This window comes from Pseudomonas sp. LB3P14 (assembly GCF_054898045.1).
The window spans coordinates 429,826-487,496 of sequence record NZ_CM142714.1 but is presented as its reverse complement, the minus strand read 5'-3'; the positions used below and the strand labels follow the sequence as shown (position 1 = coordinate 487,496).

Annotated in this window: 48 protein-coding genes and 2 pseudogenes (2 of these 50 only partly in view); 21 read left to right on the top strand and 29 right to left on the bottom strand. The window is 56.5% G+C overall.

The window, feature by feature from the left end; translation table 11 throughout:
• Positions 1 to 831, top strand: partial view of a LysR substrate-binding domain-containing protein gene (locus tag ACYZT5_RS02320; protein WP_462049610.1) — the 3' portion only. It extends 72 nt beyond the left edge of the window; 831 of the gene's 903 nt are visible here — the last part of the coding sequence; the start codon falls outside the window, past its left edge; it ends in the stop codon at positions 829 to 831.
• Between the two features lie 17 nt (positions 832 to 848).
• Here the strand turns inward: ACYZT5_RS02320 and ACYZT5_RS02315 are convergent, their stop codons facing one another.
• On the bottom strand, positions 849 to 1,070 hold the full coding sequence (locus tag ACYZT5_RS02315) for a hypothetical protein (RefSeq protein ID WP_462049609.1): 222 nt from the start codon (positions 1,068 to 1,070) through the stop codon (positions 849 to 851).
• A 220-nt stretch (positions 1,071 to 1,290) separates the two neighbouring features.
• Between ACYZT5_RS02315 and ACYZT5_RS02310 the strand changes: the two genes are divergently transcribed.
• The 5 genes from ACYZT5_RS02310 to ACYZT5_RS02290 all read left to right on the top strand — a co-directional run bounded on the left by ACYZT5_RS02310 (position 1,291) and on the right by ACYZT5_RS02290 (position 6,179).
• Positions 1,291 to 2,061 (top strand): alpha/beta hydrolase, encoded by a 771-nt coding sequence (locus tag ACYZT5_RS02310; protein WP_462049608.1) that lies wholly within the window; start codon positions 1,291 to 1,293, stop codon positions 2,059 to 2,061.
• Between the two features lie 129 nt (positions 2,062 to 2,190).
• Positions 2,191 to 2,448, top strand: a complete 258-nt coding sequence (locus tag ACYZT5_RS02305) for a DUF2790 domain-containing protein (RefSeq protein ID WP_462049607.1) — start codon at positions 2,191 to 2,193, stop codon at positions 2,446 to 2,448.
• 131 nt (positions 2,449 to 2,579) lie between these two features.
• A complete protein-coding gene (locus tag ACYZT5_RS02300; protein ID WP_462049606.1) occupies positions 2,580 to 3,251 on the top strand; it encodes a heavy metal response regulator transcription factor in 672 nt (223 codons plus the stop codon).
• On the top strand, positions 3,248 to 4,654 hold the full coding sequence (locus ACYZT5_RS02295; protein WP_462049605.1) for a heavy metal sensor histidine kinase: 1,407 nt from the start codon (positions 3,248 to 3,250) through the stop codon (positions 4,652 to 4,654). The genes ACYZT5_RS02300 and ACYZT5_RS02295 overlap by 4 nt, the downstream gene beginning before the upstream one ends.
• 340 nt (positions 4,655 to 4,994) lie before the next feature.
• Positions 4,995 to 6,179, top strand: a complete 1,185-nt coding sequence (locus ACYZT5_RS02290; RefSeq protein ID WP_462049604.1) for an acetyl-CoA C-acyltransferase family protein — start codon at positions 4,995 to 4,997, stop codon at positions 6,177 to 6,179.
• A gap of 125 nt (positions 6,180 to 6,304) precedes the next feature.
• Here ACYZT5_RS02290 and ACYZT5_RS02285 read toward each other — a convergent pair.
• Positions 6,305 to 6,421: pseudogene (locus tag ACYZT5_RS02285) on the bottom strand (DUF6124 family protein); the annotation flags it as partial.
• 353 nt (positions 6,422 to 6,774) lie between these two features.
• On the opposite strand from ACYZT5_RS02285, the gene ACYZT5_RS02280 reads away from it, so the two are divergent.
• Positions 6,775 to 8,199, top strand: coding sequence for an undecaprenyl-phosphate glucose phosphotransferase (locus ACYZT5_RS02280; RefSeq protein ID WP_462049603.1), 1,425 nt, complete (start codon positions 6,775 to 6,777; stop codon positions 8,197 to 8,199).
• A 58-nt stretch (positions 8,200 to 8,257) separates the two neighbouring features.
• Here the strand turns inward: ACYZT5_RS02280 and ACYZT5_RS02275 are convergent, their stop codons facing one another.
• The 13 genes from ACYZT5_RS02275 to ACYZT5_RS02215 all read right to left on the bottom strand — a co-directional run bounded on the left by ACYZT5_RS02275 (position 8,258) and on the right by ACYZT5_RS02215 (position 21,438).
• Positions 8,258 to 9,379 (bottom strand): glycosyltransferase 61 family protein, encoded by a 1,122-nt coding sequence (locus ACYZT5_RS02275; protein WP_462049602.1) that lies wholly within the window; start codon positions 9,377 to 9,379, stop codon positions 8,258 to 8,260.
• 85 nt (positions 9,380 to 9,464) lie between these two features.
• Positions 9,465 to 10,607, bottom strand: a complete 1,143-nt coding sequence (locus ACYZT5_RS02270) for a hypothetical protein (RefSeq protein WP_462049601.1) — start codon at positions 10,605 to 10,607, stop codon at positions 9,465 to 9,467.
• A gap of 264 nt (positions 10,608 to 10,871) precedes the next feature.
• Complete coding sequence (locus ACYZT5_RS02265; protein ID WP_462049600.1) at positions 10,872 to 11,606, bottom strand: WecB/TagA/CpsF family glycosyltransferase; 735 nt, start codon at positions 11,604 to 11,606, stop codon at positions 10,872 to 10,874.
• Positions 11,606 to 12,793, bottom strand: a complete 1,188-nt coding sequence (locus ACYZT5_RS02260; protein ID WP_462049599.1) for a glycosyltransferase family 2 protein — start codon at positions 12,791 to 12,793, stop codon at positions 11,606 to 11,608. Before ACYZT5_RS02260 ends, ACYZT5_RS02265 begins: the two co-directional genes overlap by 1 nt.
• Positions 12,790 to 13,992, bottom strand: coding sequence for a glycosyltransferase (locus ACYZT5_RS02255; RefSeq protein ID WP_462049598.1), 1,203 nt, complete (start codon positions 13,990 to 13,992; stop codon positions 12,790 to 12,792). Before ACYZT5_RS02255 ends, ACYZT5_RS02260 begins: the two co-directional genes overlap by 4 nt.
• A 75-nt stretch (positions 13,993 to 14,067) precedes the next feature.
• Positions 14,068 to 15,003: a DUF535 family protein gene (locus tag ACYZT5_RS02250; RefSeq protein WP_462049597.1), complete on the bottom strand. Its 936-nt coding sequence runs from the start codon at positions 15,001 to 15,003 to the stop codon at positions 14,068 to 14,070.
• Positions 15,004 to 15,010: 7 nt separating this feature from the next.
• On the bottom strand, positions 15,011 to 15,988 hold the full coding sequence (locus ACYZT5_RS02245) for a glycosyltransferase family 2 protein (RefSeq protein ID WP_462049596.1): 978 nt from the start codon (positions 15,986 to 15,988) through the stop codon (positions 15,011 to 15,013).
• Between the two features lie 43 nt (positions 15,989 to 16,031).
• Positions 16,032 to 16,556 carry a serine O-acetyltransferase gene (locus ACYZT5_RS02240; protein ID WP_462049595.1) on the bottom strand — a complete coding sequence of 175 codons (525 nt, stop codon included), beginning with the start codon at positions 16,554 to 16,556 and terminating at the stop codon, positions 16,032 to 16,034.
• Positions 16,557 to 16,564: 8 nt separating this feature from the next.
• Positions 16,565 to 17,521, bottom strand: a complete 957-nt coding sequence (locus ACYZT5_RS02235; protein WP_462049594.1) for a glycosyltransferase family 2 protein — start codon at positions 17,519 to 17,521, stop codon at positions 16,565 to 16,567.
• Positions 17,514 to 18,131 (bottom strand): acyltransferase, encoded by a 618-nt coding sequence (locus tag ACYZT5_RS02230; protein ID WP_462049593.1) that lies wholly within the window; start codon positions 18,129 to 18,131, stop codon positions 17,514 to 17,516. The genes ACYZT5_RS02235 and ACYZT5_RS02230 overlap by 8 nt, the downstream gene beginning before the upstream one ends.
• Positions 18,132 to 18,263: 132 nt before the next feature.
• Positions 18,264 to 19,733 carry an FAD-dependent oxidoreductase gene (locus ACYZT5_RS02225; RefSeq protein WP_462049592.1) on the bottom strand — a complete coding sequence of 490 codons (1,470 nt, stop codon included), beginning with the start codon at positions 19,731 to 19,733 and terminating at the stop codon, positions 18,264 to 18,266.
• Positions 19,730 to 19,924, bottom strand: a complete 195-nt coding sequence (locus ACYZT5_RS02220) for a hypothetical protein (protein ID WP_462049591.1) — start codon at positions 19,922 to 19,924, stop codon at positions 19,730 to 19,732. The genes ACYZT5_RS02225 and ACYZT5_RS02220 overlap by 4 nt, the downstream gene beginning before the upstream one ends.
• 137 nt (positions 19,925 to 20,061) lie before the next feature.
• Positions 20,062 to 21,438, bottom strand: coding sequence for an oligosaccharide flippase family protein (locus ACYZT5_RS02215; protein WP_462049590.1), 1,377 nt, complete (start codon positions 21,436 to 21,438; stop codon positions 20,062 to 20,064).
• Between the two features lie 91 nt (positions 21,439 to 21,529).
• Between ACYZT5_RS02215 and ACYZT5_RS02210 the strand changes: the two genes are divergently transcribed.
• Both ACYZT5_RS02210 and ACYZT5_RS02205 read left to right on the top strand, forming a co-directional pair.
• The gene (locus ACYZT5_RS02210) at positions 21,530 to 23,053 is read left to right on the top strand and encodes an O-antigen ligase family protein (protein WP_462049589.1); all 1,524 of its coding nucleotides are present in this window, start codon (positions 21,530 to 21,532) and stop codon (positions 23,051 to 23,053) included.
• 5 nt (positions 23,054 to 23,058) lie between these two features.
• Entirely contained in the window at positions 23,059 to 25,680 is a 2,622-nt protein-coding gene (locus tag ACYZT5_RS02205; protein ID WP_462049588.1) for a glycosyl hydrolase family 5, read from the top strand.
• Positions 25,681 to 25,744: 64 nt separating this feature from the next.
• Here ACYZT5_RS02205 and ACYZT5_RS02200 read toward each other — a convergent pair whose 3' ends face one another.
• On the bottom strand, positions 25,745 to 27,391 hold the full coding sequence (locus ACYZT5_RS02200) for a phosphoethanolamine transferase (protein WP_462049587.1): 1,647 nt from the start codon (positions 27,389 to 27,391) through the stop codon (positions 25,745 to 25,747).
• Positions 27,392 to 27,635: 244 nt separating this feature from the next.
• Here ACYZT5_RS02200 and galE point away from each other — a divergent pair, with 244 nt between their 5' ends.
• Positions 27,636 to 28,613, top strand: a complete 978-nt coding sequence (gene galE, locus ACYZT5_RS02195) for a UDP-glucose 4-epimerase GalE (RefSeq protein ID WP_462049586.1) — start codon at positions 27,636 to 27,638, stop codon at positions 28,611 to 28,613.
• Positions 28,614 to 28,657: 44 nt separating this feature from the next.
• Here galE and ACYZT5_RS02190 read toward each other — a convergent pair whose 3' ends face one another.
• The 5 genes from ACYZT5_RS02190 to ACYZT5_RS02170 all read right to left on the bottom strand — a co-directional run bounded on the left by ACYZT5_RS02190 (position 28,658) and on the right by ACYZT5_RS02170 (position 33,699).
• Positions 28,658 to 29,389 (bottom strand): CpsD/CapB family tyrosine-protein kinase, encoded by a 732-nt coding sequence (locus tag ACYZT5_RS02190; protein WP_462052170.1) that lies wholly within the window; start codon positions 29,387 to 29,389, stop codon positions 28,658 to 28,660.
• A gap of 68 nt (positions 29,390 to 29,457) precedes the next feature.
• Positions 29,458 to 31,020 (bottom strand): GumC family protein, encoded by a 1,563-nt coding sequence (locus ACYZT5_RS02185; RefSeq protein WP_462049585.1) that lies wholly within the window; start codon positions 31,018 to 31,020, stop codon positions 29,458 to 29,460.
• Between the two features lie 20 nt (positions 31,021 to 31,040).
• Positions 31,041 to 32,096, bottom strand: coding sequence for a hypothetical protein (locus ACYZT5_RS02180; protein WP_462049584.1), 1,056 nt, complete (start codon positions 32,094 to 32,096; stop codon positions 31,041 to 31,043).
• An 86-nt stretch (positions 32,097 to 32,182) separates the two neighbouring features.
• Positions 32,183 to 32,740, bottom strand: a complete 558-nt coding sequence (locus ACYZT5_RS02175) for a polysaccharide biosynthesis/export family protein (RefSeq protein WP_462049583.1) — start codon at positions 32,738 to 32,740, stop codon at positions 32,183 to 32,185.
• Positions 32,741 to 33,201: 461 nt separating this feature from the next.
• Positions 33,202 to 33,699, bottom strand: a complete 498-nt coding sequence (locus ACYZT5_RS02170; RefSeq protein ID WP_462049582.1) for a hypothetical protein — start codon at positions 33,697 to 33,699, stop codon at positions 33,202 to 33,204.
• Positions 33,700 to 33,978: 279 nt separating this feature from the next.
• On the opposite strand from ACYZT5_RS02170, the pseudogene ACYZT5_RS02165 reads away from it, so the two are divergent.
• Positions 33,979 to 34,198, top strand: a pseudogene (locus tag ACYZT5_RS02165) (cytochrome C); the annotation flags it as partial.
• A 3-nt stretch (positions 34,199 to 34,201) separates the two neighbouring features.
• On the opposite strand, the gene ACYZT5_RS02160 reads toward ACYZT5_RS02165, so the two are convergent.
• Entirely contained in the window at positions 34,202 to 34,855 is a 654-nt protein-coding gene (locus tag ACYZT5_RS02160; RefSeq protein WP_462049581.1) for a peroxiredoxin, read from the bottom strand.
• A 436-nt stretch (positions 34,856 to 35,291) separates the two neighbouring features.
• Here ACYZT5_RS02160 and ACYZT5_RS02155 point away from each other — a divergent pair, with 436 nt between their 5' ends.
• Complete coding sequence (locus tag ACYZT5_RS02155) at positions 35,292 to 36,008, top strand: glycosyltransferase family 25 protein (protein WP_462049580.1); 717 nt, start codon at positions 35,292 to 35,294, stop codon at positions 36,006 to 36,008.
• 340 nt (positions 36,009 to 36,348) lie between these two features.
• Here ACYZT5_RS02155 and ACYZT5_RS02150 read toward each other — a convergent pair whose 3' ends face one another.
• Positions 36,349 to 36,678, bottom strand: coding sequence for a hypothetical protein (locus tag ACYZT5_RS02150; RefSeq protein ID WP_462049579.1), 330 nt, complete (start codon positions 36,676 to 36,678; stop codon positions 36,349 to 36,351).
• 184 nt (positions 36,679 to 36,862) lie between these two features.
• Here ACYZT5_RS02150 and potE point away from each other — a divergent pair, with 184 nt between their 5' ends.
• Both potE and ACYZT5_RS02140 read left to right on the top strand, forming a co-directional pair.
• The gene (gene potE, locus ACYZT5_RS02145) at positions 36,863 to 38,272 is read left to right on the top strand and encodes a putrescine-ornithine antiporter (RefSeq protein ID WP_462049578.1); all 1,410 of its coding nucleotides are present in this window, start codon (positions 36,863 to 36,865) and stop codon (positions 38,270 to 38,272) included.
• The gene (locus tag ACYZT5_RS02140; RefSeq protein WP_462049577.1) at positions 38,269 to 40,554 is read left to right on the top strand and encodes an Orn/Lys/Arg family decarboxylase; all 2,286 of its coding nucleotides are present in this window, start codon (positions 38,269 to 38,271) and stop codon (positions 40,552 to 40,554) included. Before potE ends, ACYZT5_RS02140 begins: the two co-directional genes overlap by 4 nt.
• A 91-nt stretch (positions 40,555 to 40,645) precedes the next feature.
• Here the strand turns inward: ACYZT5_RS02140 and betA are convergent, their stop codons facing one another.
• The 4 genes from betA to speB all read right to left on the bottom strand — a co-directional run bounded on the left by betA (position 40,646) and on the right by speB (position 46,555).
• Positions 40,646 to 42,334, bottom strand: a complete 1,689-nt coding sequence (betA, locus tag ACYZT5_RS02135; protein WP_462049576.1) for a choline dehydrogenase — start codon at positions 42,332 to 42,334, stop codon at positions 40,646 to 40,648.
• 2 nt (positions 42,335 to 42,336) lie between these two features.
• Complete coding sequence (locus ACYZT5_RS02130) at positions 42,337 to 43,905, bottom strand: purine-cytosine permease family protein (RefSeq protein WP_462049575.1); 1,569 nt, start codon at positions 43,903 to 43,905, stop codon at positions 42,337 to 42,339.
• A 109-nt stretch (positions 43,906 to 44,014) separates the two neighbouring features.
• Positions 44,015 to 45,523, bottom strand: a complete 1,509-nt coding sequence (locus ACYZT5_RS02125; RefSeq protein WP_462049574.1) for an aldehyde dehydrogenase family protein — start codon at positions 45,521 to 45,523, stop codon at positions 44,015 to 44,017.
• A 27-nt stretch (positions 45,524 to 45,550) separates the two neighbouring features.
• Positions 45,551 to 46,555 (bottom strand): agmatinase, encoded by a 1,005-nt coding sequence (gene speB, locus ACYZT5_RS02120; RefSeq protein WP_462049573.1) that lies wholly within the window; start codon positions 46,553 to 46,555, stop codon positions 45,551 to 45,553.
• 151 nt (positions 46,556 to 46,706) lie between these two features.
• Between speB and ACYZT5_RS02115 the strand changes: the two genes are divergently transcribed.
• From ACYZT5_RS02115 to glyA, 5 genes are all read left to right on the top strand, one after another.
• Positions 46,707 to 47,621, top strand: coding sequence for a LysR family transcriptional regulator (locus tag ACYZT5_RS02115; RefSeq protein ID WP_462049572.1), 915 nt, complete (start codon positions 46,707 to 46,709; stop codon positions 47,619 to 47,621).
• A 70-nt stretch (positions 47,622 to 47,691) separates the two neighbouring features.
• Entirely contained in the window at positions 47,692 to 49,200 is a 1,509-nt protein-coding gene (locus ACYZT5_RS02110; protein WP_462049571.1) for a sigma-54-dependent transcriptional regulator, read from the top strand.
• Positions 49,201 to 49,661: 461 nt separating this feature from the next.
• Entirely contained in the window at positions 49,662 to 50,039 is a 378-nt protein-coding gene (gene gcvH, locus ACYZT5_RS02105; RefSeq protein ID WP_462049570.1) for a glycine cleavage system protein GcvH, read from the top strand.
• 10 nt (positions 50,040 to 50,049) lie between these two features.
• A complete protein-coding gene (gcvP, locus tag ACYZT5_RS02100) occupies positions 50,050 to 52,905 on the top strand; it encodes an aminomethyl-transferring glycine dehydrogenase (protein ID WP_462049569.1) in 2,856 nt (951 codons plus the stop codon).
• A 148-nt stretch (positions 52,906 to 53,053) separates the two neighbouring features.
• A complete protein-coding gene (gene glyA / locus ACYZT5_RS02095) occupies positions 53,054 to 54,310 on the top strand; it encodes a serine hydroxymethyltransferase (RefSeq protein ID WP_462049568.1) in 1,257 nt (418 codons plus the stop codon).
• Positions 54,311 to 54,428: 118 nt separating this feature from the next.
• On the opposite strand, the gene ACYZT5_RS02090 is transcribed toward glyA, so the two are convergent.
• Positions 54,429 to 54,938: a winged helix-turn-helix transcriptional regulator gene (locus ACYZT5_RS02090; protein WP_462049567.1), complete on the bottom strand. Its 510-nt coding sequence runs from the start codon at positions 54,936 to 54,938 to the stop codon at positions 54,429 to 54,431.
• Between the two features lie 100 nt (positions 54,939 to 55,038).
• Here ACYZT5_RS02090 and ACYZT5_RS02085 point away from each other — a divergent pair, with 100 nt between their 5' ends.
• Positions 55,039 to 55,677 (top strand): cysteine hydrolase family protein, encoded by a 639-nt coding sequence (locus ACYZT5_RS02085; protein WP_462049566.1) that lies wholly within the window; start codon positions 55,039 to 55,041, stop codon positions 55,675 to 55,677.
• On the top strand, positions 55,674 to 57,239 hold the full coding sequence (locus ACYZT5_RS02080) for an aldehyde dehydrogenase (NADP(+)) (RefSeq protein WP_462049565.1): 1,566 nt from the start codon (positions 55,674 to 55,676) through the stop codon (positions 57,237 to 57,239). The genes ACYZT5_RS02085 and ACYZT5_RS02080 overlap by 4 nt, the downstream gene beginning before the upstream one ends.
• 127 nt (positions 57,240 to 57,366) lie before the next feature.
• On the opposite strand, the gene ACYZT5_RS02075 is transcribed toward ACYZT5_RS02080, so the two are convergent.
• Positions 57,367 to 57,671, bottom strand: partial view of a RidA family protein gene (locus tag ACYZT5_RS02075; RefSeq protein WP_462049564.1) — the 3' portion only. It continues 76 nt past the right edge of the window; only the last 305 of its 381 coding nucleotides appear in the window; its start codon lies beyond the right edge, outside the window; it ends in the stop codon at positions 57,367 to 57,369.

Here is a 57,671-nt window from a genome sequence, read left to right as displayed (position 1 = left end):
TTCACGCAAGCGGCGCAAAAGCTGTGCCTGACCCAAAGCGCAGTGAGCCGAAAAATCCAGCAACTGGAGAGCCACTTCGACCTGCCGATGTTCGTGAGGAATAGCCGCAGTGTTCGACTGACACCGGAAGGCGAACAGGTGCTTGGGGCCGCCCGAAGTATCCTGGCGCAACTGAAAGCACTTGAAGATCGGCTGGCACCGCAGAAACGCCCCTTTCGGATACGCATGCATGTGTCGCTGGCGGTTCGATGGTTGCTGCCAAAGTTGAGCGAGTTCTATCGAAGTCATCCGGAGGTTTCGCTGTCGATCGAAACCGTGGCCACGGAAGTGGTGGAGCCGGCCATCGACAGCGACGCCTACATCCTCTATCTGCCGGAGCCGTCCCGCGATCCTGACTGCCTGACCTTGTTCGAGGAAGCGCTGGTGCCGGTGTGCGCCCCTGGCCTCGGCAACACGACCCAGCCATTGGAGTCGGTGGCAGACCTCGTGCGTTTCCCGCTGCTGCACCGCTCGGCGGACAAGCATGACTGGGTCCAGTGGCTGTCAGCCAATGGCGGCAAGTCACTCGAGGACTACCGCCACATCCCCTTCAACCTCGACGAGTTGGCGCTCGATGCCGCGGCGCGAGGGCTGGGCGTCGCCATGACTGACCTGACCCTGGCAGGGGAATCAATCGAACGAGGCGTGCTCGTCGTTCCGTTCGGCGACCCCTTGAAGACCCGGGGCATTTACGCCTTGAACCTGCAACCTTCCGCCGCCTCTCATCCAGCCTGCTCGCTGATCACGCAATGGTTCGCACAACAGGCCGAACAGCAAGCAGGCGAAGTTTGACCCCTAGGGTTTGACCACTAGGTTCCGCGCCCCAACCCTTCTGTCGCATTGGCAAAAGCAGCGCTCGCCGCTTGAACCAGCTTGCGCCATTCAACGCTGTTGATGAGTCCGGTGCGCTCCATCTCATCGGCAGCCTTGAGCAGTTCGTCGTACTGCTCTTCAGCATCCATGCGGATTTCGGGCTCTTTCAGGAGCTGATACCAGGCCGCCAGGGCGTCCCTCTTTTGATCATCACTCATGCTCAAACTCCCAAAGACAGTCTTCGTTTAGAAGTTTTTCATGGGTAGCCGTTCCTCGCTCCCGACATACGGCAGTCATGCAAACAGGCAGGCGAGCCGTGCATTACAAACTTGTCATTGAGTTGTCAGCGTAGCCAGCACCCTCACTTCATACAGTGGCGTCGTCAGTCACCCACAGCGGGTGACACACCTCCCACTGATGATGACAAGGGTCGACACCATGAAAGCAATGAGCAAACTCTGCCTGATCGCCGCCAGCCTGTTAATGCTGAGCACCGGTTCCGCCATGGCCAGCAACATCGCGCCGGTCAAGGCCAACAACGTCGTGCTGGTGCACGGTTCCTGGGCCGATGGCTCCAGCTGGTCGGACGTGATCACCCGGTTGCAGGCCGCCGGTTTGCACGTCACGGCCGTGCAAAACCCGTTGACCTCGGTCGCCGACGACGTCGCCGCCACCCAACGCGTACTCGATCAACAAGACGGCCCGACCGTGCTGGTCGGCCACTCCTACGCCGGCACTGTGGTCAGTGAAGCCGGGGTCAATCCGAAAGTCAGCTCACTGGTTTACGTCGCGGCCCGGGCACCGGACGCAGGCGAGGACTTCGTTGCGCTGTCGGCCAAATACCCGACCATGCCCGTGCGCGCCGGCACCGAGGAACACGATGGTTTCATCAGCCTGAAGCAAGACGCCTTCCTCAAGTACTTCGCCAGTGACGTGCCCCACGACAAGGCGATGGAACTGTTCGCCGTCCAACAACCCATCGCCAAAACCCTGTTCACCGACCGCACCACCACCGCGGCCTGGCACACCAAGCCGTCCTGGTACGCGGTCTCCAGCCTCGACCAGACCATCAACCCGGACCTGGAACGCTTCCTCGCCAAGCGCATGGGCGCGACCACCGTCGAGCTGCCGTCGAGCCACCTGTCCCTGGTCTCCCACTCCAAGGAAATCGCTGACCTGATCCTCGAAGCCGCCGGTCGCCAACCGTAACGCCGACGCCGTTTCATTACAAAATTGTCATTCAACTGTGGGTCGGCTGTCCGGATCGCCTGGTTAACCTGAATTCACTGCCAGGCAACCCATCGGCAGCCCACCCGCCCCTGAATAGAGGGAATCATCATGAAAATGTTAATCCTCGGTTTTGCTGCTCTCCTCGCCACGGGTTTTGCGTTTGCCGATACCCAGACCACCGAACCTGTCATCCACGACAAGACCGGTTTCTTCGTCAACCTGGATATCGCCAAAGACCTGTCCAGCAATATCATCACGCAAGAATGCGGCATCGTCCCCGCGCAGCTCATTTATCTCGACCATCAGGGTCGCAAGCACGTGCTGGATTACCAGGTCCAGGGCATGGGTTGCATTGGTGATAATTGATCAGACGCCTGTACTCACAGAGGATCGGGCTACACTGGCGCCAAAGTCTCGCCCCTGTAGCCCGCCTCCGTACCCCGAATCCCGAATCCCGAATCCCGAATGTTGCTGACACCTGAACCTGGCAGATCCCCATGAACATCCTCGTAGTCGAAGACGAACCCAAAGCAGGCAATTACCTGCTCAACGGCCTGCAGGAACTCGGGTACTCCGTCAGCCTGGCGCGCGATGGCGTCGATGGCTTGCACCTGGCCCTGGAGAACGATTTCGACGTCATTGTGCTGGACGTCATGATGCCGAAAATGGATGGCTGGGAAGTCCTGCGCCGCTTGCGCAAGGAAGCCGACACCCCGGTGCTGTTTCTCACGGCCCGCGATGACATCGCCGACCGCATCAAGGGCCTGGAACTGGGCGCCGACGATTACCTGATCAAACCGTTTTCCTTCGCCGAACTGGTGGCACGCCTGCGCACCCTGACCCGTCGCGGTCCCACCCGCGAAGAAGAACAACTGCAAGTCGACGACCTGCAAATCGACGTACTCAAACGCCGTATCACCCGCGCCGGCGTGCGGATCACCCTGACCAACAAAGAGTTCGCCCTCCTCCACCTGTTCGCTACTCACCAAGGCCAGGTCTTGTCGCGCTCGATGATCGCGTCGCGAGTCTGGGACATGAATTTCGACAGTGACACCAACGTCGTGGATGTCGCGGTGCGGCGGTTACGCCTGAAAATCGACGACCCTTTCCAACTCAAATTGATTCACAGCGTGCGCGGTATCGGCTACCGCTTCGATACGCAACCATGACCTCCCGCCTTCGCCACTCATTAACCCTGCGCCTGGCACTGGTATTTGCCTTGCTGGCCTTTGTTTCGCTGACCCTCCTGGGCGTGGCGCTGTCCCGGGACCTGGAACGCGAGCTGATCCGTCGCGACGACGCCGCGCTGGTCAACCGCATTGATCAACTGCGCACCTTCCTCAACGACAGCAACACCCTGGACCTGATCAAGACCAAACCGGCGCTGTTCCAGAACATGCTCGGCAACCGCGAGGCCTTGCTGACCATCGGCGCCCCCGGACAAAAACCCTTGTTGGTGGTCAACCCGGGGAACCTCGCCGTGCCGTCGCTATCGCCGGTGGCCATGGACCATCCGTTGACGCTGGCCGACGTGCAGCATTACCCGAGTGTGGATGGCGTGCCGTTCGCGGCGTTGGCGGCGACTATCGACTCCGGCGATCTGGGTAGCCTGCAAGTGGTCACCGGGCGCCTGATGACCGAGCGCACCGCCGTCCTCGCCAGCTACCGCCTCAACGTGTACCTCTTCGCCAGCGTGGCGGCGATTTTGCTGGCGCTGTCCGGCTATCTGCTGGTTCATCGCGGGCTCCTGCCCGTGCGACGCCTTGCCCGACACGCCCAAGGCATCGGCGTCGGCAATCTCACCGAGCGTCTCGACAGCCAGGGCGCACCACGGGAACTGCTGCCGATGATCGAGGCGTTCAATGCGATGCTCGATCGCCTGGGCAAGGGCTTCGTGCAACTGGGTCAGGTGTCGACCGACATGGCCCATGAACTGCGCACGCCGATCAACAACCTGCTCGGCGAAACCCAGGTCGCCCTGCAACAGAACCGCAGCATCGAAGCCTATCAGCAATTGCTCGCCTCCAATGTCGAGGAGTTGGAGCGCCTGGCCCGGATGCTCGACAACATGTTGTTTCTGGCCCGCACCGACCCGTCCAGTGCCTTGCGCCAACGCCAAGAACTGGATGCGGCCGACGAAATGGAACGTATGGCCGACTATTTCGAAGGTCCGGCGGCGGATGTCGGGATCAGCATTGATGCTCAGGGCAGTGGAGTCATTTGGGCCGAACCGATGTTGCTGCGCCGGGCCTTGGCCAACCTTTGCGCCAACGCCATCAAATACGGGGCGCCCCACTCCGAGCTATTCATCCGCGCCACACCCTCGGCCGATGGCATCCGCCTGCAGGTGCGCAATCACGGCCAGACCATCCCGGCGGAACATCTTCCCAGGCTGTTCGAGCGCTTCTACCGCGTTGACGAATCCCGCGAACGCTCGGCCCACTCCAATGGCCTGGGCCTGTCGATCGTGGCGACAATCATGCAACTGCACAACGGGGCTTACAGCGTCAGCAGTGCTGACGGCATCACGTGCTTCGAGCTGTTTTTTCCGGCGCGGCAACAGGACGAATAATGTCCCGGCACCTACTGATCGTTCCCACGCTCCGCGTGGGAATGCCGCCGGGGACGCTCCGCGTCCCGCTATCGCCGCAAGGCTTGAGTCCTGCGCATGGGTGACGCAGAGCGTCACGGGATGCATTCCCACGCAGAGCGTGGGAACGATCAGAGCGCTCCGGTTTTTTTACCTTTTCTGCGCTTTCGATCTGTTCAAGTGGATCTAATATCTACTTCAATTGAAATGGCAAAAAACACCAGCGCCCTTGAGCAGTTTCGGCATAGGCCAATAACGTTGCCGACTCTAGACTCGCCCCCAATAAAAATACTGAAACGCAATCGAATCCAGGGGAACACGCATGAACCCATCCGACATTTTTGTTATCAGCGCCGTCCGCTCGGCCATCGGCAGCTTTGGCGGTTCGCTCAAAGATGTGCCGCCCATTCAATTGGCGACTGACGTTTGCCGTGCCGCCATTGAACGTTCAGGGCTGGCACCTGAACACATCGGTCACGCGGTGATGGGTCATGTGATCCCGACGGAAGCACGTGACGCCTACATCTCTCGTGCCGTGGCGATGAATGCCGGCCTGCCGAAAGAGACGCCCGCCTTCAACGTCAACCGCCTCTGCGGTTCGGGTCTGCAGGCGATTGTCAGCGCCGCGCAAAGTTTGATGTTGGGGGATGCCGGCGCTGCGCTGGCGGGCGGCGTCGAATCCATGAGCCGCGGGGCCTATATCTTGCCGCAGGCGCGCTGGGGCGCACGCATGGGTGATATGCAAGCCATCGACTACGTGCTCGGCGCTCTGCAAGACCCGTTTGGCGGTTTCCACATGGGCATTACTGCGGAAAACATCGCCGAGCGCTATGGCATCACTCGTCAGGCTCAGGATGAGTTGGCGCTGCTCAGCCAGCAACGGGCGGCCCGGGCGATTGCCGAAGGCCGATTCACTGACCAGATCGTGCCGATCGAAGTGGCGTCCCGCAAAGGTACGGTGACGTTTGCCACGGACGAGCATGTCCGCGCCGACGTCAATGCCGAGCAATTGGGCAAGATGAAACCGGCTTTCAAAAAAGACGGCAGCGTCACCGCCGGCAACGCGTCCGGTCTCAATGATGGTGCCGGAGCACTGATCATGGCCACAGGTCAAATGGTTCGCGACCAAGGCCTCAAGCCCATCGCCCGACTGGTCGGTTACGCCCACGCCGGTGTTGAGCCGGAACTGATGGGACTGGGCCCGATTCCGGCCACCCGGCTGGTACTTAAACGCGCGGGTCTGACGGTTGCCGACCTGGATGTCATCGAGTCCAACGAAGCATTCGCTGCCCAGGCGTGTGCCGTGGCGCAGGAACTGGGCTTCGACCCGGAGAAGGTCAATCCCAATGGTTCGGGGATTTCGCTGGGGCATCCGGTGGGTGCTACCGGCGCGATTATCGCCACCAAGGCCATTCATGAGCTGCACCGTGTTCAGGGCCGTTATGCCCTGGCGACCATGTGCATCGGCGGCGGCCAGGGCATCGCCGTGTTGTTCGAACGCGTCTGATCGGCCAAAACGCTGACGGCGCCCATTGCGGGCGCCGTTTCGTTTCACCGCGATGGAATCAGTGTGCATGCACACCGATTTCAGCTCGGTATAAGCCTCAATGACCGCACTCCCACGGGCCGTGGCTACTCGGTTAGTTCGATGTTATCCAGCGTCCGGTTCACCGCCAGCTCCGCCAGCATGATGATTTGCGCAATACCCAACAGGGTATTGCGACTCGGCCCCTCCGTATGATCCATCAGCCTCTCTCCGAACAATCCCGACGACTGACAGAGCACTGACGGTAGACGCCGCGGTGGGCCTTGCCATTGTCTTTTCAAGCGTTAGCGACGGTCTTGAACCCAGGCGTCAAGCCCCATCAGCTTGATGTTGCGCAGAAGGTTGAATGAAACCGTTTCGATTCAGTGAATGATTGTGCAGTGGTGCTAAAGTGATAGCACGCGTCACATGTTCTCCCAAGTCTGCTAATTTCGATGGTGAGGGGCTTATCACAAGTATGAGTAGCTTGCCGGTGACGCTAACGGTATCAAGCGTGGGCAATTTGAACTGATTCTCGTCATCATTGAGTGCGAGGGAAAGCAAATGAGGTCTGAAAATGATTTTTGAGCCCAACAGTACCCGTTCCGTACTCCAGCGAAGAAGCAGTACCAGTATCGTCATTCAGGCAGGTCTCGATTGCGTTGCGGTGACCGGTGTCGCGTGGTTTTTGATCAATTATCATATCGGCTTTATCACGCAGGACTACGTCATCCTGCTCCTGTTGCTGCTTGGGGCGTTGGCCGTCGTGTACGACCACTACGCTATTTACCGCAGTAATGTCGGATTTACCGTCAAGGCTTTCAAGCTTTTAAAGGCGTGGACTGCGACCTTTGGTTTTCTCGTTGCCATGGCCTTTCTTACTAAACAAAGCGAACACTACTCGCGTTTGTTGGTTGGGGAGTTATTTGTTATTGGATATTTTGCTCAGCTGCTTTTGCACTTGGCAACACGCGAAATGCAGAAGAAGTTTTTGGCCCACCCGACGCAATTGGAAAATTCGCTCATCATTGGCTCGGGCGAGCTGGCCAACTATCTTCACAAGAAAATAAGCAATAATCCCTGGCTAGGCGAACGTATCGTCGGGTGTGTATTGATTGGCGCGGACGATGATCGAGGAAAGGAAGTTGTGGAAGGCGCGCAACGTCTGGCGATACTGGGTGATATCTCCGACCTTGATGAGTTAGTCATCAAACACGCCATTCGTACCGTCTATTTTGTGACCCCTCTGGGTGGTTCAGAGGTTATCCAGGATGTTTATTTAAGGCTGTTCGATAAACACATCTCTGTTAACTGGGTGCCTGACATTTTCTCGTTGCGCCTGATCAACCACAGTGTTCGCGAAATTGCCGGCATTCCCGTGCTGACCTTGTCTGAAACTCCGCTGATGGGGATGCGTCTGTTTCTGAAGAATCTTGAGGACAAAGTCCTGGCCTTTCTCATTTTGGTTCTGGCGACGCCATTCCTGCTAGCAGTCACCATTGCCATCAAACTCGATAGCCCCGGGCCCGTGTTCTTTCGTCAGCAGCGCATGGGGTGGAGTGGGGAAGCTTTTCGGATCTGGAAGTTTAGAAGCATGGTCGTCCAACAGCCGGAAGACGGCACCGTCAAGCAGGCGCAAAAGAATGATCCGCGCGTGACCAGGGTGGGAGCCTTTATTCGGCGAACCAGCCTGGATGAACTACCGCAGTTATTCAACGTTTTGATGGGGGAAATGTCTCTGGTGGGGCCTCGCCCGCACGCTATTCAACACGATGTGCAGTACTCGCCCGACGTCTCGGGCTACTTTGCGCGTCACAACATTAAACCCGGCATCACCGGCCTGGCTCAGGTACGTGGCTATCGTGGTGAAACGAGGGATATAGAGCAGATGATCCGGCGTGTTGACTCGGACATTGAATACATCAACAACTGGTCGCTGTGGCTCGATTTCGTCATTCTTGTACGGACTGTGTTTGCCTTCTCCGGCAAGCATGCTTACTAGCCCGACATTCCCCAGAACACCGGGGTGACATGCTGTCCCGGAATGAATTCAATAGCTGTCATGACGGAAATAGATCTAGCGTACGCTCAACCTCATCGGGATCGACACTAAAGCCATTGCCCTCTTGCGTACCGACCACAAAACCAAAATTTTGGTGATCGCGATCCGTTAGATACTTGAAAAAACAGAGGAAACGATTAGGGGGCTGCAACACCAGCAGTGAACCACCTGGCTGGAGCACATTAACGCCGTGTATAAGATGACTCCCCTCAATCCCTACCACGGTTCTTGCCCCGGCACAGGCCGCCACGATAGTCGGAACATCGGATTTCGCAGGATCGATAATGCGAAAACCTCTGCGGTCACGAAGACGTTCTGCAAGTTCCATTTCATTGCGTAATAATCGTAACTCACCTGTACCACCTCGCAGAATGAACACGCCTGGGTGATCGCAAACTTTTACATGTGAGAGCAACTTTTCACCCATCGCACGAAAACGCAGGTGCTTATGTCGATTTTGACTTAGATCGTCAAAGATCACGAGTTCACGAAAAAATGCATCACGTAAACGAACCGGCGTCATACCAAGCCAGTCCTCATAGGCGGGGGCGTGAAGTATGCCGGTCGTGACGGTGGACACAAGGTTGGCAGCCAGTGCCGTCGTCACCGGAACGCCTTCGTTGCAGGCTATTGGATAGGTTATACAATCATCCATTAACCACGAGCCAAACCATTTATTCCCTCCCGCCGTACAATACATCGCACCGCGATCAATTTCGTTTTCTACGCGAATCTTTGGTAACCATCCAGATCTAGGCGACAACGAAGCTTTGGCATTACCTTTGTAAAGAGCGCTATCAATTAACCAGACATCTTTAAGCAGGTAGCCCCGTGTTGGTCCATGTTCAACACTGCCGACTCCTTCCATTGTGCGACGGGGGTGCTCGTAAGGATAAAAAAGCTCCCCTGCCCATCCCGTTACACGTTCGAGCTGATTGGGAAGGAAAAAAGCGGGCGGAGCGATGGAGATTTCGCTTGGAGCAATTTCCCAGGTTTTCACGGCTAGGCTTTGCAGCGTTAACGACGGTTTCCGTATCAGTCGTGTTTTAAGAATGTGTTTATACGCAGCAAGGCTCCACTTTGATTGGCCGCCACTCGTCAATGCATTAAATTCCGACACATGCACCTCCATCGTAATGTGGTTACACAGAAACAGCGTTCTCGGCCAAACACGTAAACCGTACTTCTTTAAATCAGCAACCTATTCAGGTGGATACAATAGTTTCCAGGACAGGGGGTAATGTCAGATGAGCGTAGCGGCTGCGCAAGGTGTCGAGAAGCACCTCTTCCGGTTTTCTGGAACAATGAAGATATATTTTGAATAGTCCACCAAAACCCATTTCACGATATCGACCCGCGACCTCCTCATCACTCGGCCCGTCCGGCAACCCAAGATGAAGTGTCAGCTTTTTGCCTTCGACAGCAAATAGAGGTGTCTCCCAAAGAAATTGCGCTGCGCCCACCTTAGGCAATCGAACAAATAAATAGCCGTAGTTTCCAAGTGTATCGACATCTCCGCCACGCCGTCTTTTCCACTCGAGAAGTCCATCGTCCGGGCGTGCCAGGCAAGTTCCGATATCATAATAGTCAAAACCATTTTCTATCGCCCACTCAAGTGCCATGAACGTGGTAATTGAGTTAACTTCACGTAACTTCTTAGCATCTGAAAATACAACATCGGGATAGCCGAAACGGACCGTGCTCCAGTAGCGTTTTCCTGCCCGGGTAATGACGCACCCAAGATGACATGCAACAATTTCATCCTCCAGCAGTACTAGATCGAGCCGCCCGACGTTTTTTGCCACCCTTTGAACTTCATGCGATTCAATTTGAGAGGCCGCTGCTCCATGCCTTGCGCTGGCATAGGGCTTAAGCATTTCCCGATCTGCGATTTCAATCTCGTCATCGTTCAAGGCCTGTTTCATACGATAGCGCAGCCTATTCTTGCGCAGATTTCGACGTAACTCGGTATTGTATCTGGCCGTAATATCCTCAATTGACCTGCTCAGAGGAACAACAGCACTCAAATATTGAGGCACATACAATGCACCCAAGGTCGGCATTTCACTGACCCACACTGTCCGGTCTGACTTATCCAACTTCAACTGGCTATCAACCGCTTTAGATTCAGCGCCCAGTAGCACCTTCACAAATTCCCGCTGTGTTTTCCTGCCCACATAGAGAATGTCATAGGTACTGTCTTCCTGCAGTCTGAATCTGGCAATCTCCCAGCGCCAAAAACATGCCCTTCCCAATATATCTCGCAGCCAGGCGATCGCTTTCCTTAGCTCAAATCGCATTGAAGGAGATATTAACTTACGTATTAATGCTGCTATGTATTTTTTCATTTGGTTATTAGCACAATTCAAGGAAGGGCCATTTGAGTTTACAAATCAATAACCTAACTACTCGAAATGAGCGCTCGACAGCTGAGTACATTTTCAGATTGTTCGACACCATTTTGTTGACGCCAATCTTGATGAAGAAAACAACCCCGAACACACCCGTCAAGTCGATAATTCCAACCTGAGTAAAGGTGCTACACCGAAGTTTTGCAAGATATTTCAGCCGTGTTTTTTATGGCGCCGGCCAGGCGTCAAATACCTGTTACGTCAGGAATCCCTGTAGATCACCGTGCGCAACAAGAACATCGGATTACCCACCACATAGCGACTGAATAATCGCTTCGGCTCACCTATTAGCCTGAACACCCACTCACAACCGAGACGACGCGCCCATTGCGGAGCACGAGTCACTTTGCCGCCGAGAAAATCGAGAATTGCCCCTCCGCACACAACCAGACATGGCACGCCGCTGACGGCTAACCTGGCAGCAACGGCTTCTTGCTTGGGCATGCCCATCCCCAGCACCACCAACTCTGGCTGCAACTGCCGGGCAAGGTTGAGGTAGACATCCACCTCAGCAAAACCATGGTGAGCAGAGACGATATTTACCGCAAATAGCGCTTCGCTACGCTGCACCGCATTGGCTAGAAAGGGCTCTTCAGTACCCCAAAAAGCCACGCGCCGGCCCTTGAACGCTGTCAGTAATTTGGGGATAAAATCTGTGCCATTCATATTTAGCCCCGGCTCTAAGCCGAGTCGACGAAACAGGATGGCCATGCCGGAGCCATCCCGTAATAACACGTCAGCCGCCGACAGCGCGTTATGGTAATCAGTGTTGCCCGCCACCAGGTTCATGGCATGGGCATTGACGAATCCAAGCACCGTCGTCGACTCGGTCCTGGATAAAGCATCAATCAATCCTTGTTCATCACCCACATCACTGACCACCCTCAGTTTCTGGATAATCGTTTGCCAGTTGTGCAACCAAGGTAAAGCGCGCATCAGGTGTCATCTCGCTTCGAACGCACCCATTCAACCTGGCGCTTAAGCAAAAACCTGAGATACAGGGGGATCTTCTTCAGCGCGTAGAACGGCGCATACAACAAGGCTGAAAAAGAAATAATCCCGCGACCAAATTGGCTCCATGCCAGCAAGATAGTCACACCCAATATTGCCACGCCGGAAGAAGCTATCAATGCTGGCGCCAAAGCTCCGGACAGCATAAATACCAACCATGACAGACCCAATGCCGCCCCCAAGGCCAACGTCAATAAGGCCAACGGAGGGACCAGCAAATCCAGCGTCATAGCCAGCAGTCGCCAGTTACCCTGGCCAATCGACTCCACCAACAACTTTGGCGTATCCCCAAGGATTACCCCTAGATGACCATGTTCCCAGCGCGTACGCTGGGTAGTTAAGCCTTCATCGCTGCGCGGAAAATAACTGGTCACCAGAGCATCGGGGCAAAACAAAGGCGGCTTGCCGCTTCGGCATAAATCCAGGCCCATCTTCAAATCTTCAACGATGTGGCCACTGGCCAAATTGATCAACGTCATATCCCGCCAGACGAAAGCCATTCCCGTGCCCATTAACTGACAGGGCAAACCAAGCCGGGTCCAACCCTGCGGCCGTACCCGATTCTTCACACACCAGGCAAACTCGGCAAGCCGCACTTTTAGCCCGGAACCTGCTGGAGCACGCATTAAATTAAGGGCTTGCGCTGGCCGCCCTGAGTCGATGCAACAGATTGCCAAACGCTCAATAGAACCCTCAGCCACCTGGCAATCCGCATCGACAACAATCATGACGTCCGGCGCATCGCTCGCCAAATGACGCACCCCACAGTCCAGCGCATAACCCTTGCCACGCTGCTGATCATTGCTGCGCTCCACCACCTCGGAGCCCGCCGTGCGGGCCAGCGCGGCCGTGTCGTCAGAACAGTTATCCGCCACCACCAATAGGCGATCACCCAAAAGCAACTGCGGCCGAATGCTATTTAACGTCGCGACGATGATCGAGGATTCATTGTGTGCCGGTATCAACACCGCCACCCGCGGTCGCGATCCTTGCGCCGACGAGCGCGACCGTGCAGGCAGGCAGGCCATCAGCACCTGCACAAACAGCACCAACACCGGCAGGAGGATGAGTATCAGCAGTGAGCTGAACAGCCAACTAAGTAATGTGATCATGCTTGCGCCCTAAACAAATTAGCCAACTTGGCCGCTTCGATATCGATGTCGTGTCGCTCCAGCACTCTCTGATAAGCCGCATCGCCCATCCGCTGCAACACCTCGACAGGTTGCGCGAGGCAGTCCGCCAGCGCAGCCGCCAACTCATCCACAGCTCCAGCGGGAAATAACCAACCGTTCTCACCCTGTCGCACCAACTCGGGAATGCCCGCCACATAGCTCGTCAGTACGGGTCGGCGCAACGCCATGGCTTCCATGATGACCACCGGCAACCCCTCGGCGAAGCTCGGCAACACCAAGGCCCGCGCCGCAAGAATCTCCGCCCGCACCTGATCGCTGCTGATCCAGCCGGTAATTCGCACCCGCGCCTGCAAGCCATGCCGTGCAATCAGGGTTTCGATTTCCGCGCGCATTTCTCCATCGCCGGCCAGTACTATTTCGAACTCCACGTCTTGAGCTGCCAGGATGCGGGCGGCTTCAAGCAGCAAAAGCTGACCCTTCTGCTCACACAAACGACCTACACAAACCAACCGCGGCGTGGATGGCACGGCAACGGCCGGCACATCGTGAAACGCGCGCTCCAGGCCACAATGCACCACCTTTACCCTTGCCCAGTGGGCATGAGCCACCCAGCGAAACAGCTGGCTGCGCCCATAAGAACTGATAGCAGCGACAAAGGCCGCGCGCCGAACTTTCTCGCCCAAATGAATAAACTGAGGTTTGTCGAACTCTTCCGGCCCGTGCACGGTAAAACTGTACGCCGGCCCACCGAGTACATTGGCCAGCATCACCACCTCGGTTGAGTTGGTGCCGAAATGCGCATGCACATGCTCGGCACCGAACGCCTGCAACCACATCAGCACGCAACACGCCTCGGACAAATACACCAAATGATAGGGCCAGGGGCGATCGGCACGCCGGCCCATGCGTAGCGCCAGCCACAGCGCCGAAAAAAAGCGTCGCGGCTGGGCGCGCAGTACCTGAAGCACAGGCACTAACAGCTCTTTGACTCCGCCCTGCAGCACATACTGGGTTTTATCGCGTTCGGACACGTCCTCGGCATCCACCAATTCGGCATCCCAGCCACGCAAAGCAATGCGCTGCACGACAAACCCCTGACGTTCCAACGCCAAAATCTCGCGACGAATGAAGCTATGGCTGACTTTGGGGTATTGATTGATGAAATAAGCGATACGCATAGGAACCAGACTTAGTTGTCGTTGCGGTGGATTATTACTGCAAGTAATCCCACAGTAGTACAGGTATCAGGAACGTCAACTAGCCACACGGCTGCAGCTATAACTACCTATCAACACGCTGTCTATCTTTTTAAAGGTGTCATCCAGCAGCTCATAGCGCCTGCGGTACATGGCACGTTTTTTTGAAGCAATACTGTCGAGCGGCTTCCTGGACAGAATCATGGGAATCTCAAAAAAATCTTCGCGCTCTGATGGAGTCGCTCCATGTTCTAACCAGATCACATCATAATTTGCCGCCAGTTCTAGAGCTTTGTGAGCGCCAAAATACGGATGACGGTGGTGGCGATACCCATCCCCTACCGCATAAATTTTTTCAACACCGATATTGATGGCAATGTATTTAATAACTTCGATCAGAAAGCTTCTTGGCCGAAGGCCTTCAAAGTCTTTTGTCAGGTCCCTGTAGATACTCAACGACAGTTCACTCTCGACGCCTTTATGTATCCCTTGAACGGCGCCGATAAAAATACATAACTCAGTGTCCGTGCGACACAAGGTGAATGCTATTGATGCAATGCGCAGGTCACCCTGAAACAAGTTCAGCACCAGCTCCCCTTCACGCATAAACCATATCGGACGGTCCAGCACCAGGGAACAGCCAGCCGCAAACTCCGACAAATCACTCAGCGTCAAACTGTCACTTCGCCCCAACAGCAATAGCTGCGGACAGCTTTTGGTAACCACTTCGTAATGCGAGGCCAACACACTAAGTTTATTCTTGGGGCTCCAGCTTCTACTGATGTATGGCCAATGAACAACGCCCACACAATCCCCGCCTAACCTCTCAACACCGGACTTACCCAGGGCGTTCGACATCCGCCCGCAAAACAACTTTAGTTCGGACCAGTTTTTTGCAACTAAAACCAGCATTTTAAATTTATTATTCAATGCGCTTAAAGAATACCCGGCATGTAAAAAAAACACGCTCTTTAATATCACCCAATTATTCATATCAGTCTCACTTGTATTCGATCAACGCTGTCTTGCCGGCGCCGAATCTGTTCAGTAGAAACTTGACTTGCCCGAGCATCTCGGGAAATTTCCCCAGCACGAGAAAGAAAGCCCGCAGCCAGTTTTCGCGCGTGGATCTATCGCCCCCGCGGGCGAGGCGCACGACTTGCAATGGATAGATCAGCAGCAGAAGCAGCCCAAACCATCCCAACACCAAACTCGCGAAAACAGTCGCCAGCGGGACACCCAATCCCCAGAACCAGGCACGGCGCGACTCACGCAACCAATGTTGCTCCGGTGCGGCCCCATGTAAAAATGCGCCCTCGGCAAAGGCATATCCACCGCGCAGGGTACGCTGCCACCATTGGCCGAACCGGGTCATGGTTGCATCGTGCAAGGTCATTTCCTCGCCCAGACGCCAGACCTTCCAACCCTTCCCACGCAGACGTACACACAATTCAGGCTCTTCCCCGGCAATAAGACCCGGTCGAAACCCGGACGCTTCGGCAAAGGCGTCAGCCCGCATCAGCGCATCGCCACCACATGCCTTGGCCTCACCTACCGGCGTATCCCATTCGAAATCACACAGTAAGTTGTAAACCGAGTGCTGCGGAAAACGTTCACGGCGCCGTCCACAGACCACCGCGACGTCAGGATGTGTATCAAGAAAAGCCTGCGCCCGGGACAGCCAACCGCCGACAACCTCACAATCACCGTCGACGAACTGCACATAACGCATCGCTAGCAATAAGCGTTGTATGCAGGCAAATCCTTCATTGCGCGCACGCGCAGCCGTAAAGGGAATCGCCATGTCCAACTCGACCACCTCGACCCCAAGCCTCAGTGCCATCTCCACTGAACCGTCCGTTGATCCAGAGTCGACATAAACAACCTTCTCCGCCGAACCCACGAGAGAAATCAGACAACGCTCAAGCCGTAGGCCTTCGTTGCGACCGATAACAACGACACCCATACCCATAGCCATGGCGTTCACTCAGCGACGCAATTGAAGTAATCCATCGGGTGGTTCATGAGAATTCCCTCGATTCTGCGTACTTCCTTTTCTTGATAGTCGCAGGCACGCCCACTGCCACCGAGTCGTCCGGTACATCGGTCAGCACCACGGCATTGGCTCCAATCACGACATTGTTACCAATGCGGATATTGCCCAGTACCTTGGCCCCTGCACCGATATCAACATTGTTACCCATCACCGGAGCAATCGGCTCACTCACATTCTTGAGGCCCACGACGACGCCATTGCGAATACGGCAATCATCGCCGAACTGCGCATAGCCACTGATCACGATTCCGCCGAAATGATCGATGACGAAGTTGCGCCCGACCACAACCTCACACGGCAGCTCGATACCCGTGACGATCTGCACCAGCTTGAAGAGCACCTTGTATACAAAGGAGAACAACTTGCGTAACAGTGCCGGTCGCACACCGTAACGCCAGCGCCCAAAGCGATAAACCACCATCACCCAAAACCCCTGAGCCCCCCAATCTCCGGCGTATGCACGCAAGTCCGCACGTATGTTTTCGAACATAAATGGCTCTACCGTGTTGGTTGGCTAGCGAATTTGGTATCACGCAGCAGCGCCCAGGTCACACGAGTATGCTGCCAACACGCCCCTAAAGCGGCCCGGCCGCGGCCTTTCAATAGCGCCTTGAGCGCCAGAATCAAATCACCCAGACTCACCAGTAGCATATGTGAGGCTAAACCAGGCAGACCGTGGTGCTTGCGGAAGTACAAAAGCTCACTTTCGATTTGTAACGTGGGTAGTTGGCGACTAATCGCATTGAGTTTGTCAACAGACTTGGCACTTTCACCGCCGATATGCACCACCGTGGTGTGCGGGTAGTAAACGACCTTCCAGCCTGCCTGTTTAACGCGTTTGCAGTGATCTATCTCCTCGAAATAAAGGAAGTAGCGCGGATCGAACAAGCCAATCTGGTCGATGACTTCACGGCGGATCAGGTAATAGCACCCGGGCACCCAGTCGCACTCACGCACCGAAGCATGATCCCAGGCCATGTCGTCGACTCTTTTCACCACAGGGAAAAAGCGTTCAAGCCCTGTATGCGAAAGGAAGACATTCAACGGCGTTGGAAAATAGCGACAGGAGGGCTGTAAATCTCCCTCTCGTCCAACCAACCGAACGCCGAGGACACCGCAATCAGGATGAGTCTCCATGTAGTCGAGAGTCTTGCTCAGCGTATCCGCAGCAACAAAGGCATCGGTATTGAGGAGCAACGCATACTTGCCCTGTAGGTGTTCAACCAATTGATTATTGGCACGCCCAAAGCCAACATTATTTTCATTGGCGAGTTGCAATGCCTCTGGACAAATAGTTGCCAGACACTCCAGCGAATTATCGACAGAGGCATTATCCACCACCAAATAGCGCGTGCGATCCACACTATTTGACTGGCGTAACGCATTAAACATCGGTTGCAACAACTCCGCTGTATTGTAATTAACTACCAACACGTCAAGGGGAGCGCTAACCATTGGGTTGCTCGCCAAAAAAGTGTTGCGTTCTCATTGCTATAAGCTTCGGTTCAAGTTCCGGGTCGTATACACCACTGCGCTGCCTGATAAGTTCAATCCACGGATAAGTGGCGCTACGCTCTTCGACTTTCGCCAACACTTCATCCAAGGTACAGATTACCTTGGCTGGATTACCCCCAACCACTACCCCAGGCGGAACATCCTTTATGACTACAGCACCGGCTGCGACAATCGAATTCGGGCCAATAGTCACACGCGGCATGATGATAGAGCCATAGCCGATAAAACAATTATCAAGTATGTCGATAGCGCCGACAGAGTCAAGTTTTTTACCATAGCGCACCTCGAGCATGCCAACTACTCCATCGTGGCCGAATAGCGTGCAACAAGATAAACCTACATTATTTCCAAGTCGTACTAGCGAAGGGTCAGTTATATTGGCAGCAGGATTGATCCATACGCCTTTACCGATGGAGTGCAGCCCTCCCCACCGAACCATATGTTTAGCCCAATCATACCCGTTCGGTTTACAGAATTTTTTATAGAGCGAGGTCCCATGCCCCGTTGTTTTTGCAATATAAGCAATAGTACGTTTCAGTAGACCAATCATCCTGTCAGCCTCAATAATTCAGCGATAGACATCTGTGCCAGAGTTAGATACACCCTGATTCTTCATTACCACCACCCTAAGCGTAGACACCTCCCTAAAATTCAACATTAAAAAACCCACAAATTCTCCCGCTCAGGAATACCTCCCCACCCCGGGCCCCATCTGATGGTTAAGATGATCCGCCAGCCTTAGAACAATTTGCAAAAGAGGCATCGTGGGGTTACAGGCACCGCCTGTAGCGAAAACACTGCTGCCCGCAACGTAAAGATTCTCGACACCGAACACTTTGCAGTTCTCGTCGACAACGCCAAACTCAGGCGAAGTCGCCATGCGTGTGGTCCCCATATGATGAGCATGGGGATTGACCGTCAGTGGTAAATCGACGTCATAAACGAATTCTTCCAACTTGACAAAGCCCAACCCTGTGTCGGCAAAACACTTTGCCACTTCGAGCCCTATGGACTTGACGGTATTTCTGTCTGCCGGGGTCAGTTCCCAATGAACATTTGCCTTCCTCATCCCTAACGCATCTCGCTCGTCGAGCAATGAGATTCGGCTATCAGGGTTGGGAAACTGCTCGATCAGCGTGCCGAGCACCCCATCTCCAGGGCAATCGAACTTGGCAATAAATTCAACCTTGCTCTCCGCACCCACTTCGCAAACGAGGTTCTCGAAAAAGCTCTTGATGGCAGCCATTCGCCCATAGGATTTCACTTCAGCTACAAGCGTGGCCGTCACATTCCCTTTACCTGACTTGTGCTCCATCACGAATGCATCGGTCGTGAAGTACTCCTTCCGAGCATCTGTACCCTGCCCGTCGTTCAGGATGAAGGTTCCCATTTCGACGTTCAGGTGCTCCATGAAGCATCTACCGACGAAACCGTCCTTGCTTACGATACCGCCAGCTGCCAGGGACTCACTGTTGAGCAGGTGCCTGGCATTCTCGATCGCGCCTGTCGCCAGAATGAATTGATTTGCCGTGACTCGCTCTCGATGCAACTGGTAGTCCGAGACGACTATCGTCGCTATGCGGCCGGTTTTGCTGTCAAATTCAAGATCGACGCAGTTGCAATGGATGAAGACATCAAGCCCTTCGGTCTCATTAAGTTCCTTGGCATATTTTTGTGCAAATCGCGTCGGCGGGCTGAGCAAGAAACGATCAGCTTCAAAGTCGGCGTCGTCCAAAGAAGCGTTGATAGCCTTGAATCCAGAGTGCGGCGGCAGATCTACAATAGCCATAGCCGCTGGCAAATTACGCTCCATCTCGGAAAACGCGATGGGCCAACCGGGTAAGCCCACCGGAGGGCCCACGGTAAAGTCGGACTGCTCAAAGGGACGGCATCGCCCGGCCCAGTGATTGGAGGTCCCGCCAAGAAAGCGCAGGCGTGTTTCATGAGCGTAGACGTCGAGGCCTGACGATGAGACCGTGTAGAGGCTCTGCGAAGCCGGCGAATACTCGTGCCCGCCGCCCTCGACAAGCACCACACGCCGACCATTACCGGCTAAACGCAAGGCCAGCGTAATGCCGGCTGGCCCCCCACCTATGATGCAGACGTCATAGTGGTCGCGGAGTTCTTTCTGCGATTGGTAGTCTTTGATCATGCTTGTGTTTGCCGAAAATGCCGGGCAGGCAGCACCCATCCGTTGATGACAACAAACTCGGATTTAGCAGCAGAAGGCCGGGCAACGGCTTCGGAAAATCCGAACATGAGCCCTCCAAGACTCAATAGAGCAGAAGCCTGGAGGAAGCTTCTGCGCCCCATCACAGAGGTATTCAAATCAGTTTCTCTCATGATTCAAAGCTCCACGACACCGAGATTACGTCGAAAATTTCAACTACACATCAAGGCCACATTTTGGCGACGGCCATCAATACCTCAATGGCGACGCTGTGCCACAGCTTTGGAAACATCAAGAGAAATAGATCAGATCAAAGCCATTTAACAAGATCCGTCAATAATTCCCCACACAAAGCCCCCACCGCCAGCATTGGCAGCACCACCAGTTCACGCTTGAGACTGAACAGCCCCAGACGACAATTGACATAAAAAACCAGGATAAGCGTAGGAAACGTATACAGGGCAGCGCCCCAAATCGCATATTTGACCCCGCCAATCGCCAGCAGCAGAGGCAGCAGCACCCACAACGAGACCACGCGAATGATGTTATCCATGGCCTGGTATTTTGTGTGCCCCAAGGCAATCCAGACCTGATTCGCCAGCATGTAGCGCATTGTGAAAAAAGAGAGTGAAAGAATGGCCATCATGTTGCCGGCCTGGGCGTAACGCTCATCGTACAAGATGCTGATGAGCAGTGGACTGCCAGTCCAAAACAGTCCACACAAAAACAGACAGGCAAGATCGAGCATCAATTTCAAGCGGTAGTACAAAGCGTGGAGACGTACAGTGTCCTTAGTTCTTGTGGCCTCACTGAAGGCCGGCAAGGCCACGGCCCCGACTATCTTTTGCAACGCAAGCTGAACAGCTCCCAAAATCAGCACGGCAATGGAGTAAACGCCCAGTTCGCCGGCCGTCATGCTGCCGCCGAACCAGACACGATCACCGTACATGGCCAATACGCCCACTGCCGACGACAAGAGTATCCAACGGCCGAAGCCGACTAATTCATCGAGCGCAGAACGCTCCCACTGTAGACGGTTAGAAGGGCCCTCAAACCAGAAATGCCCCAGCAGCGTGTTGACCATCGATTGAACCAGACCTGCAATCACCAGCGACCAGATGGACCTGGTGAAGTAACCGATGCCCAGCATGACCAACAGCCCGACGACCTGAGACGCAAACTCGGTGAGTACTACTTTCTTTTGCTGGAAAGCGCGCACTGCCAGGTCGATTTTCGTCGACTGAAAACCAACGATGATTGCCGAGAAACCGGTCACGGCCAACACCAGCGGCAACTCGGGTGCGGCGTAGGTGGAATTGGTCGACCACAGATTGCGGGTCTGTGCATACCAGGCGAGGGCCGCGAGGAGAAGTGTCGAAGCAAAAAGGATAAAGCCGCGCACGATCTGCACGGTCCAGATGGTATTGAGAAACACGGGATCGTCGCCACGCGGGCTCTGGATGATGTTCTGGCGCAAGCCGACATCGGAAAGCATGTGCAGAACCAGCGAAACGGTGATGGCGATCATCATGATGCCGAACATCTCCGGCATCAGCAGACGGGCCATTATCAGGTTGCCCCCCAAACGAAAGGCTTGGGACGTCACCAGTGCCCCCAGATTCCATGCCCCAGCAGAGATCGCTCGCTTACGAAGGCCCAACGATGGCGACAAATCAACTAACGACATAACATCATCCCCGGACTCAATGGCTCAAAAGGAACTATAGTCGCGTTTAGCCATTCCACTAGCCGTCGCTCATCAATAAGTCCAATCATCCATGCCTGAGCACTTTCGCGCGTTAATCGTCATTCTGGTCCTTGCTGGTATCGTTTTTGCCATGGCACGTCGACCAGCAGCAGACCTGATTCCCGACCGTAATTTCACTCGTCGGCGCAATCTGTGGTTCGTATTGACGCTACTGGCATTTGTTTCGCACAGTTTCTGGGTGTACGCAGGCATTACCGCGATCGTTTTGACCTTCGCACGAAATCGCGAACGCAATCCCGTGGCTTTGTTTTTCCTGCTGCTGTTTCTCATCCCGCCGTCCCCGGCGGAGATTCCCGGCTTCGGCCTGATCAACTATTTTTTTGTCCTGAACCATATTCGTCTGCTGGCACTGTGTGTGTTGCTTCCGACTTTTTTGGCTCTGCGCAAGCGCGCAGACACGGTCCCTTTCGGGCGCACCTGGCCTGACAAACTGTTAGCCGCCTACCTCCTGCTGACGAGTCTGCTTTTCCTGCGCGAAACCACCGTCACCGACACCTTGCGCCAAATGCTCTACCTGTTCCTCGAAGTTTTTTTACCTTACTACGTTGCCAGCCGGGCGCTGAAGAACCTCAGCGACTTCAAGGACGCTCTGTTCGGCTTTGTACTCGCTGCCATGGTGCTGTCGCTTATAGGTCTCTTCGAATTTTCCAAGCACTGGCAGCTGTACAGCGCGGTTGTCAACGCCATGGGCATGCAATGGGATCCCGGCTACTTGAGCCGTGGTGGCTCATTACGCGCCAGCGCCACTACCGGCCAGGCCATCGCGCTGGGCTTCGTCATCAGCGTGGCCATCGGCTTTTACCTGTACTTGCAGGAGGATGTACGTAGCAAATTGCAGCGCAGCCTCGGCGCACTGTTGCTCGCCGGTGGTCTGTTCGCACCGCTGTCGCGTGGCCCCTGGATCGGTGCAGCCGTCATCATCGTCGTGTTCATCGGCACCGGTCGTAAAGCGATCAAACGCCTGATGCTGCTGGCCGCCGCCGGGGTGCTCGCCCTCCCCTTGCTGGCCATCGTACCGGGCGGGCAAAAAGTGCTTGATCTGCTACCGTTTATCGGCACGGTGGAAGTGGAAAATATCACCTACCGGCAGCGCTTGATTGATAACGCCATGATCGTTATCCAGCGCAACCCTTGGCTGGGTTCTTTCAATTTCCGCAGCACACCGGAAATGCAGTCCATGATTCAGGGCCAGGGGATCATCGATATCGTGAACACCTATATCGGCATAGCGCTGTCGTTCGGTTTGATTGGTTTGACGCTTTTCGTGGTTTTTTTCGCCAGTGTTCTGCAGGGCATCCGCAAGGGGATGCGTTCGTTCCCCAACGAAGACGATGAGGCACGCCGACTCGGACGTGCACTTCTGGCGACACTGGCCGGGATCCTGATCACCATCGTTACCGTTAGCAGTATCACGGTGATCCCCGTGGTGTATTGGTCGGTGGCTGGACTGGGCGTCGCCTACGCTCAGATGGCACGCAGGCTCAAGCAGACCTCGACGGTCGTCACGGCGAGCGCCCACCTCCAACTCAGGTAGAACCCATGGTCCAGTTGTTTCGTCGCCCCCAGATACTGTTCCTGCTGTTTTTTGCTATTTGGCCGTTTCGTACCTGGGCGTCGGACTGGGTCGTCAGTGTGGATGAGCGCAATGGCCTGCCAATGCTGGAGCGTGGTGGCAGTCCGGTAGTTGCTACGACATTCTCGTTCTTTGGGCGCAACTGGGACTGGACGTATTTGCAGACCGAATTCAAGGTAAATACCCCTTATCGATACTCCCTTGCAGGTAAAAACAAAGCGCTGGATTTCGACTTGACTGCGCAGATTCAGAAGCAAGACGAGCAAAAGCTGACCTGGAACTTTGCCCTGGATGCACACAGCGGGAAGTCTGGCGTTTCAGGTGGTGGCATCGTCTTCGAATTCGACCCCGCTCTTTTTGCTGGAGAAATGGGCGAGCCCACTTTGCTACCCGACAACCGCGGCTGGACCTGGGGCAATGCACAAGGTCGACGCATCGAAATGCGCTTCGAGCCCGCACTGGCGAGTGTGTACTTAGAACCGGGCAGTAAATCCGAGGTGCGTGCTTTTTTCTACAAGAACACGATCAAACCTGGCCGCCAGGATTTCACAGCCACCTTGAGCGTTTCTGGCGATGTGGCGCTCGGCCCAACCACTACCGAGCGCTTCGGGTTGACGGACCCAAAGAGTTGGCCGACTGACAAGCTCGACTGGAAAACCTCGCCGGTCGACCTGTCCTTTCTCAACGCTCAGGAAAAACCTGCGGGCAAGCGCGGCTTCGTCAAAGCCTCCGGTGAGCAATTACTATTTGCGGACAACACTGCGGCGCGATTCTGGGGCACCAACCTTTCGGCCTACACGCTATTCAACACGTCAGACGATGCAATCAAGCTGCAGGCCAAACGCCTGTCGGCACTGGGCTTCAATCTTGTACGACTGCACCACCATGACTCGCCATGGGTCTTCCCGAACATCTTTGGCGACGGTAGGGTCACGCGCAGCACCACCCAGCAACTGAGCCCGGAATCGCTGAAAAAAATCGACTGGTGGATCAAGTGCCTGAAAGACGAAGGCATTTATGTGTGGCTCGATATGCACGTCCAGCGAGTCTTTACTGAAAACGACAACATTTATGGCTTCGATGAATTGCCAAAAGAAGAACAGAATTTTACCTATCTCAAGGGCTATTCCTATGTGAATCTCACCATTCAGAAAGCCATGAAGCGCTTTACCGAAGCCTACATGACCCATGTAAACAGCTATACCGGTCTCGCCTACAAAGACGACCCGGCGATCGCCGCCGTACTGATTACCAACGAAAACGACGTCACCAACCACTTTGGCAACGCCCTGTTGCCAGACAAGAACGTACCAAAGCACAACAAAATCTACATGGCCGAGGCCGAGGCCTTTGCCAAACAGCACAATCTATCTGCAAACCAGACCTGGCGCTCCTGGGAGCCAGGCCCCTCCAAGCTGTTCCTTAACGATCTGGAGCGACGTTTCAACGTCGACATGATTCAACACCTGCGTGGAATAGGCGTGAAGGTCCCCATCGCCACGACCAGTAGCTGGGGCCGCAATGGTCTGAACTCCCTGCCGGCTCTTACTGCCGGCGACGTAATAGATGTCCATAGCTACGGGGGCTCGGGACAGATTGAGAAAAACCCGCTCTACAGCGACGGCATAGTGAATTGGATTGCCGCCGGTCAGGTCATCGGCAAACCCTTGACCGTCACCGAGTGGAACAATGAGCCCTTCCCGACACCAGACCGTCACTCGCTGCCACTCTATATCGCCGGCACCGCCAGACACCAAGGCTGGGATGCACTGATGCAATATGCCTACAGCCAGGAGCCACTGGGGGGCGAAGGGATGAGTGCCAATAACTGGCACGCCTATAACGACCCTGCAATGCTGGCCACCCTGCCCGCCGCCGCCTTGCTTTATCGCCGTGCAGACGTTCGCGAAGCAACAACGACCTACGTCTTCGCGCCGACGCCAGGCACCCTGTTCAACCAAATGATCACACCGGCCAACTCTGCTCTCCTGCGCACAGCTATGGAGAAAGGCAAGCTGGAAATCGCGATGCCACAGACGCCGGAATTACCTTGGTTGCAACAGAGCGTTATCCCAAGCAATGCACAGGAATTTCATGACCCTGACCAGTCGCTGCTGGACGCCAATGCCAGCGAGTCCACGACAGACACGGGTGAGCTAAAGCGCAACTGGAAACAAGGCATCTACACCATCAATACGCCGCGTACCCAGGCCGCTACCGGCTGGATCGGCGGCGAGTCGATCAGCCTTGCCAACATTAAGGTTCAAGTGAAGACCGCCAACGCCAGTGTGGTGGTGCAAAGTCTGGACGACGCGCCTTTGGGCCGATCGCAGGACTTACTGATTTCGTTAGGCACCCGTGCCATCCCCCAGGACGGCGACAAAATACCCTTTTACGTTGAGCCCCTCGAGGGCACGCTAACCATCCAGGCGCCGCAAGGCTTGACACTGTTCACCCACGGCATTCTGAGGCAAATGAAGAAGCTGCCCGCGACCTACCTTGATGGCCGCTATACAATCAAGTTCGACGGCTTGCAGGCGTCGAACTGGTTGTTTTTGAAAAAAGACGTCACGCAAGCACAACCTTAGGCGATGCGCAGCCGACCTCAACCTGATGGAACAACACCTTGCGGTGTTGTTCCGCGCGGGCTATTTAAAGGGCGTCAAAATCAAACGATGGAACATAGCCTGCGCCGAGCAGATGTGGACATTTCGACGATACAAAATCATCACTTAATAAATCATCCGAACTTTTGTACTTGCTCGTGAAAACCCCTGTGATATTTAAAAGAGTATGTGGCAAGGAGGATATGCTGATTTTCTGACTTTCTCTTTCCTTCAACTTTAAAAGCTTGAGCGATTGCTGGCTTGAAACATTATCGGATGCCCAGATAAATGCGGAAACCGGGAGATCATATTTATTGCCAATTCCATGACCCAAGAGCCCTCGACTGTCATCCATCATGTTTTCACCATGATCCGATGAATAAAACAAGACAGATGGTTTTTTACTTGACTTCAATTGATCAATAATTGTGCTTAATAGCCAGTCCGTATACAAAATACTATTGTCATATTCTGCGGTGATTTTGTCTTTGAAGCTGTTTGTTTCCGGCTTGAACTTATCGAACTGTTCTGGGTATCGACGTGAATACTCAAAATGACTACCCTTGACATGAATGAATATGGCTTTCTTTTCTGTATCGCTTTTATTTAGTATTTTTTCATATTCTGAAATCAATGCTCCATCATAGCTTCTTTCAAAATATTGACGGTACTGTGCCTCTGCAGCTATTTGTGGAATTATTCCGCCAAAACTATCAACCTCCTGTACAGACAACCAATAGGTCATGTACCCGGCTGCGCGATATATACTCACCAATGATTTTGTTGACGCAATGGCGTCCCAATCCGATATAGGCTCAAGGCTCAGCATTGAAGGTACCGCGAACGAGGTATAGGGGGCTGTCGTACAGATCTGATTGAACTTGAAAATCCCCGCCTGCTTACCGAGATTCGGGGTTGTCTCCTTGTTATAGCCGTAGAGGGACCAGTTTTGCGGCCGTGATGACTCACCGATTACAAAAACAATGGTGTCTATATTTGATTGATTCGACAGACTGGTTATTTTTACATCAAATTCCCGACGGCGCTTGATTAGTTCCTCAGTCCCCAAATACAAGTTTGCAGTAAGGGCAACTTGCGACAAATAACCTGCTGGCGTACTTTGATCTTTTGCAAGGAGATCCATGACTGCAGATTTCCCGAAAGAATTAAGCTTGACGGTTTTATAAAAATACGCCCCATACCCCACTAGCAAGGCGCTAACAACCAAAACGAAAATACCTTTGTTTTTATATAATTCGCGCTTATGCAGGCCAATTAATCCAGCCCCATAGCAAAATATGAAAATCACCAAAACGATACTGATGGGTTGCCAATAGGTCGGCAAAAATTCGCTTGCCTCCTGATGGTTTGTCAAGCCAATAAATATATAGGCAGCTGTTAATCTCGCGTTGAAATTCAAAACCAAAAAGAGATCAACAGCTGCTGCCAAATAGAATGGCAGCAGAATGAGGTGAACCTTGAATTGACTGGATGAAATAAATCGAATTGCCAAAAGCCACAACACCGACATGCCAAGGGTGTAAAAGACCAATAAATCAATTTTAGAGTATTGATAGTTTGTTAGCGTTCTAATAATCAACGGTGATAGCAGATATGACCACAATACTAAATTTGGCCATTCTGCTTTAAATATTTTTAATGAGTAATCGATAATTTTGGCAGAGTTTTTCATTTGATAATTATTCTCACAGGTTACCCATATGCCTCCTCAGAGGGTAGCTCCAATTGGAGTGCTCGCTGTATCTTGTTCGAAATATTCTCTCCTTTGGCGCTCCAAACGTAGCGAGTCTCGGCTATTGCCAGCAAGCTTGTAGCGAAAAATCCAACTTGTCCTTTAATCTAATGGTCAGGCGGATCGCTCTGACATTTCAATCGGTGCTTGCACAGCAATAGTGCCCAGGAAATCGGAGATCAGGATGAAATTTTTGGTGGTGGGTGGCGCGGGTTATATCGGCTCGCACATGGTGAAGCAGCTACTGAGTGCAGGTTTCGATCTTGTGGTGGCAGACAATTTCTCGACGGGTTATCGCAGCGCGTTGAGGGGCGGGACATTGGTCGAACTGGACATAGCCGACGAACAGGCGCTGGATGCCCTGTTTGCGGGACACCACTTTGATGCCGTGTTCCACTTCGCCTCCTTTATACAGGTGGGCGAATCCGTCACTGAACCTGCCAAGTATTACCAAAACAACTTGGCCGCCACCTTGACCCTGCTACAGGCCATGGTTCGTGCGGGCGTTAAAAACTTCATTTTTTCCTCGACCGCCGCCGTCTACGGTGACCCGCTGTATGTACCGATCGACGAGGAGCATCCCAAGGCCGCGATCAACCCTTATGGACGCAGCAAGTGGATGGTGGAGCAGATGCTTGAAGATTTCGACCGCGCCTACGGGCTGAAATCGGTCTGCCTACGCTACTTCAACGCCGCCGGAGCAGACCCTGAAGGACAGTTAGGTGAACGCCATGAACCGGAAACCCACCTGCTGCCCTTGATTCTGCAAGCAGCCTCCGGACGGCGCGCATCCATCACCGTCTATGGCCGTGATTACGACACGCCTGACGGCACTTGCATTCGCGACTACGTCCACGTTGTCGATCTCGTTGCAGCTCACGCACTTGCGGTGGATTATCTGCTGGCAGGGGGTGCAACTACGGCGTTTAACCTCGGTAACGGTCAAGGGTTCTCAGTACAGGAAGTGATAGAGACCGCGCGCTATGTGACCGGCCAGGATATCTCTGTCAGCGAAGCGCCACGTCGCGCGGGTGATCCACCACGCCTTGTGGCCGATCCCCGTAGGGCCAACACATTACTTGGCTGGCAACCGCAATTTGGCTCACTTGAACAGATAGTGGCGCACGCCTGGAGCTGGGAGCAGAAGTACCCTTGGCACTGAAAGTCGGCGCTGACGCATAACGCCGAGCGCCTAAGGGTGCCGCTTTAGTAGTAAGAGCGGTTTTCGGGCTCGGCTTTGTTTAACACCGTGCCAATCAGATTGGCGGTCCCAAGATGATGCAGGCATTCCTCGATCTCTTTCTTGCTGTTCAATCCATTGGCGACCACGAGCAGGACGCAGTCGAACTTGGGCAAGATGGTAATAACATCATCCGAACTCAACACCGGCGGCATGTCGGCAATCACGATGCGTGAGTTGTAGCGCTCGCGCAGATCAGCAATCAAATGGCTCACTGCGGGCGATGACAGCACCTCGGTGGAGAGAGGAATCGGCTCACGCGTCGGCAGGACCACAAAGCGCGGCAAGGTCGGATTGACCAGTACTTCTTGCAGTTCAGCTTCACCTGCCAACAATTCATTAAGCGATTTATCCATCGGCAGCCCCAGATACTCACCCACCTTCGGACGACGCAAGTCGAAGTCCACCAGTAACGCCGTCTTGGTGGTGTGATGCGCGATACTCATTGCCAGGTTGATCGCCAACACCGTCTTGCCTGCCTCCGGCGTCGGCGAGGTGATGGCGAGCGTGCGCCAGCCATTTTCTTCCATGATTTTTAGAACTTGTGTACGCAGCAGATCGAAAGCCCCGCCCATATTCGAATTTTTGTTGTAAGCCACAATGCGGTTGCGCTCAAGGTGATCTGGCCGCAAAGGTACAACCTTGGTTTGCACATAACTGAGCGCATTCAGACCTGTGGGCTGCGCGGCCGGTGTCATGGCTTTTGACGAGGCCTGTTGCTCGGCTTTTTCGGTATCAGGCTTGATTATTTCCATGGCTATATTCCTTATGCAAACCGGCCCAGAGCTTTAAACATCAGAAGATCCAGAGGCATGTAGAGGAAGTGCAGGAGCACCAGAAAGATCGCGATCATAACGACGCCACAGACGATCAATCGCATTCGCCACTTCCTGCGGCGTGCCAGTTCAGCCTTGGTGTGAATGTAGGGAATGGAAACCAATACGCGTCTACCCAGCACGCTGGCCAAGGCCGCGGCACCGCGCACACGCTGACTCATCATCTCGAGGAGCATCACCAGTGCGCCAGCACCCACCGGGGCAAGCAGGAAGCCCATGGCAACCACTTTTTTACGGTTCGGCCGTACCGGCTTTTCGGGCATCAGCGGTGACTCCAGAAGAACAAAACGCTCGGCTTTGTTTTCCTGTTCCAGGCTTTCGGAAATTTTCGCACCCATTTCCTTCGTGCGAATCTCCTCATATTTTTTACGAGCGTTATCATGGTCACGCATCACCGTGACCAAGCCGCGCTCGACTTGCGGCGTCTCAAGAATTTGCGCCTCGTATTCGGCTATTTTTCCGAGTATTTGCTGCTTTTGATCGGCCAGCGACTTGATACGTGCTTCTGCTGCGGAGATCCGCGCCTGAGCCTTGGCAATGTCCAGATTGACCGAAGCCGCTGCACCATCAGCACCTTTGCCAGCCTGAAGTGCAGCAATTTTGCGTTTGACGGCACGCACGTCGGGGTGGGCTTGCGTATACAGCGATTGCAACCGGGTGTACTCCGCTTTGAGGCTAGCCAGATCCTGTGGTTTATCAACTGCCGCACCGGGTGCTCCAGGCTTGGTCGCTAGCCCGGCATTCGCGGCGGAAAGCTCCAGCTCATTGAAGCGCAACTCCTCACGGGCAGTTTTGTAGTCACGGTCGACCTCTTTAAGCTCGGTTTCGGCGCGCGACAACATATTCATGCGCAACTCCTGATGCTCTGGCAGCGCGTTGCTGTGTGCCTGCTTGAAGTCCGCCAACCGATTCTCCAAGGCTTCCAGTTCCACCCTGAGCTTGTCCGCCTCCTGCGTCAGGAACTCTGTGGTTTCACTGGCGCGTGCGGTGCGCTGCTTGATGTTTTCATCCAGAAACAGCGTCACCAGCTCGTTGGCAACTTTGTTCGCAATCTCTGGCTGCCTGTGCTCAAAGCCAATACGGAAAGCGATTGTCACCTCTCCACGCCCCTTAACGGCAGCACTGACCAGGGAGACTGTAATCGCATTGCGCATTTCATCGATCTTCTCGGTAACGTTCAGTTGCCGGCTTTGCGAATCAAAAAGATTGTATTTGTTGATGATCCCTTCCAGATGCTCACGGGTCATCACGCGCTGGCGAATGACTTCGATGCGTTCATCGGCAAAGGTATTGTTGTTCGCCGCCACCAAGTCTGGCGAAATCTGCTGGGACTCCACCAGAATCGTGCCGGATGACTCATAGGTAGGCGGGAGAGAGAGCGCGACCGCTACGCACACGCCGAGTATGACCACGAAACTCAGGATCAACAGCAGCGCATGGTGCTTGATGATAGCAATGTAGTCGTTGAACGACATTTCGTATTCAGAGGCCATATTTCTCACACACCTGAATTTCAGAGACCGGGATAACTATAAGTCACCGTCAACCCGACGACGTTTGCAGTGGCATCCGGCAAGCCATCTTGCTGGCGTTGTTTGTATGTGTAGGATAGGCGTGCAATCCAAAAAGGCGAGAGTTCTTGGCTAAACCAGGCACTGTAATTTTGCAGGGTATTAGGCGTCCGGCCTTTGGAGTCTTGCCAGGAGACATCGAAACCGGTGCGTCGGGTCTCGTCGACGGCATAGCTCCATGTCCCCCTCAGGGCATCAACCTCGACGAAACCACCGTCCCCGCTGGCGAGAGTGCTACGACTGGCGTCGATGCTGGTATCAATACGCTCACCGGCATATTGCAACATTAAACCGCCCTGGCCTTTGGGGCCGCTACCTGTGCCGGAGACTTGGTTGAGACCCGCGTAGGCCGTCCCCTTAAGCCGCTCGGAGAGTTGGACATTCAAGCCGACCGTGGGGGTGTAGCTGTTTGAGGAAGCCACCGCAGATCCCTCCTCCGGCTCATAGCGCCTCACGCTCAAACGGGTGAACAGCTCGACCTCCTCACTCCATGCATAGTTCCAGCTGAAGCGGGTCGCCAGCTCGTCATAGTCGGTCAGTGAATCAATATCGTAAGTGACATGAGTGTAGTCAGTCTCGTTAACCAGGGTACTTCGCTCGCTGAGAGCAGTGCTCCAGTTGCCGCCCACCAAATACATCTTTTGCGTGCCATCGGAGGCAACTACGCCGGTTTCCTGAACCACCGTGGAAAGCGTAGAGTTTTCTTCATATCTCGCCGTGAGTCCAAAAGCACCCGTTTCGGTCTCGCGCTGCCACCCTAACCTTAACCTGGGGTCTTCACGGTCCGAAACGATGGACGTATCCGACGAACGCACGATATTTAACCCGAGACCGAACTGGTATTCATCCCGTCCGGAAGTACCCACGAGGCTGTAATCGGGGGCGATGATGGTACGGGTCACCCCCTTCTCACCACTCGTGAGCAGCAGTGGGTTGCTGTCGTACTCGACCGTCGAAGGCACTGCTATTGCTGATTGCCAAGTCGCAGCATAGGCCATGTCCGAACACGACAAAGCCAGGATTGCCGTCGCAACCCCGGTAGTTCGAAATCCAAGCAAAGTAATCCTTAGTGCCTCGCGCAAGGCTAAGGCACGACCAGCGTATCGCCGGCTTTAAGTATAAAATTGGTGGTCATGTCTTTCCCTGACATCAACTCGCTGTAGTCGACGCGCAGGATCTCTTGTTTAGCCCCATTGAGCCGCACAACCTTAATGTCGTCTTTATCGGCGAATTTGTCGAGCCCGCCCGCCATGCTTATTACCTGCAGCACTGACGTTTGACCTGGCATATGCACGGTGCCGGGTTTCAGCACTTTGCCCTGAACGTAGACGAGATTACCTTCGGTGCCTGTGACGACAACGCTCACTTGCGGATCAGGTATGAATTTCTCAAGCTTGGCAGCGATTTTCTCCGCGACAGCGGTGGTATCAAGCCCCTTAACATCGACTTGTCCTGCCAGCGGGAAGGTAATGCTGCCATCGGGAAGTACTTTCACCTCCTGTTTCAGCTTGTCTTCACCCCAAACGGAAACAGAAAGGGAATCTCCCGGACTCAACCGGTAAGCTGCGTCGTTTTCGACGGCACTGGAAATGCTGGGCCAAACGGCCAGCGCGCACAGCACAGGTATCAATGAACGGAACATCGGGATCCCTCCGTCTAAGTAGCCATGCAAGGAGTTTAGAACAAAAAAACCTAGTCAAATCACTCTAGCCTATTTCAAGCCAAAGAAACTACTAAACAGCAATCACTTCGAGCTTCTGGGCGGTCAATTCCGCCAATGCAATACACCCAAAACCGGAACGTTAGTGCAAAAAAAAGAAAAATGCTGTTATTTAACAACAGGTTGGAGCGAGCAAACCACCTCTGATGCATTCCGCGCCAATATTAACTACACCATGCCCGCTTGAGCCGGCTCAACTGCGACACCGTCAGCCCGGCTATGACTACTTTGGTCAGCGCAACTAACTGATATCAACAATTACAAACAAAGCATCATTACAAGACAGACATCATTCGCAAAAACAATACATAAAGCTGTGTGTCTACCCAGCCACCAGAGTGACTGCCTAAACAACCCTTATTGCCAAAAACGTTAACAACCACCTATATCTTCCGTCGGTTGGCGACCACAATAAAACCAAACAACGCGGAAGAAAATAACCATGCTGCCGCAGAAAGCGGTACTGCATTGGGTTGGTTGATATCAGATACCCCCACCAGACTTTTATCCTGGAGAGATGAATCAATCTTGAATTGCTTATTGTCAACCGCCGCCATTAATCCGTCACGCGAAGAAGAATTGACGGATACATCCATGACCGAGTCAGCGTGATGTATGACACTGTTAACTTTCGCAGAATGGGCATCATCGACGTAAATATCGGTGATCAATGAAGGCAAGCCAAGGCCCTTTCCAACAGTAAGCAGTGCGCCACCCGTGTGCTCTTTGAGAGCCGTACAAAGTTGAGGCCCTAACTCCTCGCAAGCGCTGCCTATGCGACTAATTTCATAGGCCAAACTGGTCGCCTGAGCGCTAGCAACGGCTGCACCATTCAGGATCACAGACAACAACACAAATTTAATGACAAGTGTTGAGCGCATAACACCGCCTCCTTGCGTAGGGGGTTATTCTTTTGTCGGTTGAAGAAATCTTTATCGGCTAAAATGAGCGTATGTGCACATCGCCATTGCGTCAATAGCTCGTCACCATAATAAATCTAAATTTCATTTTACGGAGGGTGGCGTCAAAATAACGACATGGTAAGCACGCCAGTTGAGTAAATCTATCCGTATGAAATAGCTTCGCGCTTGGGCATTAGCCCGCAACAGGACGCTCGCCTCCGACCCGGCGCAGCGCCATGCACCGGGCGACGAAACACTGTCGGCAACGTCCTGAAAATATCCGGCGGGCGAGATGTTTTTGGTGCGGGTTCCCGGCATGTCGTAGTCCGCGCCAAACAATGCGCAGCTGACCTTCCAGCGCCGAAGAAGTCTCGGCGCTGCGCCAGGAAACCTGCTCAATCTCCCTGGCACACGCGCCGCGCCGATCAAGGCGATGCGCGCAAAAGGCATCGCGATTGAAGACGGGATGAATGACTGACCGTTACTTCGGTTGCGCCACCGTGCGCAAATAAGGTTTCACCGTTTTGAAGCCATCCGGGTACTTCTTCCTTGCGTCCTCGTCGGATACCGACGTGGGAATGATAACGTCCTGACCCGGACGCCAGTTCACCGGGGTAGCGACAGTGTGCTTGGCATTTAACTGAATAGCGTCGAGCAGCCGTAACACTTCATCGAAGTTGCGCCCGGCACTCATCGGGTAGACCAGCATTGCCTTGATCTTTTTGTCCGGGCCGACAATGAACACCGACCGCACCGTGGCGTTGTCCACGGCATTACGAGCACCGCCACTGGCATTCGGGTGAATCATGTCGTAGAGCTTGGCCACCACCAGGTTCTCGTCACCAATCATGGGGTAGTTGACCGCATGACCCTGGGTCTCCTCGATGTCTTTGGCCCAGGTCTGATGGTTACCAACAGGGTCGACGCTGAGACCGACAATCTTGGTGTTGCGTTTGTCGAACTCCGGCTTGAGCCCGGCCATGTAACCGAGTTCAGTGGTGCAGACAGGGGTGAAGTCCTTCGGATGCGAGAACAGAATGGCCCACTTGTCGCCAATCCATTCGTGGAAATGGAGCGTGCCTTCGGTAGTTTCGGCGGTGAAATCCGGTGCTTCGTCGCCAATACGAATTGTCATGTGCGTTCTCCTCGCTGTGAAGGGTAGGGAAACTCTCGGAACGATCCAGTATAGGAGACCTTGAAGACTTCGCTCTGCACCCCACCGAAGGGTCGCACGCCGATTTACGATACCAAAACTTCATCCGGAAATGCTGCCTATACTGCAATTCGGGGTCGATAGAGAAAACGGACAAAATCGCTAAAGCATTCGGCCTGTCAAGTTGAGGTCATGGAAATTGACGCCGAGCCGTCAGGAAATGCAGAAAGTGGCCCTACTCTGACGCTGCGCGAGTGAACCGCCTGACGCCTGGTTAATGGGGTGTACTTCAATCGGACACAACCCAGAAGACGTAAGGGATTCCCTCCTGTCGGCAGTGCTTGCCGTACGATTTTTTCCGAATTCTGCGGGATCCCCAATCCAACCGCCCTGATTGTCTGCGCTGAGGACCTGACAGATGAATGTGATCGACTATTTTGATCGAGCAAGAATCATCAATATCTCGTCAAGAAAGGATCGCCGTTTAGAAACAGTAGAAGAATTCGCGCGCAACGGCTTTCACATTGATGATGACAAAATAGGCTTTTTTGAGGCGGTTACGCCCAGTGAGGGAAATGGCTTCCCGAGCGTCGGGGTCAGAGGCTGCTTTTTGAGTCATCTGGGGGTGCTGGAAGAGGCAATGCGCCTGAATCTGAAAAATATCTTGATCATGGAGGACGACATACAGTTTTCCAGACACATTTCTCAATATGGAAAACAGGCCATCGAGTCTCTGGAAGGTATGGAATGGGACATCGTCTATTTTGGGCATCCGTTTGAAGAAAATTCAAGCTTGCCCGCTTGGAAAGAAGTCGACCGGCCAATACATTTGGCCCATTTCTATGCTGTAAACGGGAAATGCTTTGGGAAATTGAGGGATTTTTTATTCCAGGTTCTGGAGCGGCCGCCGGGACATCCTGACGGAGGTCCGATGCATTATGACGCTGCTCTCAATACGCTTATTCACAAGAATAAAGAGATTCTGGCTTACTATTTCACCTGGAATTGTGGCTATCAAAGGCCCTCGCGGACGGACCTGCATGAACTTTCCATCTTTGACAGGGTGCCTCTCCTGCGGCCGGTAATGGTTATGCTTAGGAGGTTAAAGGCACAAAACCTGAGAAGAACTCGATAGTTTTCTCTCTTTAGGGAAGGTCTGAAGTACCCACCAATTTTTGATGACCTCTCAACGTGAGGTTCAAAAAATGCTGACGTGGTCGAAGGTCAGACCTTTCCTGTTCTTAATTCATCGTTTCACCCTTGGACGATGCCTTTTCAAGGCGTTTTTCCTGCATCGCAGGCGCACCTCTCCCGCACCCAACAGCCGATTTCGCATCATCCACACGTCATCCCGTTTTCTCAAATCAACGAGCGTTTGAACAATCGCCGATTTACGGTAGCGGACAACACCTGAGCTACCCAGCCCGGCACGGCGCAGGAGCCGTGTCCGGGTAGTTGTGGCGGACCGCACCTCGTCATTTGCGCGCCAACTTATACCGGACGCATTCCTCATAAAAACTCTCGCGCAGGGCGGCGGGCTTCATCCGCGAATTACTGTCATAGGTCTGCTCGGTAATGCCCATCGCCATCATGTGCATCCACGGCTTGCTGAACTTGTAGGTATGTAACTTCTGCCGTGCTGCATACAGTGAAACCCCGGACAGTTTGAGTTCCTGGGCTCTCGCCGCGGTACCTGCCCCCCAGCTGCAAAGGTAACGATCATTCGATGCCAGTTCTTTGGCCTGGACAGAGGCAGCAACGCTCGCCAGGCCTAACGAAATCAGCGCAACCATCACATTCCGCATTTGCATTCGATCCTAACTATCTGAAAATAAATTGATTTTGGTCAAAAGTTTCAGACTTCGGGGCCAGCAAAATGCCTTAAGTGAGCTATAGCCTGTTTTCTCGGTGTCTTACGGACATTTCTTGCGGCATTTCAATCCTTAGCTATAGCTAACACTTCTCAATGCAATCCAGTGAGGCAACGGAATGTCATTCGCAAAAAAAATGACGGTGGGGCAACTGACGATGTTGACGGCCGTCAACATGTTGGGCTCAGGCATTGTGCTGCTCCCCACGAAACTCGCCGAAGTCGGCGGTATTTCCATTCTTTCCTGGCTGATCACAGCCACCGGCTCCCTGGCGCTGGCCTATGCCTTTGCGCGCTGCGGGATGCTCAGTCGAAAGACCGGGGGCATGGGCGGCTATGCCGAGTACACCTTCGGCAAGGCCGGCAACTACATCACGAACTACACCTATGGGCTCTCGCTGTTGATTGCCAATGTGGCGATCAGTATTACGGCGGTCGGCTATATCCAGGAACTGTTCCACATTCAGCTTGATTCACTGCAAGTGGGCCTGGCGACCATCGCTCTGTTGTGGATCACCACGTTCGCCAACTTCGGCGGCGCGCGGATTACCGGCCGGATCGGAGCGATCACGGTTTGGGGTGTGATTGCGCCGGTGGTGCTGGTGTCCACCATTGGCTGGTTCTGGTTCGACAGCAGTGTCTACGCCGCCGGCTGGAACCCGCACAACATGGGCTGGTTCGAAGCCGCAGGGGCATCGGTGGCGATCACCTTGTGGGCATTCCTGGGTCTGGAGTCGGCGTGCGCCAACACCGATGCCGTGGAAAATCCGGAGAAGAACGTGCCGATTGCGGTACTCGGCGGCACCCTCGGCGCGGCGGTGATCTACATCGTCTCCACCAACGTCATCGCCGGCATTGTCGATAACCCGGAACTGGCCGCCTCCACCGCCCCCTTCGGCCTGGTCTTTGCCAAGATGTTCACCCCGTTGGTCGGCGACATTGTGATGGCCGCGATGGTACTCGCCTGCATCGGTTCGTTGCTGGGTTGGCAGTTCACCATTGCTCAGGTGTACAAAAGCTCGGCGGACACCGGTTACTTCCTGTCGATCTTCGCCAAGTCAAACAAGGCCGGAACGCCGATTGTCGGCATGTTGGTGCTGCTGGCCGCGCAGACGGCGCTGGGCTTTCTCACCATCAGCCCGGACCTGAGCAAACAGTTCGACACCCTCGTCAACCTCGCGGTGGTGACCAACCTGGTGCCGTACATCCTGTCCATGGCCGCCTTGATGACCATGCAGAAGGTGTCCAATGTACCGGCAGGCAAGGCGCTGGCCACCAACATCATTGCGTGGGTGGCGGCGGCTTACAGCTACCTGGCGCTCTACAGTTCGGGCGAGCAAGCGTTGATGCTTGGCGGTGTGGCGACCATCTTCGGTTACACGCTGTTCGGCTTCGTCAACAACCGCCTGATCCGCCTCGAAGCGCTCAATAACAGCGTACCGACGCAGACCGTCAGCGCTCAGCACATCACGGGCGAACCGGTACCGGTGAACAATCTGCAAACTGCCGCACTGGAGGCTCAATCATGACGGAATATAGACATACGCTCGGGATGCTCACGCTGTTGGTCAGCAGCCCGCCGGACAAACGCACCGTCTTTGGTCGCGCCCTGAACCAGTTAGTCAACGATGTGGAAGAACGGGCCGTCCGGGTACTGGCGTCGGAAACCTTGAGTGACGCCACGTCGATCCTGCGTTCCGACCCGGCCATTCAATGCGTGCTGCTCAGCTGGGAAATGGACAAAAGCGAAGGCCACGAAGAATGCATCAAATTGCTGATCAACCTGCGCGAGCGCAACACTCGGGTGCCGGTCTTTTTGATTAGCGACCGCAGCACCGCATCGAGCATTCCGCTGGTGGTCATGCAACACGCCGATGACTTTATCTGGCTGCCCGAGGACACCAGTCGCTTCCTCAGCGGGCGCATCCTGGCGGCCATCGAACGCTATCGCCAAGCCGCGCTACCTCCCATGTTCGGGGCGCTGGTGAAGTTTTCCCGGACCTATGAATACTCGTGGCACACCCCCGGTCATGCTGGTGGCACGGCGTTTCTCAAGAGCACGGCGGGCCGGGCGTTCTACGAGTTCTTCGGAGAAAACCTGCTGCGTTCCGACCTGTCGATTTCGGTCGGAGAACTCGGTTCGCTGCTCGATCACAGCGGCCCTATCGGCCAGGGCGAGCGCTACGCCGCCAAGGTCTTCGGCGCGCACCGCACCTATTACGTCACCAACGGCTCGTCGACCTCCAACCGCGTCATTCTCATGGCCAGCGTCACGCGCAATCAGATCGCCCTGTGCGACCGCAATTGCCACAAATCCGCCGAGCACGCGATGACCCTGTCCGGGGCCATTCCGACGTACCTGGTGCCGACCCGCAATCGCTACGGCATCATCGGCCCGATCCTGCCGCAAACCCTGAGCAGCGAAGGCGTCAAAGCCGCCATCGCCAACAACCCCTTGGTCAAGGAAGGGATCGACCCGACACCGATCCACGCCATCATCACCAACTCCACCTACGACGGCCTGACCTACAACGTCACCCGCGTCGAAGAGCTGCTGGGCCAGAGCGTCGACCGTCTGCATTTCGATGAAGCCTGGTACGGTTATGCGCGTTTCAACCCGTTGTATCGCGATCGCTTCGCCATGCACGGCAGTCCGGACGATCACGATGACTCGAAGCCGACCGTGTTCGCCACTCAATCGACGCACAAGTTGCTGGCAGCCCTGTCCCAGGCATCGATGATTCACGTGCGTAACGGCCGTAACCCGATCCATCACGGGCGTTTCAACGAGTCGTTCATGATGCACGCCTCGACCTCGCCCAACTACGCGATCATGGCCTCCTGCGATGTCAGCTCGGCGATGATGGAAGCGCCCAGCGGCCAGATTCTGACCACCGAATCCATCGAAGAAGCCATCAGCTTCCGCCAGGTCATCTCGCGCATGCACAACGAAATGCTGAGCAAGGATGAGTGGTTCTTCACGTGCTGGCAGCCACCGTCGGTACAGGTTGGCGCGGCGTCAGTGCCGTTCCATGAAGTGGATCCGGTGCTGTTGAAAACCGAGCCGAACTGCTGGGTGCTTCACCCCAACGAGGTGTGGCACGGTTTCGGTGACATCGAAGAAGGCTACTGCATGCTCGACCCGATCAAGGTCTCGGTGCTGAGCCCCGGCATGGGCGACGACGGCAACCTGCTCGACTCGGGCATCCCCGCCTGCGTGCTCACGGCGTACCTGGGACGTCAGGGCATCGTCGTCGAGAAAACCACCGACTTCACCATTCTGTTCCTGTTCTCAATCGGCATCACCAAAGGCAAATGGGGCACCTTGGTCAACGCGCTGCTCGACTTCAAACGTGACTATGACGACAACGTCGACCTGGAGCTGTGCCTGCCCGACCTCCTGAGCGCCAACCAGCAGCGCTACGCCGGCATGGGCCTCAAGGACCTGGCCGACGATATTTTCGCCGCCATGAAGAAACACAAAACCACCGCAACCATGGCCCAGGCGTTTGGCATGCTTCCGCAAGCCGAATTCAGCCCGGTGGAAGCCTACGAAAAGCTGGTCAAGAACGAAATCGAACGGGTCACACTGGAAGAAGCCGCCGGGCGGATCGTTGCGACCGGGATCGTGCCCTACCCACCCGGCATTCCATTGCTGATGCCGGGTGAAAACGCCGGACCTGCGGACGGGTCGTTGCTGGCGTATCTCAAGGCCCTGGAAAGCTTCGACAAATCCTTCCCGGGATTCACCCATGACACTCACGGGATCGAAAGCGAGGGCGGGGTTTATCGCTTGCTGGTGTTGAAATGAGCTAGCGCCTGTACGTGCTGCGAAATAAAAAAACGGGCGCCCTGAGGCGCCCGTTTTATGTGTCTTCTCCCAAGCGATTAACCCGTCGGGTTTAAACCCTGACATTGCGCCCCGGCAATGATGATCGCTGACTGGTTTCCCAATCCTGGACCAGACCGACAGGCGCATCGGACGCCGGCAGCAGGGTGCGCCCACGAACCAGATCGGAGGCCCGTTCGGCCAGCATGATGGTCGGTGCGTTGAGGTTGCCGTTTGGTTCGGTCGGGAACACCGACGAGTCGATCACCCGCAACCCCGCGATGCCCCGCACACGCAACTCGGAGTCAACCACTGCCATCTCGTCCTCACCCATGCGGCACGAGCCGCAAGGATGGTAGGTACTTTCCAGGTTTTCACGTACGAAGGCGTCGATCTCTTCATCGGTGTTCACCTGCGGCCCGGGCGCGATCTCGCCGTCGCGGAAGCGGTCCATCGCCGGTTGCCCGATGATCTCGCGGGTCAGGCGTATGCAGCGGCGGAAACCTTCCCGGTCTTCTTCGCGTTGCAGGTAGTTGAATTGGATCTGCGGATGCTCGTAGGGGTCAGCGGAGCGAACCCGCACATAACCGCGGCTCTTGGGTTTGTTTGGTCCGGTGAGCACCATGAAGCCGTGGCCCTTGATCGGTTTGTTGCCGTCATAACGCATGGCCGCGGGCAGAAAGTGGAACTGAATGTCCGGCCAGCGCAGGCCCTTGTCCGAGCGGATGAAACCACCGGCCTCGAAATGGTTGGTGGCGCCGAGTCCGTCCTTGAAGAGCAGCCAGCGCAGACCGATCAACAGCTTGCTCAGTGGGTCCATTTTGCTGTTGAGCGTCACCGGCTCCTTGCAGCCGAACTGGATGTAAACCTCGGCGTGATCCTGCAGGTTCTCCCCTACTCCCGGCAGGTCATGGCGGACGCCGATCCCGGCTTTGCGCAGCACCGCGGCCGGGCCGATACCGGAACGTTGCAACAAGTGTGGAGAGCCGATGGGCCCGGACGATACGAGCACTTCCCGGTTGCAATAGACCTGGTGGGTCTGGCCCTCATGATCATAAATGATGCCGACGGCTCGCTTACCTTCAAGGATGATCTGACGGGTCATTGCATGGGTGATCACGGTCAGGTTCGGACGTCCCATGGCCGGGCGCAAGTAAGCGTTGGCCGTGGAGCAACGCACACCATTCTTCACCGTCATGTGCATGGCACCGAACCCTTCCTGCATGTAGCCGTTGCAGTCATCGGTCTTGATGTAGCCTGCTTCTGCGCCGGCCTCGACCCAAGCCCCGTACAACGGGTTTTTCATGTGATTGCCGTTGGTGGTGTGCAACGGGCCGGTGCTGCCGCGATAGCCGTCGCCGCCGTCTTCGTAGTGCTCGGCCCGTTTGAAGTAAGGCAGGCAATTGCGGTAGCCCCACCCCTGTGCACCGAGCGACTCCCACTCATCAAAGTCATAGGCGTGACCACGGATGTACACCAGGCCATTGATCGATGACGAGCCACCGAGCACCTTGCCTCTCGGGCAGTGGATACGACGGCCATTGAGGTAAGGCTCGGGCTCGGTCTCGTAGCGCCAGTTGTACTTCTTGGTGTTCATCGGGATCGAAAACGCACTCGGCATCTGGATCACCACACTGCGATCGCTACCGCCGAATTCCAGCACCAGGACTGAGGTGGCCGGGTCTTCACTCAGGCGGTTGGCCAACACACAACCCGCCGAGCCGGCACCGATAATGATGTAGTCGTATTTTTGCGTAACCATGATTATCTCCGGACCGCCGATTCGTTGAAAACGGACAACGACGGCTTGGTCAACGTGTCGCCGGTGGTGTATTGCGGGGATGTTTTTTCGATGTGCTGGATGACGGCTTCTTCGCGCTTGAGGTCGATCGAGCGACTGAACCAGTAGTAGACCAACCCCGATACGATCAGCCCGACGAGCCAGGCGATGTCGATGCTGCCGAGCGCTTTGGCGAGCGGGCCGACATAGACCTCACGCTGTTCAACACCGTCGTAGATGTAGAAGAACGGGATCATCGAAATGAAGCCGATTGCATACGCCGCGATGCCGCGCAGGCCCCAACTGCCGTAGATGTTGCCGTGCGGCATGAAGAAGTGCGGGATGGCGTAGCGGCCCTTGCGGACGAAGAAGTAGTCGGTCAGGTTGACCGAGGTCCAGGGCACCAGGAAGTACAACATCACCACCAGGTAGATCCCCAGCACCGACAGGCCTTTGCCCGAACTCTGGATGCTCAGGGCCACGCCCAGTTGCAGCAGGATCACGAAACCGATGGCCAGAATGCGTGCCTTGCGGGTCGGCTCGATGTGCTTGATGGAGTCGACGCAGGTCAGCGTGGTCAGCTTCGCGCTGTAGATGTTCATGGCGATGACCGGCAGGAACGCCAGGATCGTGATGACCACCACCGCGGTACCCACCAGCGGCGACACCGTGTTGCCCACTTGCCCAAGGGCCACCAGCACGTCCGTGGAATGCAGGTGATCGGCCAACCAGCCACCCACCGAAATCATCCACGCGCCGGACAACGAGGCACCCAGGAACACCACCGCGATCAGTTTGCCGCTGGAGGTGTTCTTCGGCAGGTAACGTGAATAGTCGGAAACATACGGGGCGTACGCGATGTTGTAACTCGCCGCTGCCGCAAACTGGGCGATGAAACCGGTCCAGTTGAAGCCCAACGGCGCCGGGGCCACTTCACCGGCTGCGAGTGCCGGCACCGCTGCATCGGGAACCCAGCCCATCAACACCGCTAACGTCACCAGACCGTAAAGCGGAAGCGACAGGTACAACGCCCATTTGAAACTGCAGTGCATCCAGTCATGACCGAGGATCGCCAAGATGGCCGCCGGTATCGTCACGGCCACCGCGATCACTGCGGGGTTGAAGCCGAATAGCGTGTGCAGGCCCTGCATCATCAACACCAGGTTAACGATGTTGAAACCGGCGAACACAAACAGCGTCGCCAGCAGTACCAGGATCACACCGCGATAGCCGAACTGCGCACGGGACTGGATCATTTGTGGCAGACCAAGGTGTGGACCTTGCGAGCCGTGAAACGCCATGAACAGTGTGCCGAACATAATGCCCAGCGTCCCGGCGAGTGTGGTCCAGAGCGCGGTCAGACCAACGCTCGGACCGACGAAGCCGATGGTCATGGTAAAGAAGGTGAAATTGCCGAGGAACCAGAACGGGCCCTGGCTCGACAATTTGTCGGTGCGCTCGCTCTCCGGGATGAAGTCAATCGAATGCCCCTCGACGACGGGTTTGTCATCGCGGGTCAACACGCTTGGGGCGGCTTTGGCGTCAATGTTCATGATGGTCTCTTATTGTTGGAAGATCATGACGAGGTAACTGCATTCTTTTGGGTGAACGACGCCCCTGTGGGAGCGAGCTTGCTCCCACAGGGATTGAGTCAGCCATGACTCAGGGCAACGTGATCCAGACCGCCTTGGTCTCCATCAGATAATCGAGCTGTTCCGGCCCCAGATCCTTGCCGAATCCGGACTGCTTGTAGCCACCGAACGGCATCGACGGGTCGATGGTGCTGTGGGCGTTGACGTAGACCGAACCCGCCCGCAACCGTGGAATCAGGCTGTGCACGCGCCCAAGGTCATTGGAGTAGAGCGCGGCCGCCAATCCGTACGGCGAATCATTGGCCAGGGCCAAGGCCTCTTCCTCATCGTCGAAAGGTGCAGTGACCAGCACCGGACCAAAGATCTCTTCCTGGACGATGCGCATATCGTTGCGGCAATGAGCAAAAATGGTCGGCTCGACGAAGAAGCCGGGCCCCTCGACAGGCTGGCCGCCGTAGACCAGTTCGGCGCCTTCTTGTTTGCCGGTTTCGATGTAGTCGCTCACTCGTTCCTTTTGCAACGCCGATACCAACGGGCTGATGAAGCAGTCGGGGTCCATACCCGGTGCGATCTTCAGCGTGCGGGTGTAAGCGATCAGTTCGCGCAGGAATTCGTCGTAGACGCTGCGATGAATATAGGCGCGAGTACCGGCATCGCACACCTGACCCGAGTTGAAAAATACCCCGTTGGCGATGGCTTGTGCGGCGGCTTTCAAGTCCGCATCGGCCAGCACGATTACCGGTGATTTTCCTCCGAGTTCGAGGGTTAGTCGCTTCATTTCGTCCAGCGCAGCGCGGCCGACGGTGCGGCCTACCGGTGTCGAGCCAGTGAAGGTCAACTTGTCGATGCCAGGGTGGGTAGCCATGGCTGCACCGACCACGCTGCCGCGTCCGGTCACGATGTTGATCACCCCGTCCGGGATGCCGGCTTCCTGCACCAGCTCGGCAAATCGCAGGGCTGAAAGAGAGGTCAGTTCGGCGGGTTTGACCACCACGGTGCAACCGGTTGCCAGGGCGGCGCCGAGCTTCCAGGCCATGGTTTGCAGCGGAAAGTTCCAGGGCACGATGGCACCCACGACACCCACCGGTTCCTTGCGCGTATACGCCAGGTAGTTGCCCGGCAGCGAGGGCTCGACGGTGCGCCCGTGAAGCTTTGTGGCCCAGCCGGCGAAGTAACGGAGGGTATCGACCGTGCCCTGAATATCAACATCCCGTGCCTGGGCCGCGGACTTGCCCATGTCGATCGATTCGATTTCGGCCAGTTCGGCGGCGTTGTGTTCTATCAGGTCCGCCAAGCGATGCATCATCCGCTCGCGTTCTGCCGGTTTGGCCTGACGCCAGGCGCCACCGTCAAACTGTGCCCGGGCGGCTTGCACGGCGCGATCCAGATCCTGAATGGTGCCCATCGGAATGCGGGTGATCAGCCCCTCGGTCGACGGCTCGATGACGTCGGACGTCTGCCCGTCGCTGGCCTCGACCCAAGCGCCACCGATGAACATCTTCTGAACCTTGCTGAGGAAGGTCTGGGTGGCTTCGGATACACCGAATTTCTGCAGGTACTGCTTAACGATCGTGTCCATTTTTATTCCCTCTATGCGGCGGTCAAATCACGCCGTGACCGTGGTGGTTTCGCTCATGGCGTGCCGTGCTTGAGCCCGCTCGTGGAAGATGAAGCCGATGCTGTTGAGCAGCAGTTGCGCCGCCAGAATCGAGGTGATGCCGGAAGGGTCATAGACCGGTGCAACCTCGACCAGGTCCATGCCAACGATGTTGCCTTGGCTGCGTTTGGCCAGGGCCTGGATGATTTCAAGCACTTCGTAATAGAGGAAGCCACCATGGCTGGGCGTGCCCGTGCCGGGTGCGATGGACGGGTCGAAACCGTCGATGTCGATGGTGATGTAGTAGTTGATGTTTTGCGGGATCAACGCCAGCACGCCTTCGACACCCAGGCGACGCACGTCGCGTACCGAGAGGATCTTCGAGCCGGCCGCATGGGCCGCTTCATAGTCGTCGCGGTTGGACGAAGACACGTTGCGAATACCCATCTGGGTCATGCCGACAATGTGGTTCATTTCCGAAGCGCGGCGCAGCGGGTTGCCATGACCGTAGCGAACACCGTGGCGTTCATCGACGAAGTCCAGGTGCGCATCGAAGTGGATGATGTGGATCGGGCCGCGGCCCTCGAACGCCTTGATTACCGGGGCGTGAACCGAGTGATCACCGCCGAGTACAACAGGCATGACGCCGGCATCGAGAATTTTGCGCACGGCATATTCAGTGTTCTCGTTACTGGTGACCATGTCGGTGTGCACGATGTCGGCATCACCCACATCGACCATGCGCACGTCTGACGCGGTCAGGTACATGACGTCATCTTCGTGGTCATAGGCGCCAGCATGGCCGAAGGAAAACAGCGTCGATGCCTCGCGAATGCCGCGTGGTCCAAAGCGTGCGCCGGAACGCCACTGGGTGCCCATGTCATTCGGTGCGCCAAGGATGGCGACATCGGCATCGAGCGCCTCCCAATCGGTACACACCGGGGATTTGGCGAAGGTGCAGTGGCCCACGAACGGCAGGTTCAGGCGACCGGATTCATATCCGTTGTTCGACATTTCAGGCATCTCCAATTCTTGTTATCAGCTAGCGGACTTGGAAGGCGACCGCCGTTGGAATGACTATGGGCGCAGGTTTTCGTGGAAAAAATGCTAAACATCAGATACTCATATCGGCATTACCGATGCATCCACACGCGGGAGGTCCAAGGTGATCCAGCTGCACGATGTCGATCTGAAATTGCTCAGGGTGTTTGCCACGATTGTCAGGTGCGGGGGCTTTTCTGCCGCTCAGGCGGCGTTGAATGCCGGCCAGTCGACCATCAGCGAACAGATGACTCATCTGGAAACCCGGCTTGGGGTCAAACTCTGTCAACGCGGGCGCAGCGGCTTTCGCCTGACCGAGCAAGGCGTGGCGATCCACGAAGCCACTCAGCGTCTGCTCTCGGCGGTAGAAAATTTCTGCATGGATGCCGACGTGCTCAAGCAGCACATCAGCGGAAAGCTCAACCTGGGAATCATCGACACCACCATTACCGACCCTGATTCACCGCTGCCGCGCACCACCCAACGCTTCGTGTCGAGGGGGCACGACGTGCATCTCAATGTGTACGTCGGCACCCCCGCAGAACTGGAAGAACGCGTGCTCGACGGTCGGTTGCACCTTGCCATCGGGCACTTCCCGATCTACGTTCCGGGCCTGCTGCACTCACCGCTGTATCAGGAGGCACTGGGGTTGTATTGCGGACGCCGGCATCCGCTCTATGGCAGCAAGGCCGAGGGGGACGAACTGCTCGAAGAGATTGCCGCGAGCCGAATTGTCGTCAGGGGTTATATGCAGCAATACGACCTGGAACACTTGGGCGTCAGCAAGGCAGCGGCCACCGTGGACAACATCGAAGCGCTGGCGATTCTACTGATCTCCGGTGCCTACCTGGGCTTTCTGCCCGTGCACTTCGCCACACAGTGGGTCAAGACCGGCGAGATGCACCAACTGGCGCCCACCAGCTTGCAACTGATGTCGCCGTTCGACGTGATCACCCGACGCGGCACTGCCCCGCCGCCGATTCTTCAGGCCTTCCTCGAGGATCTGGCCGCCTGTTCGCGTAAACCCGGCAACACCTGACAGGCACGGCTCGCCACAATCGAACAGTGCCGGTCATACTCATTCAGTTCGCAACCCTTGCAGGCCACTTATGCGCATCCACGTCACCTTCATCGACCGCGTCGGCATCACCCAGGAAGTGCTGGCCCTGCTCGGTGGGCGCCGTTTCAATCTGGATGCCGTCGAGATGGTGCCGCCGAACGTTTACATCGATGCGCCGACCCTCGGCGCCGATGTGCTGGAAGAGTTGCGCGAAGCCTTTCTCGGGGTGCGGGGCGTGCAAGCGGTGACGATGGTCGACATCCTCCCGGGGCAGCGCCGACGCTTGCAACTCGATGCCTTGCTGGCTGCCAGCACCGACCCGGTGTTGGCGGTGGATGAGCGCGGTCATGTGCTGCTGGCCAATCCGGCGCTGATCTCACTCTGTGGCCGTGAGCCGGCCGGTGAGCCGCTGACGGCGCTGTTCGATGATCCTTCCCTGCAACGCACGTTGATCGAACACGGTTACCGCCTGCCCATGCACGAGGTCAGTCTCGGTGGCCAGACGCTGCTGCTGGATGCCATGCCGATCACCGATGCCGGCGCCCTGTTGACCCTCTATCAACCGAACCGCATCGGTGAACGCCTCTCGGCGCTGCACCATGACCATGCCGAAGGTTTCGATGCGCTGCTCGGCGAGTCCCCGGCGATTCGTACCCTCAAGGCTCGCGCCCAGCGCGTTGCAACGCTCGACGCACCACTGCTGATCCAGGGCGAAACCGGCACCGGCAAAGAACTGGTTGCGCGTGCCTGCCACGCGATCAGCACACGGCATGACTCGCCCTTTCTGGCCCTGAACTGCGCGGCACTGCCGGAGAGCCTCGCCGAAAGCGAGCTGTTCGGCTATGCCGCTGGTGCCTTCACCGGCGCCCAACGGGGCGGCAAACTCGGCCTGCTGGAACTGGCCGATCAGGGCACAGTGTTCCTCGACGAAGTCGGTGAAATGTCGCCGTACTTGCAAGCCAAATTGCTGCGCTTTTTAAGCGATGGCTGCTTCCGCCGAGTCGGTGGTGATCGTGAGGTCAAGGTCAACGTGCGAGTCCTGAGTGCGACCCACCGTGACCTGGAAAAAATGGTCAGCGAGGGCAGCTTTCGCGAGGACCTGTTCTACCGCCTGAATGTGCTCAATCTGCAAGTGCCGCCGTTACGCGAACGCGGCCACGACATCCTGTTGATGGCCAACCACTTCATGCAGCAGGCTTGCGCGCAGATCCAGCGCCCGGTCTGTCGACTGGCGCCAGGCACCTATCCGGCGCTGCTCGGTAACCGTTGGCCGGGCAATGTGCGGCAACTGCAGAACGTGATCTTTCGCGCCGCGGCTATTTGCGAAAACCCGTTGGTGGACATCGACGACCTCGACATCGCCAGAACCGCCGTGGAGCGGCAAAACGACGGTGAGGTTGGCAGCCTGGAAAATGCCGTCGAAGGGTTTGAAAAGAACTTGCTGCAACAGCTCTACAGCAGCTATCCCTCCAGCCGTTTACTCGCCGCACGCTTGCAAACGTCGCACAGTGCGATCGCTATCCGACTGCGTAAATACGGCATTCCCAACAAGCAATGAAGCCTTTGCCGGAACACAATCCCACCTTCAACACTTAACCCCCGTGGGAGCGAGCCTGCTCCGGGCGGCGTTCCGACGATAGGGCCGTGTCAGTCGACATCATTCTGTCTGTCACACCGCAATCGTCGGAACGCCGCCCGGAGCAGGCTCGCTCCCACAGGGACTGTGTACTACCCCAGCCTGTCTGCAAATCGATACATCGTATCGAATTCAAGACAAAACCATCACGACCTGTCTGTCCCGGGCTTCGCGCCCTTCCTCATGAGTGTCTGTATTGATTTCAATACGGCCGCACCTTGCCAACCAATCTAAAAACAACTCAAGTAATTGATTTAATTAGACAAAATAACATTGGCACCACCCTTGCTATCAACCCTCAAGCCACGCTCGTTGCCCGACACGAGCCTGCCAATCGCCATCCGCCACCAGCAGCGGATGAGTCAGAACAATGAGGAGTTGATATGAGCGAATTGCGTTTTACCGTCGATCACGAGTGGCTGCGTCTTGAGAGCGATGGCCTGATCACCGTGGGTATTACCTCTTACGCCCAGCAAGCGCTGGGTGACGTGGTTTTCGTCCAGGTGCCTGAGCTGCGTGCCTTCAGTGCCGGCGATGAAGTGGCGGTGTTGGAGTCGGTGAAAGCTGCCAGCAGCGTGTACATGCCCTTGGACGGCGAAGTGGTCGAGGTGAATTCGACGCTGGAAAGCTCCCCCGAATTGATCAACGAGGACGCGCTGGGTGAAGGCTGGTTCTTTCGCATGCGCCCCAGTGATACCAGCGCAATGGGCACCCTCCTCGACCAGGCCGCGTACGAGCGCCTGACCAACGACGACGCTTGAGGATTTCTGCATGACCACCCTCCTCGACACCCGCAACGAATTCATCGCGCGCCACATCGGCCCGCGTGCCGGCGACGAGCAAGCCATGCTCAACAGCCTCGGCTTCGACTCGCTGGAAGCCCTGAGCGCCAGCGTCATTCCCGACAGCATCAAAGGCACCAGCGGCCTCGGCCTCGAAGACGGCCTGAGCGAAGCCGAGGCCCTGGCCTCGATCAAAGCCATCGCCGGCAAAAACCAGCTGTTCAAGACCTACATCGGCCAGGGCTACTACGGCACGCACACGCCGTCGCCGATCCTGCGCAACCTGCTGGAAAACCCGGCCTGGTACACCGCGTACACGCCGTACCAGCCGGAAATTTCCCAGGGCCGTCTCGAAGCGCTGCTGAACTTCCAGACCCTGATCAGCGACCTGACCGGCCTGCCGATCGCCAACGCTTCCTTGCTCGACGAAGCCACCGCCGCCGCCGAAGCGATGACCTTCTGCAAACGCCTGAGCAAGAACAAGGGCAGCCACGCGTTTTTCGCCTCGGTGCACTGCCACCCGCAAACCCTCGACGTGCTGCGCACCCGTGCCGAGCCGTTGGGCATCGACGTAATCGTTGGCGACGAGCGTGAATTGAGCGACGTGACGCCGTTCTTCGGCGCCCTGCTGCAATACCCGGCGAGCAACGGTGACGTCTTCGATTACCGCGCGTTGACCGAACGCTTCCACGCCGCCAACGCGCTGGTCGCGGTCGCGGCGGACCTGCTGGCCCTGACCGTGCTGACCCCGCCGGGCGAATTCGGTGCCGACGTCGCCATCGGCAGCGCGCAACGCTTCGGCGTGCCGCTGGGCTTCGGTGGCCCGCACGCGGCGTATTTCTCCACCAAGGATGCGTTCAAACGCGACATGCCGGGCCGTCTGGTCGGCGTGTCCGTCGACCGTTTCGGCAAGCCGGCGCTGCGCCTGGCGATGCAGACCCGCGAGCAACATATCCGCCGCGAGAAGGCCACCAGCAACATCTGCACCGCCCAGGTCTTGTTGGCCAACATCGCCAGCATGTACGCCGTGTACCACGGCCCGAAAGGCCTGACGCAGATCGCCCAGCGCGTGCATCACCTGACCGCGATTCTGGCCCAAGGCTTGAGCGCCCTCGGTCTGAGCGTTGAGCAAGCCAGCTTCTTCGACACCCTGACGATTAAAACCGGTGCGCACACCGCCACGCTGCACGACCTGGCACGCGCCCAACGCATCAACCTGCGCGTGGTCGATGCTGAACGTCTGGGCCTGTCCCTCGACGAAACCACCAGCCAGGCCGACGTCGAAACCCTGTGGGCCCTGCTGGCCGACGGCCAAGCGCTGCCAGATTTCGCCGCCCTCGCCGCTTCCGTTCAAGCGACCATTCCAGCGGCACTGGTTCGTCAATCGCCGATCCTCAGCCACCCGGTGTTCAACCGTTACCACTCGGAAACCGAGCTGATGCGCTACCTGCGCAAGCTCGCCGACAAGGACCTGGCGCTGGATCGCACCATGATCCCGCTGGGTTCCTGCACCATGAAACTCAACGCCGCCAGCGAAATGATCCCGGTGACCTGGGCCGAATTCGGCGCCCTGCACCCGTTCGCCCCGGCCGAGCAAAGCGCCGGCTACCAGCAACTGACCGATGAACTGGAAGCGATGCTTTGCGCCGCCACCGGTTACGATTCGATTTCGCTGCAACCGAATGCCGGTTCGCAAGGCGAGTACGCCGGCCTGCTGGCGATTCGCGCCTATCACCAGAGCCGTGGCGAAGACCGTCGCGACATCTGCCTGATCCCCTCGTCCGCCCACGGCACCAACCCGGCCACCGCCAACATGGCCGGCATGCGCGTGGTCGTCACCGCCTGCGATGCCCGTGGCAACGTCGACATCGAAGACCTGCGCGCCAAGGCCATCGAGCACCGCGAGCATCTCGCGGCATTGATGATCACCTACCCGTCGACGCACGGCGTGTTCGAAGAAGGCATCCGCGACATCTGCGGCATCATTCATGACCACGGCGGCCAGGTGTACATCGACGGCGCCAACATGAACGCGATGGTCGGCCTCTGCGCACCGGGCAAGTTCGGCGGCGACGTGTCGCACCTGAACCTGCACAAAACCTTCTGCATCCCGCACGGCGGTGGCGGCCCGGGCGTCGGCCCGATTGGCGTGAAGTCGCACCTGACCCCGTTCCTGCCGGGTCACGCGCAGATGGCACGCAAAGAAGGCGCGGTCTGCGCCGCACCGTTCGGCAGCGCGAGCATTTTGCCGATCACCTGGATGTACATTCGGATGATGGGTGGCGCGGGTCTGAAGCGCGCATCGCAACTGGCGATCCTGAATGCCAACTACATTTCCCGGCGCCTCGAAGAGCACTATCCCGTGCTGTACACCGGCAGCAACGGCCTGGTGGCGCACGAATGCATCCTCGACCTGCGCCCGTTGAAAGACAGCAGCGGCATCAGCGTCGATGACGTCGCCAAACGCCTGATCGACTTCGGCTTCCACGCCCCGACCATGTCGTTCCCGGTCGCCGGCACGCTGATGATCGAGCCGACCGAAAGCGAATCCAAGGAAGAACTGGACCGCTTCTGCGACGCCATGATCCGCATCCGCGAAGAAATCCGCGCAGTGGAAAACGGCACCCTGGACAAGGACGACAACCCACTGAAAAACGCCCCGCACACCGCGGCGGAGCTGGTCGGCGAGTGGACGCATCCGTACAGCCGTGAGCAAGCCGTTTACCCACTCGAATCCTTGATCGAAGCCAAATACTGGCCGCCCGTAGGTCGTGTCGACAACGTCTTCGGCGATCGCAACCTGATCTGCGCCTGCCCCTCGATCGCCGATTATCAGGACGCATAAAAACACCGCATACCCCTGTAGGAGCGAGCGATGCGGCGACCCGACTTGCCCGCGAAGTTTCTAGCGGTCTCGAGGGCCTCTTCGCGGGCAAGCCTCGCTCCTACAGATGCACGTCAGACCATTCAAAGAACAAACAGAGGATTCCACCATGTTCACCAAACACGACCAGATCAAAGGCTACGACGACGAACTGCTGGCGGCGATCAACGCCGAAGACGCACGACAAGAGCACCACATCGAGCTGATCGCTTCGGAAAACTACACCAGCCAACGGGTGATGGAAGCGCAAGGCAGCGGCCTGACCAACAAGTACGCCGAAGGCTATCCGGGCAAGCGCTATTACGGCGGCTGCGAACACGTCGACGTGGTCGAGCAACTGGCTATCGACCGCGCCAAACAGCTGTTCGGCGCCGATTACGCCAACGTTCAGCCGCACTCCGGCAGTCAGGCCAACGCCGCGGTCTATCTGGCGTTGCTGCAAGCCGGTGACACCGTGTTGGGCATGAGCCTGGCCCACGGCGGTCACCTGACTCACGGCGCCAAAGTCAGCTTTTCCGGCAAGCTCTACAACGCCGTGCAGTACGGCATCGACACCGTGACCGGGCTGATCGATTACGACGAAGTCGAACGCCTGGCCGTCGAGCACCAACCGAAGATGATCATCGCCGGCTTCTCCGCCTATTCGAAGACCCTCGACTTCCCACGCTTTCGTGCGATTGCCGACAAGGTCGGTGCTTATCTGTTTGTCGACATGGCCCACGTTGCCGGGCTGGTAGCGACCGGTCTGTACCCGAACCCGATTCCCTTTGCCGATGTCGTCACCACCACCACTCACAAGACCCTGCGCGGTCCTCGTGGTGGCCTGATCCTGGCCAAGGCCAATCCGGAACTGGAGAAAAAACTCAACGCCGCGGTGTTCCCCGGCGGCCAGGGCGGCCCGCTGATGCACGTGATCGCCGCCAAGGCTGTGTGCTTCAAAGAAGCCCTGGAGCCAGCGTTCAAGGCCTATCAGGCGCAAGTCATCCGCAACGCCCAGGCGATGGCCAAAGTCTTTATCGACCGAGGATACGACGTCGTGTCGGGCGGTACCGACAACCACTTGTTCCTGGTCAGCCTGATTCGTCAGGGCCTGACCGGCAAAGAGGCCGACGCCGCCCTCGGCCGTGCCGGTATTACCGTCAACAAGAACGCCGTACCGAACGATCCGCAATCGCCGTTCGTGACCTCCGGCCTGCGCATCGGCACGCCGGCGATCACCAGCCGTGGTTTCAAGGAAGCCCAGAGCATCGAGCTGGCGGGCTGGATCTGCGACATTCTCGATCACCTCGGCGATGCCGATGTCGAGGCTCAAGTCGCCAGGCTGGCTGCTGCGATGTGCACTGATTTCCCTGTCTACCGCGACTGATCCGCAGGCTGCGGGAGGGCCACGCCCTCCCGCTCGCGCACAAGGAAAAATGGCATGAGCGAAGTGGTGGAATCGACCGACAAAGTCCCGGTGAAAATCGAAGTCGAACCGCGCGTTCTCACTGCTGGATTCGATTCCCCTTGAACGCTTCAAACCGTGCTTTTCGCTCTTCGGTGTAAGCGGTGCTCGGCTCGCTGATCAGCTCTTCACGGCGCAAGAGTTCGCCGCAATGTTCGCAAAGTGGACCTAGCCCGGCGGGCTGGCCACAGGCTTTGTGGGTATAAACGACCGCTAACGGCTCCTCTTGCGACTTGCACCAGGTTTCTCCCCAGGCGCGCAGCGCAAGGACCACCGAATAGAAGGCCTCCCCTTTCGGCGTGAGGTGATATTCGTAGCGTGGCGGCCGCTCGTTATAAGGACGGCGCGCGACGAGCCCATCAGCCTCCATTTTTTTCAGGCGTGCGGCGACCATTTGCGGGGTTCCCCCGGTCTGCGCCTGGATCTCGTCGAATCGATGGCTCCCCATGAACAACTCACGCAGGACCAACACGGTCCAGCGGTCGCCCACGATTGCCTCAGCCCGTGCAATCGGGCACAGGGTTTGAGCAGCACTTGTGTTTCCCGACATAAGGACTTGCCTCTTTTACAGTTGCTATGATTATCATATCTACAGCGTGCCAAGGCAAGCCCACGGCACGGGTCATCCAAAATCCCTGGAGAAAATCGCCATGTCCAAAGCCATTTATCCCCTCAACAGAACCGCCTACCTGCTGGTCGATCCTTACAATGATTTTCTGTCGGAGGGCGGAAAGGTCTACCCCTTGATCGAACCGATTGCCGAGCAAGTCGGCCTGCTCGACAATCTGCGCGCCCTCGATCGCGCCGTCCGCGCACTCGACATTCCGGTGGTCATCGTACCGCACCGCCGTTGGGAGCAAGGCGACTACGAAGGCTGGGATCATCCAAGCCCAACCCAATGCAAGGTCATGCACATGCATCACTTCGCACGCGGTGAATGGGGCGGCGAATGGCACCCCGATTTTGCGCCAAAGGACGGCGACATCGTCGTTAAAGAGCACTGGGGCTCGAGCGGTTTTGCCAATACCGACCTGGATTTTCGCCTCAAGCAGAAGAGCATCACGCATGTGATCATCGTTGGCCTGCTGGCGAATACTTGCATCGAGGCAACCGCCCGCTACGCAGTGGAACTCGGCTACCACGTCACACTGGTGCGTGATGCGACCGCTGCCTTCAAGCCGGAAATGATGCAGGCCGCGCATGAACTCAACGGCCCCACGTTCGCCCACGCCATTGTGGCGACGGACGAGCTGATCGCGTCCCTGGCACAGCAGGGTGACACGCAATGAAATTGACTGGAAACCTCATCATTGGCGCAAACGAAGTCCCGGCCACTGACGGGACGATGAAGGCGCTCAACCCCGCAACCAACCTGTTGATCGAGCCGGATTTCGCATTCGGTGGTGTGGCGGACGTCGACCAGGCTGCAACGCTCGCCGACGAAGCATTTGACCGTTACAGCCATACCTCGCTCACCCGGCGCGCGGCGCTCCTGGAAGGCATTGCCGATAATCTCGACGCTGTCCGCCACGAGCTTGCCGCACGGGCCGCGCTCGAAACGGGCCTGCCTGAGGCTCAGCTTGAGGGCGAAGCGGCAAAAGCCGCCACCCAGTTTCGCCAGTTCGCGGATGTCGTGCGCAAAGGACGCTTCCTCCAGTTGGCCGTCGATCCGGCACAGCCTCATCGTCAGCCTCGCCCACGCATGGATCATCGCCTGCAGAAAATTGCGATCGGCCCGGTGGCTATTTTCGGTGCGAGCAACTTTCCCATTTCATATTCGGTCGCAGGTGGTGATACCGCTTCAGCGTTGGCGGCAGGCGCGACCGTCGTAGTGAAGGCGCATAACGCTCATCCAGGCGCATCAGAAATTCAGGCGCGAGCCATCCGCAAGGCGGTGCAAGAGAACGGACTGCCTGAGGGTGTTTTCTCGATGGTACGTGGCAGCGGCAACACGATCGGCGAAGCCTTGGTCGATCATCCGTTGATCAAGGCCGTGACGTTCACCGGCTCGGAGCATGGCGGCATGGCGCTGTACCGGCGTGCGCAGCAACGCCCCGATCCCATTCCCGTGTTCACCGAGATGACCAGCGTCAACCCCACGTTCATCCTGCCCCATGCGCTGGCCGCACGTGGAGCGCAAATCGGCGATGGCTTTGCCGAGCGCATGCTGGTCAATGTGGGGCAAGCCTGTCTCAAACCCGCCATCCTCATCGCCATCAAAGAGGCTGGCTTTGAAGCGCTGCGCGCCGCCATGGTCAAGCGCGTCACCGAGGCCTCGGCGCGCACTATGCTGACGCCGGGTATTCATGCGTCCTACTTGAGCGGTGTCGCCGCAATGGAGAGCGTTGGTGCAAGTCGCGTCGCCGAAGGTGTGGCTTCCAGTGCGGAGGTTGATGGCCAATCGGTGTTGCATGAGGTCGACGGCCAACGTTTCCTGGCCGAGACGGTACTTGCGCAAGAAGTATTCGGTCCGTCAGCGCTGCTGGTGAACGTCAAGGATGAGGATGAACTGCTCGCCGTCGCTCGCTCGCTCAAGGGCCAGCTCAGCGCTGCCATGCACCTTGATGAGCGCGATATGCCACTGGCTCATCGCTTGCTGCCGGTCCTGGAGCGGCGCACCGGGCGTATCGTCGTCAACGCCTTCGCGCATCCACAGGAGGTGACCTTCGCCACCATCCACGGCGGACCGTTTCCGGCCACGTCGGAAAGCCGCTTCACCTCGGTTGGCATGACCTCGATTGAACGCTTTTTGCGCCCGGTGTCCTACCAGGGTTTTCCTGATGCGCTACTGCCTGAATCATTGCGTGAGGTTAATCCCTTGGGGCTACCTCGCCTGGTAGACGGTCAATAAACGCTAGCCAGTTTGGCAAGATTAATGCCTGCCAAACTGGATCTGGCCATCGTTTCTGACCGCGGACAGCCTGAAATCGACGGAATAATCGAACCGCTGGACGGCTACGCCGTATAAGCCCGCAGGCTCAGTCCTTGGCCGCCATCGCGGTGACTTCCACGCGCATGCCTTCAACCGCCAGGGCGGCTACGCCAACGGCGGCGCGAACCGGCCAGGGCTTGGCGAAGAAGCGCTGGTAGACCTCGTTGAAAGCGGCGCGGTCGGCCATGTCGGTGAGGTAGATGGTCAGATGCAGAACCCGGTCCATGGAACTGCCGGCGTGCTCCAGCGCAACCTTGAGCGCCTGCAGCGTGCACTCGCTCTGCTCGATGATGCCGCCCAGTTCGAGGCTGCCGTCGGCGCGGGTGGGGATCTGAGTGGAGACCAGCAGAC

What these genes read in the sequence shown, in the direction of transcription:
- ACYZT5_RS02090 (WP_462049567.1), bottom strand. Translation starts at nt 54,938, where the DNA reads ATGTCGGGAAACACAAGTGCTGCTCAAACCCTGTGCCCGATTGCACGG.
- ACYZT5_RS02280 (WP_462049603.1), top strand. Translation starts at nt 6,775, where the DNA reads ATGATTTTTGAGCCCAACAGTACCCGTTCCGTACTCCAGCGAAGAAGC.
- ACYZT5_RS02310 (WP_462049608.1), top strand. Translation starts at nt 1,291, where the DNA reads ATGAAAGCAATGAGCAAACTCTGCCTGATCGCCGCCAGCCTGTTAATG.
- ACYZT5_RS02155 (WP_462049580.1), top strand. Translation starts at nt 35,292, where the DNA reads ATGAATGTGATCGACTATTTTGATCGAGCAAGAATCATCAATATCTCG.
- ACYZT5_RS02315 (WP_462049609.1), bottom strand. Translation starts at nt 1,070, where the DNA reads ATGAGTGATGATCAAAAGAGGGACGCCCTGGCGGCCTGGTATCAGCTC.
- ACYZT5_RS02130 (WP_462049575.1), bottom strand. Translation starts at nt 43,905, where the DNA reads ATGAACATTGACGCCAAAGCCGCCCCAAGCGTGTTGACCCGCGATGAC.
- ACYZT5_RS02240 (WP_462049595.1), bottom strand. Translation starts at nt 16,556, where the DNA reads ATGTTCGAAAACATACGTGCGGACTTGCGTGCATACGCCGGAGATTGG.
- ACYZT5_RS02260 (WP_462049599.1), bottom strand. Translation starts at nt 12,793, where the DNA reads ATGATCACATTACTTAGTTGGCTGTTCAGCTCACTGCTGATACTCATC.
- betA (WP_462049576.1), bottom strand. Translation starts at nt 42,334, where the DNA reads ATGGTTACGCAAAAATACGACTACATCATTATCGGTGCCGGCTCGGCG.
- ACYZT5_RS02080 (WP_462049565.1), top strand. Translation starts at nt 55,674, where the DNA reads ATGAAATTGACTGGAAACCTCATCATTGGCGCAAACGAAGTCCCGGCC.
- ACYZT5_RS02175 (WP_462049583.1), bottom strand. Translation starts at nt 32,740, where the DNA reads ATGTTCCGTTCATTGATACCTGTGCTGTGCGCGCTGGCCGTTTGGCCC.
- ACYZT5_RS02250 (WP_462049597.1), bottom strand. Translation starts at nt 15,003, where the DNA reads ATGAATAATTGGGTGATATTAAAGAGCGTGTTTTTTTTACATGCCGGG.
- galE (WP_462049586.1), top strand. Translation starts at nt 27,636, where the DNA reads ATGAAATTTTTGGTGGTGGGTGGCGCGGGTTATATCGGCTCGCACATG.
- ACYZT5_RS02200 (WP_462049587.1), bottom strand. Translation starts at nt 27,391, where the DNA reads ATGAAAAACTCTGCCAAAATTATCGATTACTCATTAAAAATATTTAAA.
- ACYZT5_RS02300 (WP_462049606.1), top strand. Translation starts at nt 2,580, where the DNA reads ATGAACATCCTCGTAGTCGAAGACGAACCCAAAGCAGGCAATTACCTG.
- ACYZT5_RS02210 (WP_462049589.1), top strand. Translation starts at nt 21,530, where the DNA reads ATGCCTGAGCACTTTCGCGCGTTAATCGTCATTCTGGTCCTTGCTGGT.
- ACYZT5_RS02230 (WP_462049593.1), bottom strand. Translation starts at nt 18,131, where the DNA reads ATGATTGGTCTACTGAAACGTACTATTGCTTATATTGCAAAAACAACG.
- speB (WP_462049573.1), bottom strand. Translation starts at nt 46,555, where the DNA reads ATGTCGAACAACGGATATGAATCCGGTCGCCTGAACCTGCCGTTCGTG.
- ACYZT5_RS02215 (WP_462049590.1), bottom strand. Translation starts at nt 21,438, where the DNA reads ATGTCGTTAGTTGATTTGTCGCCATCGTTGGGCCTTCGTAAGCGAGCG.
- glyA (WP_462049568.1), top strand. Translation starts at nt 53,054, where the DNA reads ATGTTCACCAAACACGACCAGATCAAAGGCTACGACGACGAACTGCTG.
- ACYZT5_RS02150 (WP_462049579.1), bottom strand. Translation starts at nt 36,678, where the DNA reads ATGCGGAATGTGATGGTTGCGCTGATTTCGTTAGGCCTGGCGAGCGTT.
- ACYZT5_RS02245 (WP_462049596.1), bottom strand. Translation starts at nt 15,988, where the DNA reads ATGGCTATGGGTATGGGTGTCGTTGTTATCGGTCGCAACGAAGGCCTA.
- ACYZT5_RS02160 (WP_462049581.1), bottom strand. Translation starts at nt 34,855, where the DNA reads ATGACAATTCGTATTGGCGACGAAGCACCGGATTTCACCGCCGAAACT.
- ACYZT5_RS02290 (WP_462049604.1), top strand. Translation starts at nt 4,995, where the DNA reads ATGAACCCATCCGACATTTTTGTTATCAGCGCCGTCCGCTCGGCCATC.
- ACYZT5_RS02140 (WP_462049577.1), top strand. Translation starts at nt 38,269, where the DNA reads ATGACGGAATATAGACATACGCTCGGGATGCTCACGCTGTTGGTCAGC.
- ACYZT5_RS02235 (WP_462049594.1), bottom strand. Translation starts at nt 17,521, where the DNA reads ATGGTTAGCGCTCCCCTTGACGTGTTGGTAGTTAATTACAATACAGCG.
- potE (WP_462049578.1), top strand. Translation starts at nt 36,863, where the DNA reads ATGTCATTCGCAAAAAAAATGACGGTGGGGCAACTGACGATGTTGACG.
- ACYZT5_RS02125 (WP_462049574.1), bottom strand. Translation starts at nt 45,523, where the DNA reads ATGGACACGATCGTTAAGCAGTACCTGCAGAAATTCGGTGTATCCGAA.
- ACYZT5_RS02255 (WP_462049598.1), bottom strand. Translation starts at nt 13,992, where the DNA reads ATGCGTATCGCTTATTTCATCAATCAATACCCCAAAGTCAGCCATAGC.
- ACYZT5_RS02295 (WP_462049605.1), top strand. Translation starts at nt 3,248, where the DNA reads ATGACCTCCCGCCTTCGCCACTCATTAACCCTGCGCCTGGCACTGGTA.
- ACYZT5_RS02265 (WP_462049600.1), bottom strand. Translation starts at nt 11,606, where the DNA reads ATGCGCGCTTTACCTTGGTTGCACAACTGGCAAACGATTATCCAGAAA.
- ACYZT5_RS02190 (WP_462052170.1), bottom strand. Translation starts at nt 29,389, where the DNA reads ATGACACCGGCCGCGCAGCCCACAGGTCTGAATGCGCTCAGTTATGTG.
- ACYZT5_RS02085 (WP_462049566.1), top strand. Translation starts at nt 55,039, where the DNA reads ATGTCCAAAGCCATTTATCCCCTCAACAGAACCGCCTACCTGCTGGTC.
- ACYZT5_RS02270 (WP_462049601.1), bottom strand. Translation starts at nt 10,607, where the DNA reads ATGAAAAAATACATAGCAGCATTAATACGTAAGTTAATATCTCCTTCA.
- ACYZT5_RS02205 (WP_462049588.1), top strand. Translation starts at nt 23,059, where the DNA reads ATGGTCCAGTTGTTTCGTCGCCCCCAGATACTGTTCCTGCTGTTTTTT.
- ACYZT5_RS02305 (WP_462049607.1), top strand. Translation starts at nt 2,191, where the DNA reads ATGAAAATGTTAATCCTCGGTTTTGCTGCTCTCCTCGCCACGGGTTTT.
- gcvP (WP_462049569.1), top strand. Translation starts at nt 50,050, where the DNA reads ATGACCACCCTCCTCGACACCCGCAACGAATTCATCGCGCGCCACATC.
- ACYZT5_RS02180 (WP_462049584.1), bottom strand. Translation starts at nt 32,096, where the DNA reads ATGGCCTATGCTGCGACTTGGCAATCAGCAATAGCAGTGCCTTCGACG.
- ACYZT5_RS02110 (WP_462049571.1), top strand. Translation starts at nt 47,692, where the DNA reads ATGCGCATCCACGTCACCTTCATCGACCGCGTCGGCATCACCCAGGAA.
- ACYZT5_RS02170 (WP_462049582.1), bottom strand. Translation starts at nt 33,699, where the DNA reads ATGCGCTCAACACTTGTCATTAAATTTGTGTTGTTGTCTGTGATCCTG.
- ACYZT5_RS02185 (WP_462049585.1), bottom strand. Translation starts at nt 31,020, where the DNA reads ATGGCCTCTGAATACGAAATGTCGTTCAACGACTACATTGCTATCATC.
- gcvH (WP_462049570.1), top strand. Translation starts at nt 49,662, where the DNA reads ATGAGCGAATTGCGTTTTACCGTCGATCACGAGTGGCTGCGTCTTGAG.
- ACYZT5_RS02220 (WP_462049591.1), bottom strand. Translation starts at nt 19,924, where the DNA reads ATGAGAGAAACTGATTTGAATACCTCTGTGATGGGGCGCAGAAGCTTC.
- ACYZT5_RS02225 (WP_462049592.1), bottom strand. Translation starts at nt 19,733, where the DNA reads ATGATCAAAGACTACCAATCGCAGAAAGAACTCCGCGACCACTATGAC.